This is a genomic window from Chryseobacterium capnotolerans (genome assembly GCF_021278965.1).
GTDB lineage: Bacteria > Bacteroidota > Bacteroidia > Flavobacteriales > Weeksellaceae > Chryseobacterium > Chryseobacterium capnotolerans.
Genome location: NZ_CP065589.1, coordinates 4672391 through 4730061, shown reverse-complemented (window position 1 = coordinate 4730061; position 57671 = coordinate 4672391). Strand labels below are relative to the sequence as shown.

Annotated in this window: 54 protein-coding genes and 1 pseudogene (1 of these 55 cut by a window edge); 22 read left to right on the top strand and 33 right to left on the bottom strand. The window is 36.6% G+C overall.

The genetic code is table 11. The features are described from left to right. The 4 genes from H5J24_RS22665 to H5J24_RS22650 all read right to left on the bottom strand — a co-directional run. Window positions 1-1625: the 5' portion of a beta strand repeat-containing protein gene (locus H5J24_RS22665; RefSeq protein WP_068940868.1), read on the bottom strand. Its footprint begins 925 nt before the window's first position; the window shows 1625 of its 2550 coding nt (coding positions 1-1625); it begins with the start codon at window positions 1623-1625; its stop codon lies beyond the left edge, outside the window. 5 nt (window positions 1626-1630) lie between these two features. Then, a complete protein-coding gene (locus H5J24_RS22660) occupies window positions 1631-2110 on the bottom strand; it encodes a T9SS type A sorting domain-containing protein (protein WP_068940866.1) in 480 nt (159 codons plus the stop codon). 160 nt (window positions 2111-2270) lie between these two features. After that, window positions 2271-2456, bottom strand: coding sequence for a LytTR family transcriptional regulator DNA-binding domain-containing protein (locus tag H5J24_RS22655; protein WP_232816397.1), 186 nt, complete (start codon window positions 2454-2456; stop codon window positions 2271-2273). After that, the gene (locus H5J24_RS22650; RefSeq protein WP_232815880.1) at window positions 2416-2979 is read right to left on the bottom strand and encodes a LytR/AlgR family response regulator transcription factor; all 564 of its coding nucleotides are present in this window, start codon (window positions 2977-2979) and stop codon (window positions 2416-2418) included. The genes H5J24_RS22655 and H5J24_RS22650 overlap by 41 nt, the downstream gene beginning before the upstream one ends. A 232-nt stretch (window positions 2980-3211) precedes the next feature. Here H5J24_RS22650 and hflX point away from each other — a divergent pair, with 232 nt between their 5' ends. The 10 genes from hflX (at window position 3212) to H5J24_RS22600 (ending at window position 12641) form a co-directional block, all read left to right on the top strand. Then, window positions 3212-4396 carry a GTPase HflX gene (hflX, locus tag H5J24_RS22645; RefSeq protein WP_232815879.1) on the top strand — a complete coding sequence of 395 codons (1185 nt, stop codon included), beginning with the start codon at window positions 3212-3214 and terminating at the stop codon, window positions 4394-4396. Beyond that, on the top strand, window positions 4396-5025 hold the full coding sequence (locus H5J24_RS22640; RefSeq protein WP_068940859.1) for a DUF4919 domain-containing protein: 630 nt from the start codon (window positions 4396-4398) through the stop codon (window positions 5023-5025). Before hflX ends, H5J24_RS22640 begins: the two co-directional genes overlap by 1 nt. A gap of 23 nt (window positions 5026-5048) precedes the next feature. After that, complete coding sequence (locus tag H5J24_RS22635) at window positions 5049-6335, top strand: cation:proton antiporter (protein ID WP_068940856.1); 1287 nt, start codon at window positions 5049-5051, stop codon at window positions 6333-6335. A 20-nt stretch (window positions 6336-6355) separates the two neighbouring features. Further along, complete coding sequence (locus tag H5J24_RS22630; RefSeq protein WP_068940854.1) at window positions 6356-7078, top strand: DNA alkylation repair protein; 723 nt, start codon at window positions 6356-6358, stop codon at window positions 7076-7078. Window positions 7079-7208: 130 nt separating this feature from the next. After that, window positions 7209-7877, top strand: coding sequence for a hypothetical protein (locus H5J24_RS22625; RefSeq protein WP_068940852.1), 669 nt, complete (start codon window positions 7209-7211; stop codon window positions 7875-7877). A 17-nt stretch (window positions 7878-7894) separates the two neighbouring features. Then, window positions 7895-8176, top strand: a complete 282-nt coding sequence (locus H5J24_RS22620) for a hypothetical protein (protein WP_232815878.1) — start codon at window positions 7895-7897, stop codon at window positions 8174-8176. Between the two features lie 62 nt (window positions 8177-8238). Continuing rightward, window positions 8239-9906 carry a hypothetical protein gene (locus H5J24_RS22615; RefSeq protein WP_232815877.1) on the top strand — a complete coding sequence of 556 codons (1668 nt, stop codon included), beginning with the start codon at window positions 8239-8241 and terminating at the stop codon, window positions 9904-9906. After that, window positions 9907-10923, top strand: coding sequence for a hypothetical protein (locus H5J24_RS22610; protein WP_232815876.1), 1017 nt, complete (start codon window positions 9907-9909; stop codon window positions 10921-10923). A gap of 242 nt (window positions 10924-11165) precedes the next feature. After that, window positions 11166-11504, top strand: coding sequence for a DUF6122 family protein (locus H5J24_RS22605; RefSeq protein WP_185124650.1), 339 nt, complete (start codon window positions 11166-11168; stop codon window positions 11502-11504). Between the two features lie 66 nt (window positions 11505-11570). After that, window positions 11571-12641, top strand: a complete 1071-nt coding sequence (locus tag H5J24_RS22600; protein ID WP_068940846.1) for a calcium:cation antiporter — start codon at window positions 11571-11573, stop codon at window positions 12639-12641. Window positions 12642-12668: 27 nt separating this feature from the next. On the opposite strand, the gene H5J24_RS22595 is transcribed toward H5J24_RS22600, so the two are convergent. Next, window positions 12669-13049, bottom strand: coding sequence for a group III truncated hemoglobin (locus H5J24_RS22595; RefSeq protein WP_068940844.1), 381 nt, complete (start codon window positions 13047-13049; stop codon window positions 12669-12671). 143 nt (window positions 13050-13192) lie between these two features. Here H5J24_RS22595 and H5J24_RS22590 point away from each other — a divergent pair, with 143 nt between their 5' ends. The 3 genes from H5J24_RS22590 to H5J24_RS22580 all read left to right on the top strand — a co-directional run bounded on the left by H5J24_RS22590 (window position 13193) and on the right by H5J24_RS22580 (window position 15251). Then, entirely contained in the window at window positions 13193-14164 is a 972-nt protein-coding gene (locus tag H5J24_RS22590) for an ion channel (protein WP_068940842.1), read from the top strand. After that, window positions 14165-14653 (top strand): YkgJ family cysteine cluster protein, encoded by a 489-nt coding sequence (locus tag H5J24_RS22585; RefSeq protein ID WP_068940839.1) that lies wholly within the window; start codon window positions 14165-14167, stop codon window positions 14651-14653. Between the two features lie 286 nt (window positions 14654-14939). Continuing rightward, window positions 14940-15251: a hypothetical protein gene (locus H5J24_RS22580; protein WP_068940837.1), complete on the top strand. Its 312-nt coding sequence runs from the start codon at window positions 14940-14942 to the stop codon at window positions 15249-15251. 44 nt (window positions 15252-15295) lie between these two features. Here the strand turns inward: H5J24_RS22580 and H5J24_RS22575 are convergent, their stop codons facing one another. From H5J24_RS22575 to H5J24_RS22560, 4 genes are all read right to left on the bottom strand, one after another. Further along, window positions 15296-15664, bottom strand: a complete 369-nt coding sequence (locus H5J24_RS22575; RefSeq protein ID WP_096788273.1) for an iron chaperone — start codon at window positions 15662-15664, stop codon at window positions 15296-15298. Window positions 15665-15796: 132 nt separating this feature from the next. Beyond that, entirely contained in the window at window positions 15797-17155 is a 1359-nt protein-coding gene (gdhA, locus tag H5J24_RS22570; RefSeq protein WP_068940834.1) for an NADP-specific glutamate dehydrogenase, read from the bottom strand. A 190-nt stretch (window positions 17156-17345) separates the two neighbouring features. Further along, entirely contained in the window at window positions 17346-18455 is a 1110-nt protein-coding gene (gene dprA / locus H5J24_RS22565) for a DNA-processing protein DprA (protein ID WP_068940833.1), read from the bottom strand. Window positions 18456-18487: 32 nt separating this feature from the next. Continuing rightward, window positions 18488-19255: a rhomboid family intramembrane serine protease gene (locus tag H5J24_RS22560; RefSeq protein WP_068940831.1), complete on the bottom strand. Its 768-nt coding sequence runs from the start codon at window positions 19253-19255 to the stop codon at window positions 18488-18490. Between the two features lie 247 nt (window positions 19256-19502). Here H5J24_RS22560 and H5J24_RS22555 point away from each other — a divergent pair, with 247 nt between their 5' ends. Beyond that, complete coding sequence (locus H5J24_RS22555; protein WP_068940941.1) at window positions 19503-20429, top strand: DUF3078 domain-containing protein; 927 nt, start codon at window positions 19503-19505, stop codon at window positions 20427-20429. 228 nt (window positions 20430-20657) lie between these two features. Further along, entirely contained in the window at window positions 20658-21581 is a 924-nt protein-coding gene (locus H5J24_RS22550; protein ID WP_068940826.1) for a DUF3078 domain-containing protein, read from the top strand. A gap of 77 nt (window positions 21582-21658) precedes the next feature. Here the strand turns inward: H5J24_RS22550 and sufD are convergent, their stop codons facing one another. From sufD to H5J24_RS22520, 6 genes are all read right to left on the bottom strand, one after another. Continuing rightward, window positions 21659-22966 (bottom strand): Fe-S cluster assembly protein SufD, encoded by a 1308-nt coding sequence (gene sufD, locus H5J24_RS22545; RefSeq protein ID WP_068940824.1) that lies wholly within the window; start codon window positions 22964-22966, stop codon window positions 21659-21661. A gap of 34 nt (window positions 22967-23000) precedes the next feature. Further along, on the bottom strand, window positions 23001-23393 hold the full coding sequence (locus H5J24_RS22540; protein WP_068940822.1) for a four helix bundle protein: 393 nt from the start codon (window positions 23391-23393) through the stop codon (window positions 23001-23003). A gap of 30 nt (window positions 23394-23423) precedes the next feature. Further along, window positions 23424-24167, bottom strand: coding sequence for a Fe-S cluster assembly ATPase SufC (gene sufC / locus H5J24_RS22535; RefSeq protein WP_068940820.1), 744 nt, complete (start codon window positions 24165-24167; stop codon window positions 23424-23426). A gap of 18 nt (window positions 24168-24185) precedes the next feature. After that, on the bottom strand, window positions 24186-24692 hold the full coding sequence (locus tag H5J24_RS22530) for a GNAT family N-acetyltransferase (RefSeq protein ID WP_068940818.1): 507 nt from the start codon (window positions 24690-24692) through the stop codon (window positions 24186-24188). 6 nt (window positions 24693-24698) lie between these two features. Then, window positions 24699-26147 carry a Fe-S cluster assembly protein SufB gene (gene sufB, locus H5J24_RS22525; RefSeq protein ID WP_068940815.1) on the bottom strand — a complete coding sequence of 483 codons (1449 nt, stop codon included), beginning with the start codon at window positions 26145-26147 and terminating at the stop codon, window positions 24699-24701. Window positions 26148-26212: 65 nt separating this feature from the next. Next, window positions 26213-26542: a HesB/IscA family protein gene (locus tag H5J24_RS22520; RefSeq protein ID WP_047098035.1), complete on the bottom strand. Its 330-nt coding sequence runs from the start codon at window positions 26540-26542 to the stop codon at window positions 26213-26215. A 216-nt stretch (window positions 26543-26758) separates the two neighbouring features. On the opposite strand from H5J24_RS22520, the gene H5J24_RS22515 reads away from it, so the two are divergent. Next, complete coding sequence (locus H5J24_RS22515; RefSeq protein WP_082811031.1) at window positions 26759-27700, top strand: GLPGLI family protein; 942 nt, start codon at window positions 26759-26761, stop codon at window positions 27698-27700. Window positions 27701-27714: 14 nt separating this feature from the next. Then, window positions 27715-28572, top strand: a complete 858-nt coding sequence (locus H5J24_RS22510; protein ID WP_068940810.1) for a GLPGLI family protein — start codon at window positions 27715-27717, stop codon at window positions 28570-28572. A gap of 59 nt (window positions 28573-28631) precedes the next feature. Here the strand turns inward: H5J24_RS22510 and ypfJ are convergent, their stop codons facing one another. The 12 genes from ypfJ to H5J24_RS22450 form a co-directional block, all read right to left on the bottom strand. After that, window positions 28632-29495: a KPN_02809 family neutral zinc metallopeptidase gene (gene ypfJ, locus H5J24_RS22505; protein WP_068940808.1), complete on the bottom strand. Its 864-nt coding sequence runs from the start codon at window positions 29493-29495 to the stop codon at window positions 28632-28634. Between the two features lie 80 nt (window positions 29496-29575). Next, window positions 29576-31654 (bottom strand): LTA synthase family protein, encoded by a 2079-nt coding sequence (locus H5J24_RS22500; RefSeq protein WP_068940806.1) that lies wholly within the window; start codon window positions 31652-31654, stop codon window positions 29576-29578. Window positions 31655-31867: 213 nt separating this feature from the next. Beyond that, window positions 31868-32386, bottom strand: a complete 519-nt coding sequence (gene ribH / locus H5J24_RS22495) for a 6,7-dimethyl-8-ribityllumazine synthase (RefSeq protein WP_065395674.1) — start codon at window positions 32384-32386, stop codon at window positions 31868-31870. 3 nt (window positions 32387-32389) lie between these two features. Further along, window positions 32390-33097, bottom strand: coding sequence for a YfgM family protein (locus H5J24_RS22490; protein WP_068940804.1), 708 nt, complete (start codon window positions 33095-33097; stop codon window positions 32390-32392). A gap of 206 nt (window positions 33098-33303) precedes the next feature. Continuing rightward, window positions 33304-33840 (bottom strand): adenine phosphoribosyltransferase, encoded by a 537-nt coding sequence (locus H5J24_RS22485; protein ID WP_068940802.1) that lies wholly within the window; start codon window positions 33838-33840, stop codon window positions 33304-33306. Beyond that, window positions 33841-35046 (bottom strand): NTF2-like N-terminal transpeptidase, encoded by a 1206-nt coding sequence (locus H5J24_RS22480; RefSeq protein WP_068940800.1) that lies wholly within the window; start codon window positions 35044-35046, stop codon window positions 33841-33843. A gap of 168 nt (window positions 35047-35214) precedes the next feature. Beyond that, window positions 35215-36546, bottom strand: coding sequence for a hypothetical protein (locus H5J24_RS22475; RefSeq protein WP_045491796.1), 1332 nt, complete (start codon window positions 36544-36546; stop codon window positions 35215-35217). 8 nt (window positions 36547-36554) lie between these two features. Further along, complete coding sequence (locus H5J24_RS22470) at window positions 36555-37241, bottom strand: c-type cytochrome (protein WP_068940798.1); 687 nt, start codon at window positions 37239-37241, stop codon at window positions 36555-36557. A gap of 1 nt (window position 37242) precedes the next feature. After that, entirely contained in the window at window positions 37243-37764 is a 522-nt protein-coding gene (locus H5J24_RS22465) for a DUF3341 domain-containing protein (RefSeq protein WP_027371993.1), read from the bottom strand. After that, complete coding sequence (nrfD, locus tag H5J24_RS22460) at window positions 37751-39148, bottom strand: NrfD/PsrC family molybdoenzyme membrane anchor subunit (RefSeq protein WP_068940796.1); 1398 nt, start codon at window positions 39146-39148, stop codon at window positions 37751-37753. The genes H5J24_RS22465 and nrfD overlap by 14 nt, the downstream gene beginning before the upstream one ends. A 25-nt stretch (window positions 39149-39173) precedes the next feature. Then, window positions 39174-42233, bottom strand: coding sequence for a TAT-variant-translocated molybdopterin oxidoreductase (locus H5J24_RS22455; RefSeq protein WP_068940794.1), 3060 nt, complete (start codon window positions 42231-42233; stop codon window positions 39174-39176). Window positions 42234-42256: 23 nt separating this feature from the next. Beyond that, entirely contained in the window at window positions 42257-43615 is a 1359-nt protein-coding gene (locus tag H5J24_RS22450; protein WP_068940792.1) for a c-type cytochrome, read from the bottom strand. Between the two features lie 182 nt (window positions 43616-43797). Between H5J24_RS22450 and H5J24_RS22445 the strand changes: the two genes are divergently transcribed. Then, window positions 43798-44355 carry an SPOR domain-containing protein gene (locus tag H5J24_RS22445; protein ID WP_068940789.1) on the top strand — a complete coding sequence of 186 codons (558 nt, stop codon included), beginning with the start codon at window positions 43798-43800 and terminating at the stop codon, window positions 44353-44355. Window positions 44356-44402: 47 nt separating this feature from the next. On the opposite strand, the gene H5J24_RS22440 is transcribed toward H5J24_RS22445, so the two are convergent. From H5J24_RS22440 to H5J24_RS22415, 6 genes and pseudogenes are all read right to left on the bottom strand, one after another. After that, window positions 44403-45680, bottom strand: a complete 1278-nt coding sequence (locus H5J24_RS22440; RefSeq protein WP_228407582.1) for a DUF6080 domain-containing protein — start codon at window positions 45678-45680, stop codon at window positions 44403-44405. A gap of 78 nt (window positions 45681-45758) precedes the next feature. Next, entirely contained in the window at window positions 45759-46616 is an 858-nt protein-coding gene (locus H5J24_RS22435; protein WP_068940788.1) for a T9SS type A sorting domain-containing protein, read from the bottom strand. A gap of 84 nt (window positions 46617-46700) precedes the next feature. Continuing rightward, window positions 46701-48242 carry a protein adenylyltransferase SelO gene (locus H5J24_RS22430; protein ID WP_068940785.1) on the bottom strand — a complete coding sequence of 514 codons (1542 nt, stop codon included), beginning with the start codon at window positions 48240-48242 and terminating at the stop codon, window positions 46701-46703. A 75-nt stretch (window positions 48243-48317) separates the two neighbouring features. Continuing rightward, window positions 48318-50693, bottom strand: a complete 2376-nt coding sequence (locus tag H5J24_RS22425) for a transglycosylase domain-containing protein (RefSeq protein WP_068940783.1) — start codon at window positions 50691-50693, stop codon at window positions 48318-48320. Window positions 50694-50699: 6 nt separating this feature from the next. Next, complete coding sequence (locus H5J24_RS22420; protein WP_068940781.1) at window positions 50700-51164, bottom strand: gliding motility lipoprotein GldH; 465 nt, start codon at window positions 51162-51164, stop codon at window positions 50700-50702. Beyond that, a pseudogene (locus H5J24_RS22415) lies at window positions 51157-52565 on the bottom strand (PSP1 domain-containing protein). The gene H5J24_RS22420 and the pseudogene H5J24_RS22415 overlap by 8 nt, the downstream one beginning before the upstream one ends. Window positions 52566-53040: 475 nt before the next feature. Between H5J24_RS22415 and H5J24_RS22410 the strand changes: the two are divergent. The 4 genes from H5J24_RS22410 to H5J24_RS22395 all read left to right on the top strand — a co-directional run bounded on the left by H5J24_RS22410 (window position 53041) and on the right by H5J24_RS22395 (window position 57578). Further along, window positions 53041-54276: an OmpP1/FadL family transporter gene (locus H5J24_RS22410; RefSeq protein ID WP_068940777.1), complete on the top strand. Its 1236-nt coding sequence runs from the start codon at window positions 53041-53043 to the stop codon at window positions 54274-54276. An 11-nt stretch (window positions 54277-54287) separates the two neighbouring features. Continuing rightward, window positions 54288-55844, top strand: coding sequence for an SGNH/GDSL hydrolase family protein (locus H5J24_RS22405; protein ID WP_068940775.1), 1557 nt, complete (start codon window positions 54288-54290; stop codon window positions 55842-55844). Between the two features lie 85 nt (window positions 55845-55929). Beyond that, entirely contained in the window at window positions 55930-56868 is a 939-nt protein-coding gene (locus tag H5J24_RS22400; protein ID WP_066694282.1) for a ribose-phosphate pyrophosphokinase, read from the top strand. 56 nt (window positions 56869-56924) lie between these two features. After that, the gene (locus tag H5J24_RS22395) at window positions 56925-57578 is read left to right on the top strand and encodes a 50S ribosomal protein L25/general stress protein Ctc (RefSeq protein WP_068940773.1); all 654 of its coding nucleotides are present in this window, start codon (window positions 56925-56927) and stop codon (window positions 57576-57578) included. Window positions 57579-57671: the final 93 nt, after the last annotated feature.

The window sequence follows — 57671 nt, the reverse complement described above, 5'->3', positions numbered from 1 at the left end:
ATACCATTTCCTATAGTTTTTACAGTTACTACATCACTTGTATTATCTTCATTGAAAATTTCAAACCTTCCGGCTCTTCCGGTAGAAAAACTAGGAACCCATGCGTAGAGAGCGTTTCCTGCTCCATCAATATTGGTTTCCACGCCGTTTCCGTCTTTGCCGGCATTAGCAGTAATGGCATTTCCATTTCCATCAGTTAAAGCAATAAGTGAAGCTCCGTTCCCGGCAGGATTTGAGGCATAGAATAGACCTGCTCGGCCCCCGGTTCCTGAAGAGACACCAAATACAGCGGCAGCACCAAAGTTTCCAAAAATAGTATTTACTTCTCCTCTTACAGCAGCACCTACACTGTTGTTATTATCAAGTAAAAAAGAAGCTGCATTTCCCTTTGTGTTGTCGGGAATGTTTCCATTTCCGTTAGATACCACTTCAAAAGTATTCGCGTCAGTATTGGTATTGTTAAAATTTTCAAATCTACCTGCTCGTCCGGTACTGTTATTGGTCCCTACTTGTCCATAGACTCCTATCCCTGTTCCGGATGTGTTGGTTGCAATAAAACCTCTTACCCCATATCCACCGCCATCATTTCTACCTACTACAGCTCCGGCTATATCACTGGTAGTTCTTCCGACTACAGCTTCACCAGCTCCGTTGTTATCGGCCACCACACCAGCAGAGGTTTGGGCAGTAGTGATCCCATGAATAGCAAACCCTGCTCCTGTAGAGCTTCTTACCCCAGCGCCATTTCCGGTAGAGGAGACATTGACAACAGTTCCGTTTCCTACCGTAGAAACACTGAGCGCATTATTATTATTGGCATTATTGAAAATAGAAATACTTGCTGGGATTCCATTATTACTGGTTGCTGTGAGTCCGGTACCTGTATTACTGTTAGCATATACACCTGTTCCATTACCTGTTGCATTGCCATATACTCCGAGTCCATTAGGAGTCGTTCCATAGACGCCCCATCCGCTTCCAGCCTGGCTTCCGTAAACCCCTACACCAAGTCCCCCTGTTCCGTTATTGATTCCTCGTACTGCAGAAGAAAATCCTCCTGGTGATGTACTGGTTACAATTCCTCTTACCGCTGCAATATTGGATGTTGTCGTGTTGTTATTCCCTTCTAGTGAAGTTCCGTCTCCATCGTTCGTTAAAGAGAATAGAGTAGAAGGATTATTGACAGTATTGGTATAAGGGATCGCAAAACTTCCCCCACTGCCTCCTGCAGATTTTGCATACATGGCATAGGGAACACTTAAGAGCTGGCTGGTTCCTGCTATGGTATAGTTTGTGCCGCCTGAAGGGTCAGTTTCTGTTTTCAAATAATAATTTCCCAGAGTCCAATCGATAGAAGGGAAGGTCCCTGAGAGTATAGTTCCGGTTCCTATCTCCATATTGATAAGGCCGTTGGCATTTGTATTTCCGGTAAGCCGCTCAGAATATACTAGTGTGCCTGCAGGAGATCCTTGTAATAGACTTACTTTGACAGCAATCGCCTGATTGCCTAGTAACTGTCCTGATCCGTTTCTTATGACAGCCTGGTAGCTCATTTTTTCAGGAGCCTGTGAAAGTCCCATACAGAGACCAGACAGAATCCAGAACAATAATAATATTTTTTTCATGGTGATTATTTTTTGATGATTTTAAATGTTTTTACGTTTTCTCCATGTTGGTTAATTCTAATGATATAGGTCGCAGAAGGGATATCGGAGAAATTGAGCTCAGATTTTGGTTGTGAGATCAAATCTTTTCGGATTAATTTACCCTGAGCATCAAATAGCTGGTATTCTGCTCCTTTAAAATTATTTGTAGTAAAGTCCAGGTATAGATAATCTTTGAAAGGATTGGGGTACAGTAAAATATCTTTCAAGTCTGATGTTGCTGCTTCACGAGTGGTAAGTGCCGTGATTTCATAAGGTTGTTGAACGCCTTCCAGAACCTGGTCTCCGCTGCCCTTATAAAGATAGGCCACTTGCCCGATACTGTAGGATACAGAGCCATTGCCGCCTGAAGCATCCATTCCCGTTGCCAATACTGCAGATTGAGCTTTGAGGAATGAGATGGAAAAGGCAAACATGATGAGAGAATAAATAGATGTTTTTTTCATGGATAACAGTTTTTAAGGTGATAAATTCAAGTCTTTCCATAAGAAATTTGGGAAGACTAAATTACAGCGTATCTTAACCTGATCGCTGAAAAATAGACCAACGGCAGAAATAATCGACCAATGGCATTTTGTGAATTATTATTGAATGGTAACCGCCTTTTTAAGGCTCAAAGAAAGACAGATTATTTTTGTAAGTTCTGCCGATGGGCAGCTTTATATCGTGAATCAGTTCTATTTCATGACAGCTTTTTCCCCGGATGAGGTGTTTGGGAACGGCATAGCTTCTGTGTATTCTGATAAAAGAGTCAAAAAAGCTTTTGTGTAGAAGATTGCCTAAAGAATCCAGAATACAGTGTTTTTTTTTCCAGAGTGATGATCCGTGTATAGTCTTTGAGAGCTTCCAGGTAAAGAATATCTGTTTTTCTGACCTGAAAAATATTTCCGCTCTCTTTTATCTTAATAAAATCATGTCCCAGTATCGCATCATAGCATTCACATTTTTCTTTTACTTTGAAGAATTCGAAAAGTCTCTGCATGGAGTAGTGGAAGCGTTCTGAAGTGAGGGGCTTGGTGATAAAATCCAGGGTGTCGATTTCGAAAACATAAGCAGCAAGCTCAGGATGGGAACTCACAAATATGCAGGCAGGAATTTTATGGGCTAATTTTCGAAATTCCAGTCCGCTCATGCCTTTTAAATTGGTTTCGGTGATCAGAAGATCAATCGGAAGTTCCAGGTAAGGAATTGCTTTTTCAGCCGAATCAAAAGAAGCGACAATTTCTATATTCTCATACTGTTTAAGATAATGCTGAAGAACCAGCCTGTCCAGTTCATCATCATCAATAATCATACATCTAATATGGGTCATCATGATCTTCTGGAAATTAATTTTTAATTTAAAAGTTTAAAAATCAGAAAATTATTATATAAAGTTATTGATTTTTTATAAAATAATAAATAGCTAAACTTAAATTTATATTAAAAAATGTGATTAAATAAAAATTGATTTTGTTTTTTTTCTGAAAAATATTATCTTGTAAAAATCATAAACATAGACAGAACTTAATGCTAGAAAAAAAGAACATAATTATGAGAAAGCGGTCTTGGTAGGAATTATTACTCAAAATCAAGATGAAGAAAAACTGGTGGAGTACATGGATGAACTTGAGTTTTTAGCTTTCACGGCAGGAGCAACCGTACAAAAACGCTTTACCCAAAAATTAACACAGCCTGATTCCAAAACCTTTATTGGGAGCGGAAAAGCACTCGAGATAAAAGAATATGTAAAAGAAAATGAGATCGGAACCGTAATTTTTGACGATGAGCTTTCTCCTTCGCAGCTTAAAAACTTAGAAAGAGAAATGGAGGTTAAAATCTTAGACCGCACCAATCTTATTCTCGATATTTTTGCGCAAAGAGCACAAACTTCCTATGCGAGAACTCAGGTGGAGTTGGCTCAATATCAGTATCTTTTGCCTCGATTGACCAGAATGTGGACTCACTTGGAGCGTCAGAAAGGGGGAATCGGGATGAGAGGTCCCGGAGAAACGGAGATTGAGACTGACCGTCGTATCATTCGTGACAGAATTACTCTCTTGAAGGATAAACTGAAAATTATCGATAAGCAGATGGCTACTCAGCGTAACAACCGCGGAAAAGTAGTGCGTGCCGCTTTGGTAGGATATACGAACGTTGGAAAGTCTACCTTGATGAACTCTATTTCAAAATCTGAAGTCTTTGCTGAAAATAAATTGTTTGCAACACTGGATACCACTGTAAGAAAAGTGGTAATCGGGAATTTGCCGTTTCTGCTTACCGATACGGTAGGTTTCATCAGAAAATTGCCTACTCAGCTGGTAGAATCATTTAAATCTACGTTGGATGAGGTTCGTGAAGCCGATCTTTTGATTCATGTGGTTGATATTTCTCACGAAAGTTTTGAAGATCATATCAACTCTGTTAATCAGATATTAATGGATATCAATGCTCATCAGAAACCGATGATTATGGTGTTTAACAAAATTGATGATTTCAGCTATGAGAAAAAGGATGATGATGATCTGACTCCTAGTACGAAGAAAAACGTTTCTCTCGAAGAATGGAAAAAAACATGGATGGCTAAATCAAAGCACCCCACTGTTTTCATTTCTGCTTTAACGAAGGAAAACTTCCCGGAAATGAAAAAGATGATCTATGATGAGGTCATGAAGATCCATATTTCCAGGTTCCCATACAATGATTTCCTTTTCGAGTACTTTGATGACGAAGAGGAAGAAAACAACAATTAATGAAATATCATTTTTTCCTTTTATTCATTCTATTTTCGGTTTTTGGGTTCAGCCAGAAATCAAAAATAGATTTTAAAGCGATTGAGAAAAGTCTCAAAGGGTCTGATTCTCCGTACAATTACGATAAACTTCTTTTTAAATATAAAGGGTATCCGAAGTCTTTGGATAGTATAGAAGCCCAGTATCTTTACTATGGAAGGAGTTTCAGAGAAGACAAAATAAATACCTCAGACGAAGCCTTCAAAAGTTTGGCGGAAGCTTTTAAGCAAAACAATTTTGAAGAGTGTATCAAGCAGGGAAAAGCGATGTATGATAAAGATCCTACAAACCTTGATATTCTGCTTATTTTGCTCAGAGCTTATGATTCTTTAAAAGATGGAAATAACTTTATGCATCATCTGAGCCAGTTTCGTGCTTTGGCAGATGGAATCAAAAGTTCAGGTGACGGAAAGTCTGAAAAAACTGCTTATCTCGTAAATTCGGTAGGAGATGAATACATTTTGCTGAATATTCTGAATATAGGAAATGATTATACAAGAGGATCAAAGCCTTCAAAGGACGGAATGTTTGATATCTGGGAAAAAGACGGTCAAAAAATATACATCAAGGTCCTTTATTTAGACTTATAAATTAATTTATAAAAGAACACTTAGTGGAATTATATTATTCATTTTCAGCATTAATCGTATTAGCATCCATATTTGCCTATTTGAATTACAGATTTTTAAAACTTCCAAGCACCATTGGAATCATGGTGATTGCCATTGTGGTTTCCATTTTTCTGGTAATGTTCGGAGAAACTGTACTTCCAAGAACATTTGGACATCTTCATAATCTGATGAACGGTATTGATTTTACAGAGGTTCTAATGGGTGCTATGCTTAATTTTCTTCTTTTTGCAGGAGGAATTCATATTAATATTAATGATCTCAAAGAACAGTTCCGGCCTGTATTGATATTTTCTACTGTGGGAGTTGTAATTTCTACTTTCGTGGTGGGTTTTGGAATGTTTTATCTCCTTCCATATGTGGGAATTAAGCTTCCGTTTATCTACTGCCTTGTTTTTGGTGCGCTGATTTCTCCTACCGATCCGGTAGCTGTTCTGAGTGTCCTGAAGCAGGCTAAAGTTTCTAAATCACTGGAAACAAAAGTAGCCGGTGAATCTCTCTTTAATGATGGTATGGCTGTGGTGGTTTTTACAGTAGTGCTGCAACTAGCTGTTGGAAAAGAAGTAGATCTGGGAGTAGAAAATATTGCGTTGTTATTACTTCATGAAGCTGGAGGAGGTCTTTTATTGGGGGTTCTGCTAGGATGGGTTACTTCAAGATTAATGCGTGAAGTAGATGATTATATTATTTCCGTATTGGTAACACTTTCTGTGGTGATGGGTGGTTATCTTATTGCAAGACAAATGCATATTTCCGGGCCATTAACGATGGTAGCAGCAGGATTATTTATGGGGAATTTTAACCGTAACTTCAAAATGAAATCTGTTACCCAGGACTACCTTATCAAATTCTGGGAATTAATTGACGAAATTCTGAATGCTGTATTATTCTTGTTCATAGGATTTGAGCTTTTAATGATTAAAGACCTTAAACACTTTATGATTCCCGGTTTACTGGCTATTTTTGTAGTGCTTTTTGCCAGATTTATTTCGATTTGGGGACCTACGAAGTTTACTTCCTTGAGAAGGAGCTTTAGCCCGCAAACGGTAAAAGTATTGGTTTGGGGTGGAATTCGTGGCGGCGTTTCCATTGCATTGGCAATGTCTGTCCCTAAAAGTGAGTATAGTGAGACGATCCTAAGTATTACGTACTGTGTAGTGGTATTTTCTATTATCGTTCAGGGGCTTACTATTGCGAAAGTAGCGAACCCTAAACAGATTGTAAAGGAAGAAGAAGAGCAGGAAAATAATGTTCTGGAGAATAAAGCTTAGTTAAAAAAATCACACGATTAATGAGTACTGATATTGTAAAAGAAATACAGGAAGCTCTGGCAGTTTTATCTATTCCTGAAAAAGCAGAATTCTTTCCAAGATTTTTCAAAACAGGAAAAGGAGAATATGGAGAAGGAGACTTGTTTTTGGGAGTAAAAGTACCGGATCAGAGAACTGTTGCCAAAGAATATTACTCAAAAATCAATTTAAAAGAACTCGGTAGGCTTCTTTCTTCAAAATATCATGAACACCGGTTAACAGCTCTTTTTATTCTCATTTCAAAATTTGAAAAGACAAAGGATAAAACGGTAAAAGATGAAATTATTGAGTTTTATCTTAACCATCTTCAGTATGTTAATAATTGGGATCTGGTAGATTCCAGTTGTTATAAAATTCTAGGCAGATATACCTATGAAACTGGGAAAGACAACTTGTTGAGAGAGCTCTCCAAAGCAGAAGAAATGTGGCATAAGAGAATTGCTGTGGTAGGAACTATGTATTACATTAAAAAAGGAGATTATAATCTTACTAAGGAATTCGTAACCAGAAATCTTAAGCATACCCATGATCTGATGCACAAGGCCAATGGCTGGTTACTTCGTGAAATGGGTAATAAAAACGAGCAGGAACTCATCTGCTACCTGAATGAATATTATAAAGAAATGCCAAGAACCTGCCTGCGATATGCTATTGAAAAGCTGAACGAGGATTTGAGACAGGATTATTTAAAAGGACGCATTTAAAAAATAAAAACGAGAAATAGTTGAATTTTCCGTCTGAAAAATACCGGAAAATAGCTATTTATATTTGAAAAACTAAAGATCATAAGGATTTAAGGCCAGAATTAAGTAATTTTGTGGCTTTAAACCAATCATGAAACATTTTCTTAAATTATTTCTTCTATTTTTCCCATTGTTATTTCTGACAAGCTGTTTTGATATTCTGGATAAAGTGAATTTAAAAGCAGACGGTACAGGAGAATATACAATTATTCTTAATGCCAGCAAGAGCAAAACAAGACTTGCATCCATCTCTAAAATGGAAACCATCAACGGAAAAAAAGTTCCCAAAAAAGCTGAAATTGAAAATAAAATCAGCGAAGCAGCAAAGATTTTCAAAGAAACTCCCGGAATCAGCAATGTGAAAACATCCGTAGATTTGGATAACTATATTATCAAATTGAGCTGTAATTTCAAAAAAATTGAAAACATCAATGCAGGCCTGGAAAAACTGAAAGCTCAGAAAATAATGGGGAAAATGGTTCCAACACAGGTTTACAGCCATAATCTAGGGAAAAAGACATTGACAAGAAATAAAGTAAATACCTTCAAAGAAGATTATGATAAAATGAGTAAGGCGGATAAGGAAGTTTTTAACGATGCAAAATATACTTCCATCATGCAGTTCGAAAGTACCGTGAAATCACAAACCAATGGTACTTATGTGCTCTCTCCTAATAAAAAAGCACTTAAGCTGGAGGCTGATATCCTGGATCTTATCCTTCAGAAAAAGCAAATACAAAACACAATTATTTTTCAATAAATTTCTAAACTATAGTCATGAAATCTATCCTAATAAAAACACAGAAAATTATTTTCGTACTCTTTGGTTTTACGCTGGCTTTTGCTCAAAATAGTATGAAATTTCCATCAGATGCCGTATTTTATATGGAAGTCAATGGAAAAGAGCTTAATAATAAAATCAATTGGAATAAGCTGAACCCGTTGCTGCATGAACTCAGCAAAAAGATAAAGAAAAACCTTCATGGACAGACTATTCCAAAACAGGAATTAAATATGACGCTGTTCAGTATCACTATGCAAGTTTCAATGATTCTATAAAGACATATAATACTCATTTTATCATTGACAATAAAGAAAAGTTCCAGGATTTTGTAAATTCTATGAAGAAAAAAGGACAGGAAGTTTTCAACAAAAAGAACTATTCTTATGTAGACATTGATGATGATATTTTTGTAGCATGGAATGGAAGCCGTGCAGTTCTCAGCATGATCAGCTATACAAGACCTTATAAAGGAGATCTTTGGGCTGAAGAGGCCGTTACAGATAGTACTGCAGTTGCCGTTGCTGATTCTGCTGTTGCAGTAGATGTTTATGCTGATGAACCGGAAAAACCCTTTGATTATAAAGAGGAAATCAAAAACCTGAAAGATGATATTAAGTATCTGAAAGAAAGTATTAAAGATAATAATAACGAGATCGCAAGAATTCAGAAAGATATCAAATACCTGCAAAAACATCACAAATATCCTAAGGAAAAAGAAAGTACAGAGGTTCCTTATGAAGAGGGAGAAACGCCTAATGAAGCTTATGACGAAGAAGCGGAAAAAGCTTATCAGAAAGAGCAGGATTCTATCCGTAGGGAAGACTTCAAGATCGTTCAAAAGAATGCGGAAGACAGATTTGATCAATATTTTAGTTCCAATTTAGAAATTGAAGTTCCTAAAGAGATGTTGTCATTCAGGGATGCTCATTCCGATGTTTTTGTTTATACAGATTACGGAAGAATTGTAAATGAAGGAATCTATGGTAAAATGACAAAATATTATACGTATGGACAGCTCTTCAAAAATATGTATAATTCTAATCATTCATACAATCTCTATTTTGATAAAGATAAAGTAAGACTGGTGAATAATTATCAGCATAAAAATTCTGAAATTCAGAAGAGTATGTCTGCTATTTATAAAGGGAAGAAAAATAAGAAACTGTTAGGACTTATCAATGAAAAAAGTGTGGGTTACTATGCTATGAATGTGGATGGAGCCAAATGTTTTGATATGATGTACAGCCTTCTTCAAAATTCAGGAGTAAATGAGTACAAAAAAGAAATGGAGCTCATCATGGAGACCATGAAAATTATTCTGGATGAAGAAGCTATTGCCAAAATTGCCCCAGGAAACGGAATTTTTGTTCTGAATGAGTTGAAATCTAAAAAAGTAGAGTATACAGACTACGAATATGATGCTGATTTTAATGAAAAAGAAGTAAAGAAAACCAAAGAGATTGCTGTTCCTAACTTCACATTTGCTTTTGCAACAGAGAATGAAGGCTATTGGAACCGTATGTTTGATATGCTGGCTGCCAATAAAAAATTGTCTAAAAGATTCTCTAAAAAAGGAAGTTTATACACTTTTAAAGAAGAGAAAGAAGGCGGATATGTAGACCAGCTATTCTTTACTGTGAAAGATGGTGTTGTGTATCTGATGAGTTCTGCGGATAATATGTTGCCAGTAAACCAATCTGATATTTCCAGAAAATGGGCAAAAGATTCCGCTAAATATCCTTTGTCAGGAAGATTGGATCTTCAGAAACTTTTAACCGGTTTAGATAAAGAATTCAAAAGCCCTAAAGAAAGAAAAACATTGGATGCCATCAGAAAGAATGTAGGAGAATTGTTTTATAAAACTGAAGTAAAAGGCGAAAGTATCCAAACGGAAATGAATTATAATATCAAAGATACTTCTGAGAACAGTCTAATGTATTTCTTTGATGTATTCGACCAGGTTTTTAAAACAAAAGAAACAGAAAAAAAATCTCCAATCTTATAGATGAAAAAGAAGAAGATTATTGTCCCATTACTTTTATTACTCGCTGTTGGGTTGTATTTTGTGGCTTTTTATAAAGACAAACGTCTCAAATACATTCCTGGAAATGCTGATGCAGTGGTTTTAATCGATACAAAGAAACTAATGGGACAATACCTCTTCAGCTGGGTCACACATCCTTCAAGCTGGTCCGGAAGCGATACGAAAAGTAAAAGTTCCCCTTCATTCAAAAATTCAGGAATCAGAATTCCGGATTTTTTGCAGATATTCCATATTAAAGATTCTAAGTTCTCAGAATGGTATAGTATTTTAGAGCTTAAAGATCCTCAAAAGTTCATTGCTTTTTTAAAACAGCAAAAGTTTACGAATAATGGAAATAATAAATTTCAGAAGGATCAGTATTTCATTATAATAGATGGAAATCACTGTATTGCTGGAACTTCTGATCTTGCTTTTGAAACTATTCAGAAACAACTTTTTCACACATCTTCAAATCCTGTTCGGAATACAGACGAGTTTATTCAAAATACATTGGGAAGCCTTTCTTTTATCTCAGGACAGAAAATTGAAAACTTTTCTATTGAATTACATGATGATGAAATTGAAATCAAAAACAATTCAAATCAGGAAGTTCTTAATTCAATTGCTTCAAAACTTCAGAAAGGAAACCACTTTCTGGAAATGGAATTAGACCAGGATAACCTCAGAAAATTCACTTATTTTTTAGATAAGGATATGGCCGATTCTTTACGGGCTACTTCTTTTAAAGCTACTGCCAGCCTCGAACAGGTAAATGACACCATCATCAGCTATGAATATGATGACAACTTTAATGAAGTTGAAAAAAGACCTTTCAGAAGATTATACAGCCAAATTATAGTATTAAAATTCAAAGTAAGGATCCTGGAAAAGTATGGAGGTATTTCCAGTCTAAAAAGTGGATCAACGGAGAAAACCAATTTACTCAAATTCCTTTTCAACCCAATAAAATTAGCCAAAATAGTGATGGTGTTGTTATAAAATCAACCCGAAAACCTGTATTATCTTCACCTCTATTGCAAGAAAACTATATCATGGTCAGAAACAGTACTCTGCTGTATTCATCTTTAAAAACACTGAGTAACAAAGAGAAAAAAATCATTTCTGATATCGATTATGTGCTGTATGGGAATAAATCACAGGATTATTGGGTGAAAATAAAAGCGAAAAAAGGAAATTTACCCCTAATTTTACGGTGGTAACTGGTAAATATAGATCGCTTAATGGCTCCATCAGAAATTGCATTGCTCAAAACATGCACGCATTATTTTTTACATTTTGTGTTTCCGGTGTTTATAGCACTGGTGTTTTATCTCAAAAACTGGAAGAAGGTATATCTTATTTTATTGGCTACAATGCTGGTAGATCTGGATCATCTTTTTGCCAATCCTATTTTTGATCCATCAAGAGAAAGCATTGGTTTTCATTTTTTGCATTCTTATTATGCCATTGCGGTGTATTTTTTGCTGTTATTTTTTAAAGGAAACGTCAGAATTGTTGCCATTGGGTTGTTGTTTCACATGTTGACAGATTATCAGGACTTTAACTTCTGGCCACATTAAAATATTATTAATATTTTCTTTTAATATTGAAAATATTATAGATTTTTTGTATTTTGTAGTCACTATATGAGACTTAAAGAACTTTTACATTACACCTATATTTTTCCTGTTCTTGCGGTAGGTTACTACTTTTCCGGACTGATGGGAAATGGCGTTATTTATGATATTATTGCAGGTATTTTACTTATTGGAAGTGTTTTATCTGCAGTTCACCATGCAGAAATGGTAGCTCATAAAGTAGGGGAGCCTTTCGGAACAATTATCCTTGCCCTTTGTATCACCATTATTGAAGTTGCGCTTATCATCTCACTGATGGTTGCCGGCGGAGATCAGGCGATCACGCTGGCCAGAGATACCGTTTTTGCCGCTGTTATGCTTATTCTTAATGGTATTTTGGGAATCTGTATATTGGTGGGCGGCGTTAAATATCATGAACAATTCTTTGCCAGAACTTCTGCTACCACTTATTTGGTGAGTACAGTTTCAATTCTTATTCTTACCCTGGTTCTTCCTAATTTTACATCAAGCGTCAATGGACCATTCTACAACCAGGCACAGCTTATCTTTGTATCTATTGCCTGTCTGGTCATCTATGGTGTTTTCCTGATGGTACAGACGGTAAGACACAGAAGTTATTTTATAGTTCCTGATGAACATCCTGAAGAACATTATATTCCTACATTAACTAAAACACTGATCAGTTTTGGCTTTTTAGTTGTTTGTTTGGTCATCGTTGTTTTAATGGCAAAAGGACTTTCTGATACCATTGAAGGGATGGTGCAGAGTGTAGGGGCTCCTAAATCTTTAGTAGGAGTAATTATTGCTGCGGTAGTTCTTCTTCCCGAAGGTGTTGCTGCAATACGTGCTGCAAGAGCCAATCAAATCCAATCCAGTTTAAATCTGGCATTAGGTTCAGCACTGGCAAGTATCGGATTGACGATTCCTGCAGTTTCGGTGGTGTGTATTATGTATGATATCCCATTGGTATTGGGATTAGATAAGAAGGACATTATTCTGCTTTCCCTATCTGTATTTATTGTAATGCTTTCTCTAAGTCGGGGAAAAACAAATATCCTTTATGGTACAGTTTTATTGGTAAACCTGGCAGCCTATATCTTTACAGTGATTGTGCCTTAAGAGAGGCCTAGGTGAACTCAAACCCCGTTAAAGTCTTCTTGCTAAGTCCATTTTAAAAGCCATCAGTTTAGCAATATTCTCGGATTTGTAGATGGCCATGTCAGCGTTTTCACCTACAAAATTCTCCTCAATGGTAGTTCTCCACAGCTCCAGCCATCTGTCGAAGTGTTTTTGCTCCATAGCCTGTATTTCATTGATTGGAAAATGGACACCCATAGGATTTCCCTTATAGGTCATCTGGCCAAAAAGAATAGACTCCCAAAATGAATACATTTTTGGAAGGTGCTTATCCCAGTCTACTTTTGCAATATCATTGAAGAAGAAACTAATGATTTCATCCTTTACTACTTTAGCATAAAATGAATTTACCAGGTGCTCAATGTCCTCTCTTGATTCAAGCTTTTTCATATCCCAAATTTACGGCTAAATCAAATTGAATAAGTAATGGTTCGATTGATAAAATTCATGAAAACAATATTTTATCTTTGTATCCGGAAACTGGGGCAGATTAATGGTGGGCAATTAAGCAATTCAAAAAAACAAATGATAAGATGACAAGAGGATTCAGAAAAAAGATCCGTCAGAAAAACACGGAGAACAGCGGTTTCGGAAGTAACGCCTCAGGAAGATTCATCAATAAAGATGGTCTTCCGAATGTAAAAAGAACGGGTGTGAATGTTTTCAACAGCCTGAGCTGGTATCATACGATGCTGAATCTGTCTTCATTTCGCTTTATTTCGTATTTAGTTGTTGCTTATATTCTAATCAATCTTGTATTTGCAATGATTTATTATCTGATCGGAGTAGAGCATCTTACAGGAATCGATAAAAGTGATCCGCTGAATGAGTTTATTGATGTCTTCTTTTTCAGCTCTCAGACATTTACTACCGTAGGATATGGAAGGATTGCCCCTGTAGGTTTTTTAGCTAGTCTGGTAGCCACGTTTGAGGCTTTTCTGGGATTGCTTACCTTTGCCATTGCAACGGGGCTTTTTTATGGGAGATTTTCAAGGCCAAGGGCTTATTTAAGGTTTTCTGATATTGCAGTGATTGCCCCTTTTGAAGAAGGTACAGCTTTAATGTTCAGATTGGCTCCCTATAAAAACAATGCGTTAACTGATGCTGATGTCATCGTTTCTACAGCGATTGAAGTGATTGAAAATGATGTTCCAAAGAGTAATTTTTATAGGCTGGAAACCCATTTAAGCAAGATCAATACTTTGGCTCTGAACTGGACGGTCGTTCATCAGATCAATGAAAGCTCACCGTTTTATGGTTTCTCTGAAGATGATTTTAAAAGTACGGATATTGAGATCATTGTTCAGGTAAGAGCATTTGATGAAGTATTTTCCAATACAGTAGTTCAGAGATCTTCCTTTGTGACGGGAGAAATTATATACGGAGCAAAATTTGTCCCAATGTATTATCCTGATAAAAAGAACCTTGCTACCATTTTAGATCTGGATAAGATTAATGAGTATCAGAATATAGATCTTCCGGTACAGGCAGGAAATAAAGAATAAATGAATTTAGATTTTTATAAAAAGCAAGCTTTACAAAAGCAGAAAGAGCATAAAAAATTTCTGGACGGATTAAAGAAAAAGCCGCCCAAAAACCTCGATTATGTAGTGCAGGAAACCCATGATGAAGTTTTTGATGAAATAGACTGTCTACAGTGCGCTAATTGCTGTAAAACCACAGGTCCGTTATATACTGAAAAGGATATTGAACGTATTGCAAAACATCTGCGTATGAAGTCTGCCGATTTTGAAGCTAAATTCTTAAGAGTGGATGAAGACAATGATAAGGTACTGCAGAATCTTCCCTGTTTTTTCCTGAACAGTGATAATACCTGTTCTATTTATGAGGTAAGGCCAAAAGCATGCAGAGAATACCCTCATACAGATCGTAAAAAGATCTATCAGATCAACAACCTGATGCTGAAAAATACAGTGATTTGCCCGGCAGCTTTTGAGTTTGTAGAGAAGATGATGAAGAATATAGCGAAGTAAATTCTAAGATAAAGATCTGGGAAATTAGAAATGGATATCTTGATAAGGATTGTTTGTTAAACTAATAAGAATTGTTAAAGTATTTGGCATTAGTTTTAAAGACAATAAAAGACTAAAAATAGTCATTCTTTGAGCCTTTAGAGGCTCTTTTTTTATGATTTGACTCCGTTTTTCATAATTACAAATTCCTCTTAAAAATTGATAAAGTCCGTTAAATAAGTTATTTACGCATAATTTTTATAAATGATGTTCCGTTTATTTTAAACAATCATTTAAATATTACATTATGAAAAAGTTATTTTTAACAGCTGCATTCACATTAGTTGGAGCAATCGCAGTATCGGCTCAAACCCAGACCCAGAAGCCCGCTGAAAGCACAACTAACCCAGCCGCTACAACCCAAACTCAGCCACAGACATCGGAAACCAAATCAGATTGGAATTCTACCACAACCGGACAAAATCAAAGTACAACTAAAGTGGAAGCTTCAACAGCAACACCTGCTGGTGACGCAACTGTTAGTACAGGAACTACGATGGAAGCCACTAAACCTGCGGAAGCAACAAAAGAAGAGAAAAAATCTAAGAAGAAAAAGTGATAGTACTTTAGCAAACACTAGTCTGAATCCTGGAATCTTGTATTTCAGGATTTTTTTTGCTCAATTTCTCTGATTTTGAATCCTATAATCTTATTAATCAGATCTAGCGGAATATTTTCATCTATTGGAAACTGCACAGCTCCTTTAGAAAACTTGTAATTCATCTTTTCAAAATCTTTTTCAAAATTTTTGATTCCTTCAGCACCGGGATAAAATCCAATATGCTTTTTATAGCCTGCAAAATAAACTAAAGGCTTTCCTTTATATTTAAAAGCAGGCATCTGATAGCCAATATACTCTTCAAGATCGGGAAGTTGGGAATGAATAGCCTTTCTTAGCTCAAGAAGCTTTTCCTGAACATTGATAGGGAATAAAAGGATGTAATCATCAATATTTTTAAAGGTGTTTTTCATTTTGATAAAAATAAAAAAAGTGCTGCATATAGCAGCACTTTCTCCTTTCACTTTTTACTTTTTTCCCATTATCCCGGGAACAGGCTATATCAAAAAAGGTCGGGAGTTTTTCCCAACCTTTATTATTTTTTGTTACACAACTCCTTGAGCTAACATTGCTTCTGCTACTTTTACGAAGCCAGCAATATTGGCACCTTTTACATAGTTTACATAACCATCTTCGTCTTTTCCGTAGTCTCTACAAGCTTTGTGGATACCAATCATGATTTCCTTTAATCTTGCATCAACTTCTTCAGAAGTCCAGTTAAGACGGATAGAGTTCTGAGTCATTTCTAATCCTGAAGTAGCAACACCTCCAGCGTTGGAAGCTTTACCAGGAGAGAATAATACTTTATTGTCTAAGAAATAGTTGATAGCATCAAGTGTAGAAGGCATGTTCGCAGCTTCAGTTACACAAAGACATCCGTTTTCAACTAATTTTCTTGCGTCATCTAAGTCTAATTCGTTTTGAGTTGCAGAAGGGAACGCTACGTCACACTTCACTTCCCAAGGACGTTTTCCAGCATGGAATTCAGCAGATGGATATTTTTTAGCATAGTCCTCAGCTCTGTTGTTTCCAGAAGCTCTAAGTTCTAATAAATAATCAATTTTTTCTCCGCTGATACCGTCTTTATCATAAATATATCCGTCAGGACCAGAAAGCGTTACCACTTTTGCTCCAAGTTCAGTTGCTTTTTTGATAACTCCCCAAGCTACGTTTCCGAAACCTGATACCGTTACTGTTTTCCCTTGGAAATTCTGTCCGATCGTTTTAAGCATCTGCTCAGCGAAGTATACTACTCCGTATCCTGTAGCTTCAGGACGGATTAATGAACCTCCGTAAGCAAGACCTTTTCCTGTAAGAACTCCGGTAAATTCGTTTCTGATTTTCTTGTATTGTCCGAATAAGTAACCGATTTCTCTAGCTCCTACACCGATATCTCCTGCAGGTACGTCTGTTTCAGGACCAATGTGCTTGCATAATTCTGTCATGAAAGCCTGGCAGAAACGCATTACTTCCATATCAGATTTACCTTGCGGATCGAAATCTGAACCTCCTTTACCACCACCCATTGGAAGAGTAGTTAAAGAGTTTTTAAACACTTGTTCGAAAGCTAAGAACTTAAGAACTGATAAGTTTACAGTAGGGTGGAAACGGATTCCTCCTTTGTATGGACCAATCGCAGAGTTCATTTGGATTCTGAAACCTCTGTTAACCTGAATCTCTCCTTTATCATCAACCCATGGAACTCTGAAGATAATAATTCTTTCAGCTTCAGCCATTCTTTCAAGCAGCTTCATTCCGTTATATTCTTTTCTCGTAGCAATGAATGGAATTACAGTTACGGCAACTTCTTTTACAGCCTGTAAGAATTCCGGTTCGTTAGGATTTTTTGCTTCAATTTTTGCAATAAACTCTTGGATTTTCTGGTCAATATTATATTGTTCCATATATTAAGGTTGAATATTATTGTCAACAAATTTAATTTTTTTTTCAAGATTCACAACACTCTATTTTAACATTGTTAAAAATTAAATAATAATGACCTGAAATATTATTAAATTAATAATTTGTGATTAAAATTTGTTAAAAATTAAATGTTATGTATGAAATAATGCAGTATTAAGAAATCGTTAATTCTTAATTTGCGATAAATTGTCTCCCGGAAAATGATTTTACTTTCCCTAAAAGTTCTAATTCTAAAATAATTGGTAAGATTTTATGCGAAGGGATGTCAATTTCCTGTGCAAGATCGTCCAGTGAAATCTGCGGATTCTGTTTGATGAATTGATAAACAGTTTGTTGATTATCAGTTAATTGTATTGCTGGTTCACTGTATGGGAAAAGCTCGGCAATTTTTTCTTTTGGATTATTGAAGCCCAGCATACTTATCAAATCTTTGAGGGTAGAAATAGCAGTTGCTTTGTTATGCAAAATCAATTGATTACAACCTTGGCTATGAACATCTGTGATTTTTCCCGGAAGTGCAAAGACCTCTCTGTTATAATCATTAGCAAAAGCAGCTGTGCTTACAGATCCGCCTCCAAATCCTGTTTCTACAACAATCGTTGCAGGAGAAAGGCCAGCTACAATTCTGTTTCTTTGGATAAAGTTTTCCCGATCCGGTTTTCTTGTTGAATTGAATTCTGTCAATAAGACTCCGCCTTCCTGAATAATTTTCTCTGACAGTTTTCTGTTTTTGGCTGGATATAAAAATTCGAAACCATGAGCGAGAACAGCGATGGTAGGTTTCTGACTTCGGATAGACTGTTCATGAACTTCTTTGTCTACCCCTAAAGCAAGACCGCTCACAGAAACATATTTTGAAGATTGAGTGGCATCAAAAAAGTCTCCGATAAATTGTTTGCCATAAGCTGTCATATTTCGGGTCCCAACGATGCTTATCTTTTGAAGAGATTCATCAATATTTCCTTTTTGGTAAAGGATAGAAGGAGCATCTATGCATTCATTAAGAAGAGTGGGAACCTGATCAAGATGTCTTAATCTGATTCGGATATTGTTCTTTTCGCAAAATATCAGTTCTTTTTCGGCAAACTTCAGATGGTTTTCATTACCAATATCAGCAACTGTTTTTTGTCCTATACCTTCTAATTTTCTGTATTCTCTTTTTGCTTTTTTCCATGCATTTTCAGCACTTCCAAAAGTTCTCACAAGTTTATGGAAATTGATGTCACCAATCAGACTGCTTTCGCGTAAAGCGATGGCATATAAATATTCTTCGGAGATCATGTGTGTTTTTTGTCAAATGTATGAATTAAGTTTTATTTTCCTCTTAATTGATCCAAATGATCCCATATGTCATCTCTTTTTTTGTATGGAAGTTCCATAAAATCTTCCGGGTGGTTTTCCTTGTATTCCTGCCAAAGTTTGTCATCTTTTTCACTATAATAATTAGGATATTCCCAGATGAATTTTTTCTTTTTCTCCCCCACATTTTTAAAAGCAAAAGCAATGATACTTCCTACAATGGCTCCGGAAAGATGAGCCTGCCATGAAATTTTACTAGGTTCCTGCATATTATAGAACAGTTCCTCAGGAAGCATTCCCCATATCAAACTTCCATAATATAAAACGACTAGTAATGAAATGGTCAGAAGTTTCATATTCCATTTAAAAACACCACTGAAAAAGAGGAAAAAGGCAAGTACATATACTACGCCGCTGGCTCCTATAGTACAGGTGTACATATATTCACCCGTCATGATGTCAATAGGTGGGAGCAGCCACACCAAAAGTCCTGTAGCAATCCAACCGATAAAGAAAACTTTATTGGCCACCAACGGATAGAATTGATACAATAGAAACATCAGTGCGGCTATGGGAATAGAATTTCCTATAATATGATCTATATTTCCATGCAGAAGAGGAGAGGTCAGAATTCCCAGCAAGCCTTCAGGAACGAGTGGAATAATAGCTCCGAAGCAACTTCCAAAAAAGCCGTGCATCTGTAAAAAATATCCGAACCACATTGCTGAAAGCATCAGCAAAGGGTATAAAATCGCTCTTTTGGAAATTACATTTTTAAACATGAAGGTTGTACGTCAAATCAAAAGCCAATGATAAATTTCGGAAAATTTGGCGATGAAACGGTTTATATCCACCTGATTTTAAGACAAAAGGTATTAAAATTAATTTTAGAATTGATTATTTTGGCATTGATTATATTGAAGTTGTTTGCTGCCAGAGGTTTGAAGTTAGAAAATTACACGTTTAATGCTGAATTTGTTTTCAAAAAAAAATTATATTAATATTTTTGCATTGAAATTATTTAGAGTAATGAAGAAGTTTTTATTGATTCTTTCCATATTTATGGGGATTTATGTAAGTGCACAAGAAGAATTAAAAAAAGATTCCGTCGTGGTAGATACAGTAAAATACTGGTCGGTACTAGGAAAGAACACTGTAATGATTAATCAGGCAGCCTTCTCGAATTGGGTAGGAGGGGGAGCCAATAACGTAGGTTGGCTTGCTGGTGCCAATTATAACATAACCTATGAAAAAGACAATGATCTTTGGGAAAATATTATTATTCTTGGATACGGGCAGAACGACACCAAAGGATTGGGAATAAGAAAAACTCAGGATGTTATCAATGTTTCTACTAATTATGGGCGAAAGTTCTCCAAAAGCTGGTACTTCTCTCTAGGAGCAGGTTTACAGTCTCAGTTTGCTCCGGGATACGAAGACGGTAATAATCCGGAAGCGAAAAAAATCTCAAACTTTATGGCGCCGGGCTATCTGAACGTCGGTATGGGGATCACCTACAGGCCAAATGATGACTTAACGGTAACTTTACGTCCTACCAACGCCAGATGGACGTTTGTATTGGATAAAGAGCTTCAGCTTGCCGGAAATTATGGTCTAAAAAGTGATGGAGCTACCTCATTATTACAGTTCGGTTTCTTGGGAACAGCGGTATACAAACTTAAAATTATGGAAGATATTTATTTAACAAATACCGCTTCTGTCTTTTCAAATTATCTGGATCGTCCTGACAGGCTTGTATTGGCCTACGGAGCGCTCCTTAATTTAAAAGTTAATAAATATATTTCATCTAATATTTCATTAGACTTACTGTATGATCATAATCAGATTGAAAAAACACAGTTAAAACAAACACTGGGAATTGGCTTTGCTTATACTCTGGATAATGGAGTAAAACGTTCTGATCGTAAAGATAGCCAATGGTGGATAAAGAAATAACCAAACAATCAAAATTCAATAATGAAAGCACTTCAGAAATGAGGTGTTTTTTGTTTTTAAAACTTCAGGTTTTTAAGTTGCTTTAAGTTTGCTATGTATTGGATGGTTATTTAAAAGGTTTATTTTCATGGTGTTGCTTCTCTATATATCGTGCGATTCAATTCATTTTAAGGTGAGTTTTATTCAGGCATAAATTATTATTTATACATTTGTAGGAAATCGTTAATTATGAAAAAAGTTTTATTAATCGCTTCCATTTCTTTTGGGGCTATGTCTATGGCGCAAGAAGCCAAAACTGATGCTCCTGCAGCAGATACTGTTAAAGCCTGGTCTATCCAGGGACAAAATACTTTAATGCTTAATCAGGCTGCTTTTTCCAATTGGGTAGGAGGTGGAGCCAATAACGTAGGTTGGCTTGCCGGTGTCAATTATAACCTTACATATGAAAAAGGAAAAGATCTTTGGGAAAACATTATTATTCTTGGTTATGGACAAAACAACACACAAGGTACTGGAGTAAGAAAAACCCAGGATGTTATCAATTTATCTACAAACTATGGTAGAGAATTCGCTAAGCACTGGTATTTTTCTGCAGGAGCAGGTCTTCAGACTCAATTTGCTGCAGGGTATGAAGACGGGAATAATCCTGACGCCAAGAAAATTTCCAACTTTATGGCTCCAGGTTATCTGAATCTGGGAGCAGGGGTTACTTACCGTCCCAATGATAATTTTACAGTGACAATGCGTCCTGCAAATGCCCGATGGACTTTCGTATTGGATGAAGATCTTCAAAAAGCAGGAACTTACGGCCTTAAAAATGACGGAGATTCTTCTCTTTTCCAATTCGGTTTCTTGGGAACAGCAATGTATAAGCTGAAAATTATGGAAAACATTACTTTACTTAATACTGCTTCCGTATTCTCTAACTACCTGGATCATCCGGAAAGGTTAGTTCTTGGGTATAGTGGTGTTTTAAGTATGAAAATCAATAAATATATTTCGACGAATGTAACACTGGATCTATTATATGATCACAACCAGATATGGAAAACCCAGTTGAAACAGACATTAGGAGTTGGCCTGGCTTATAATTTTGATAACGGAAAGAAACGTTCAGAAAATAAGGATAATCAAAGCTGGTTGAAAAAATAAGAACGGCAATAGTTCATCACAAAAATAAAAAGCACTTCAGAAATGAAGCGCTTTTTATGTATCAATATATATAAAGTTTAAAATTCTATATCAACTTCTAATTTCTCTGCTAAAAGCTTTGAAATCTTCTCTTTTAGAGGTTCAATATCGATATTTTGCATCGCATCATTAGCAAATGCATATAAAAGTAATGCCTGAGCTTCTTTTTTAGAAATTCCTCTCGCTCTTAGATAGAACAGGGCATCTTCATTAAGTTGGCCTACTGTACATCCGTGCGAGCATTTTACGTCATCTGCAAAGATCTCTAACTGAGGTTTTGTATCAATGCTTGCTCCTTCACTTAGCAATACATTATTGTTCTGCTGGTAAGCGTTGGTTTTCTGAGCAATTTTATCAACAAATACTTTTCCGTTGAAAACTCCATGGGCATTACCATCAAAGATTCCTTTGTAGTTCTGGTAACTTTCACAGTTCGGGAAGTTGTGGTGAACCGCTGTATGGTGATCTACCAACTGATCTTTTCCGATAATCGTGATTCCGTTCATGAATGAATTGATATTGGATCCATTCTGAATAAAATCAAGGTTGTTTCTTACCAGTTTTCCTCCGAAAGAGAAGGTATTTACAGTCGTTAAACTGTCTTTCTCCTGTTTTGCAAAGGTATTGTCTACAAGGTAAGAAGTATTGTTATCGTTTTGAAGTTTGTGCCAGTCTGCTTTTGCATTTGGATACGTGAAGATTTCCGTCACAGAGTTGGTGAACACATACGTGTCATCAAAATTGTGGTGGCTTTCAATAACCTCAACTTTTGCTCCTTCTTCTACGATTAATAAATTTCTTGTATTGTAGAACGTATTTTCCTCTTGATTCTGAGAAATGTAGAAAACATGAATAGGCTTTTCAATCACTACATTTTTAGGAACTTTCAAAAAGAAACCATATTTGCAGTATGCCAGGTTTAAGTTGGTGAAAGCTAAATCTTTAGAAGCAATTGTGTTGAAGTACTTTTCAAATACCTCTTTATGTTTGTCATCATTCAATGCGTAATTGAATGAAAGAAACTCTACATTTTCAATAGAAACTTTTGAAAGTTCTTTGTGAAGTTTACCGTTTACAAAAACAATCCAATCAAAATTTTCTTCACCAAGATGCAATTCATCAAACTGCTCTTTAGTGATGTTGTGGTTTTCTTTCGGGAAGAAGTTGTAGCTTTTTTCCGTGATCTCCTTTAGATTGGTATATTTATATTCTTCGTCTTTTTTTGTCGGAAAACCAATACCTTCAAACTTCTGAAGAGCAGCTTTTCTATCGTCATCCAAAAATCTGTGACGAAGGCTCTCCAAAAACTCGTTATGGTTTTCGATGATTTGTTCTTTTAAACTCATTGTTTATTTGAAATTTGAGATTTGAGATTTGAAATTATAGACGGTTAAACTTATTTCCATTATGTTCGGTAGTTTTTAAATACTTCATAAATCCTGAAATCATTTTTGATAAATCCGCATAATCTTTTTTCAAATCATTAAATTCATGTTCGTTAATGAAATTTCTATCAAATGCTCTGATTAATTGTGATCTTACTTCACCACATGAACCTTTTGACATTGATAGAAAGTTAATAAACTCTTTATTTCCCTCCCTTTCAAAACCTTCTGCAATGTTATCCATGACAGAAGCGGATGAACGGTCGATTTGATTTTTAATATTTTGACTGCAATTTGAACTTTGTATTAGTGAGATAAAAATTTTTTGGCTTAACTCTCTGGATTTTTTCCATATGTCTAAATCTTCAAAGTTATTTATTGTTGCCATAATTTCAAATCTCAAATATTAAATTTCAAATTAATTTAAAAGCCAGTCGTATCCTTTTTCTTCAAGCTCTAATGCTAAAGATTTATCACCTGTCTTGATGATTTTCCCGTTAGCTAAAACGTGAACGAAATCTGGTTGAATATAGTTAAGTAATCTTTGATAGTGAGTAATCAAAAGAACTGCGTTTCCTTCGTTTTTAAAAGTATTTACCCCATCAGCTACAATTCTTAGAGCGTCAATGTCTAATCCTGAATCCGTTTCATCAAGGATAGCCAATTTAGGGTTAAGCATCATCATTTGGAAGATCTCGTTTCTTTTCTTTTCACCTCCTGAGAATCCTTCGTTCAGTGATCTTGAAAGGAAATCTTTTTTGATTCCTAATTTTTCAGATTTTTCACGGATTAATGCAAGCATTTCTTTTGCCGGCATTTCTGCCAATCCGTTAGCTTTTCTTGTTTCGTTTAAAGCAGCTTTGATGAAGTTGGTTACAGAAACTCCCGGAATTTCCACTGGATACTGGAAAGAAAGGAAGATTCCTTTGTGTGCTCTGTCTTCCGGAGCATCTTCGATGATATCTTCTCCTTGGAAAATAATTTCTCCACCTGTCACTTCGTAATCCTCTTTTCCTGCGATTACAGAAGAAAGGGTAGACTTACCAGCTCCGTTTGGCCCCATAATAGCGTGAACTTCTCCTGGTTTTATTTCAAGGTTGATCCCTTTTAATATTTCTGCGCCATCTTCAATTTTGGCGTGAAGGTTTTTAATTTCTAACATTTTATTTGCTTAAACAAATTATTTTTGAATTCTATATACTAAACTTTCAGGTTGACCAGGAACATCATTCAGAGTCCCGATTTTGATCATACCTGCCTTTTCCAAAACTTTAACAGAAGCTAGATTACTGGGACGAACAATGGCAAATACTTCTTCTTTATTGTCTTCATTCAATCCAAAATCTATAGCTTTCTTTGTGAATTCTGTGGCATATCCTTTCCCCCATGCCTGGGAAGCAAAACGATAGCCTAAATTCAATTTTTCTTCTTCTCCGTAGAGTCTGTAGCTCAGTCCGCCAAAACCAATTATATTTTCAGGATTGTCTTTTTCAACAATTGCCCAGCTTCCAAAACGATGGTTTTCCCAATGATCAAGCATTCTGGTAAATGTACTTTTTGCTTTTTCAAAACTCATCGGTCCGCTTGGATTATGAATATTGGTTTCAGGGTCATGATTAATTTCGAAGAATCTTTCAAAATCTTCTTTTGCGGGTTTTCTTAAAATTAATCTTTCTGTAGCGATCATGTTTTGTTATCCTACTGATCCTTCTAGTGAAATTTCAAGTAGTTTTTGCGCTTCAATAGCAAATTCCATTGGAAGCTTATTTAAAACTTCTTTACTGAAACCATTTACGATCAAAGCAATTGCTCTTTCTGTATCAATACCTCTCTGGTTACAGTAGAAAATCTGATCTTCTCCAATTTTCGAAGTGGTTGCTTCGTGTTCCAATTGTGCAGTAGGATCTTTAATTTCGATGTAAGGGAATGTGTGTGCTCCACATTCGTTACCCATCAATAAAGAGTCACACTGAGAGAAGTTTCTTGCTCCTTTTGCAGAAGGCATTACTTTTACCTGTCCTCTGTATGAGTTCTGAGATTTTCCTGCAGAGATTCCTTTAGAAATGATCGTTGACTTGGTATTTTTTCCAATGTGGATCATTTTGGTTCCTGTATCTGCATACTGGTGATTGTTCGTTACCGCGATAGAGTAGAACTCTCCGATTGAATTATCACCTTTCAGAATACAAGAAGGATATTTCCATGTTACAGCAGAACCTGTTTCAACCTGAGTCCATGAGATTTTTGCATTTCTTTCGCAAAGACCTCTTTTTGTTACAAAGTTGAATACCCCTCCTTTTCCTTCTTCATTTCCTGGATACCAGTTCTGTACCGTAGAATATTTAATTTCAGCATTGTCTAACGCAATCAATTCTACAACTGCTGCGTGAAGCTGGTTTTCGTCTCTTGATGGTGCTGTACATCCTTCAAGGTAAGAAACATAACTTCCTTCATCTGCAATCACAAGAGTTCTTTCAAACTGTCCTGTTCCTGCCTGGTTGATACGGAAGTACGTTGAAAGTTCCATTGGACATTTTACGCCTTTCGGAATATAGCAGAAACTTCCGTCAGAGAATACTGCGGAGTTCAATGCTGCATAGAAGTTATCTCCTCTGGGAACTACTTTTCCAAGATATTTTCTTACTAAATCAGGGTGATTTTTAATAGCTTCAGAAATGGAACAGAAAATAATTCCTTTTTCTGCCAATGTATCCTGGAATGTTGTTTTCACAGAAACTGAATCTATTACGATATCTACAGCAACTCCTGAAAGTCTTTTTTGCTCCTCGATATTAATCCCTAGCTTTTCGAAAGTCTTCAATAATTCAGGGTCTACCTGATCAAGGCTTTCCAATTCCGGCTTAGCCTTTGGAGCGGCATAGTAACGGATAGCTTGAAAATCCGGTTTTTCATATTTGATATTCGCCCAGTTAGGTTCTACCATTTTCAACCAGATTTTGAAAGATTCCAAACGCCATTCAGTCATCCATTCCGGTTCCTCTTTTTTAGCGGAAATGGCACGGATGATATCCTCATTTAAACCAATCGGGAAATCTTCATAATCAATTTTGGTTTCCCAACCGAATTCATATTTTTTATTTTCTAGATCGACTCTTAAATCGTCTTCAGTATATTTACTCATTATAATTTTTTAGATTTCAGATTTAGACCTCATATTTTCTGATGTCTAGGATCTTATGTCTTTTTCTAAAGACTAAATGATTCTCCACATCCACATGTTCTGGATGCGTTCGGATTGTTAAAAACAAACCCTTTTCCGTTCAATCCTCCTGAATATTCAAGAGTGGTTCCTGCTAAATAAAGAATGGATTTTTTATCGATGATAATTTTAATGTCATTATCTTCAAAAATCTGATCTGTGTCTGTTTTTTGGTTGTCGAACTTCAAAACATACTCTAAACCAGAGCATCCGCCGCTTTTCACCCCAACTCTTATATAATCTTCAGCAGGGTTAAAACCATCTTCCGTCATAAGTTGGATGGCTTTCTCCTTTGCATAGTCTGATACTTTTATCATTGTATTTATTTAGAATGATTTAATGACGCAAAAATACGAACTAATTTCCGCAATCTCAAATCGAAGATATCTATTTTAATGATTCTGATCTTCATAGACAATTTTTCTTCTGATGAACTTATGTTAAAGTTCTATAAATTTTCTTCTTGGATAGAGGTGATTTTGCTTTTGACTTTAACCTTGAAACGTATTTTTTATCTATAAAGAAAATGAATAATGAAACAAAAACTGAGTGTTTTTTGTGTATTGTTTTTTACAATAATGTCCTATGGGCAGACCATAAGATATGTGTATGCAACATTAGTGAATCCGGACTCAATTAATCTGGTAAGTATGAAAAGTGAAAGAACATTTCTTGATATTAAAGGGAATCATTCATTATTCATCAGTGAAAATAAGCTAAAACGGGATTCTCTTTTTGCTTCTTTTAAATCTGCAGTAAAAGAAAATAATAAAAAAGAAGAAAAAGATTTTTCAAAAATGGAAGGGAAAAAACATTTTGAACCCACTTTCTTCGATTATTTTATCTCTAAAAGTATTCCGGATCAGAAAGTGTATTATTATGATAAGGTAGCTGGAAAACAGATTTATTATCAGGAAGACAGACCTGTTAAATGGGTAATTTCCAATTCCGTAGAAAAGCAAAATGGCTATAATGCTCAAAAAGCAGTAGTGAATTTTGGTGGCAGGATCTGGACGGCTTGGTTTACAAAAGATATTCCTGTTTCTGATGGCCCGTATAAATTTTCGGGCTTACCAGGGCTGATTGTGAAACTGGAAGATGATAAAGGAGATTATAAATTTGATCTGGTTCAAAAAATAAATCTTAATAATGCATTTGAAGAACCAATAAGTACGGAAGCAAAACAAAGTACAAGAGTTAGTTTTCATGGGGATAAGGCTGCTCTGGAACTGGAATTTGGTAAAAACAGAAAAGTAATGAATATAAGTATGGGAAATAATGAGGAAGGAAATAGTGATGCTGGGAATGGAAGACATGCTGGTGGAGGTATGAGAGGTGGCGGTCACTCTGGTGGCGGAATGCATCATGGTATGGGTGGGAATCGTAGTTTTCCTATGCAAGATGCAAATATGGGAGATACCACTTTTAAGAATGGGGGTATCATCCAAAATCAAAACCCAATAGAATTGAATTAAATATAAAAATATAAATGAAAAAATTAGTTGTTATTGCTCTGGCGTTGTTTGTACAGCAGGTTTCTGCACAAAATAACCGATTTGTATATCAGGTAACGATGAAACCGGACGCTGAAAATAAAACAGACATTAAGACGGAAAATGCATATCTTGATATTGCTCAGGATAAATCCATTTTTTATTCTGAAAACAGGATCAAAAGAGATTCTATTATGCAGAAAGCCTTTCAAGGCGGTGGTGGAAGAGGAAGTATCAATAGAGATCAGATGGAAGGATTAAAATCCAACATCAATTATTCTGTTGAGAAAGATAAAGCTAACCAAAAGACTTATTTTAAAGACAGAATAGGACGTGACATTTATTCGTATGAGGAAGACAGACCTTTGAACTGGAAAATTTCTTCGGAAACTACAAAAATAGGAGAGTATAAGGTGCAAAAAGCTGAAACAGATTTTGCAGGAAGAAAGTGGACTGCATGGTTCACTACAGATCTTCCTTATCAGGATGGCCCTTATAAGTTTGGCGGTCTTCCGGGGCTTATTGTAAAAGTTGAAGATGATAAAGGCGATTATTCATTTGATCTGATGAAGAACTACAAGATTGCTGAACTTCCTGCCTTAAACCAGTTTGGAAATACTTTGAAGGTAAAAAGAAGTGATTTTGTCAAACAGCAGCAAAAGTTTAAGACTGATCCCATGTCATTTATGACTCAGGGAGGAGGATCAGGGAATATGGCTACAACGATGCGAATAGGAGGTGGAAGAGGCCCTGGAGGAGGAGGTAATCAGAACCCGGCTGATATGAGAAAACGAATGGAAGAAAGGGTAAAAGAGGAGGCTAAGAAAAATACGAATCCAATCGAATTGCAATAAATAAAAAGCGCCAGTGAATCAGTTCACTGGCGCTTTTGTTTATAATGTAAGTCTATTTATTATTTTAAAAGCTGGTTGAAAGTATCTCCCTGTCTGATATCGCCAGTGTTGTATCCTTTCATAAACCATTCTTTACGCTGAGCCGAGGATCCGTGAGTAAAACTTTCCTGATTCACATATCCCTGGCCTCTTTTTTGAATATTATCATCGCCTACAGCTTCTGCTGCATCTATAGCTGATTGAATGTCTCCAGGCTCAAGAATTTTTTTAGAGTCATCTGTACGTTTAGCCCAAACTCCAGCATAAAAATCTGCCTGTAATTCTGTAGCTACGGATACTCTGTTCATCTCTGCTTCGGAATATCTTCCGCTTCTTCTTAAAGCATCTACTTTTTGTGTAGTTCCTAAAAGCGTTTGTACGTGGTGTCCCATCTCATGGGCAAGAACATAAGCTACTGTAAATTCAGTTACTTTGGCTCCAAATCTTTGCTGCAGCTCACTGAAAAACTCCATGTCCATATAAATTTTCTGATCGGCAGGGCAATAAAAAGGTCCCATGGCAGATTGTGCTGTACCACATCCGGAATCTGTTGTATTTTCAAAAAGTACAATTCTAGGTTCAGAAAAATTCATTCCATTTTCTTTAAAGATCTGACTCCAGGTTTGGGTGTTCCATCCAGACATCATATCAACCATTTCCCCGATTTGTTTTTCCTGTACAGTAAGTTCTCTTTTTTCTCCTGTATTTCCTGAAGATTGTATGCTCCCGGAATTCAATATACCGGAAGGATCACCTCCCAAAAAGAAAACAATAGCTGCTATAATTAAGGTTCCGAGTCCGCCGCCTACAATCATACCGCCACCTCCGCCTCCGGAGCCACGGCGATCATCAACGTTGCCGCCTCTATCGTCTGTCCATCTCATAATAATATGTTTTTTGTGTTGTAAATTTATAAAATTAAAGCTTACGCCTGTTTATTAAGTTACCTTATAAAAGAATTATCTTATCGATTAAGCTGTTTGGTCTTTAACCAATAAGATGTTGACTGGTAGGCTGAAATAGCATCATTTACCAGTTTTTGATCTGTATTTTTCAACAGCTTTTCATCATAATACAACTTAAATTCAGGGGCAAGATCACTTTTTTCAAGTTCCAGAGAGTATTGTTTTGCTTTTTTCACCGGAGAAATGATGGTTAAACGATTATCTTTTACAAACCCAAGATCCTGGTAAGTAGCAATATAAGCTTTAGGCTGGAATTCGGGTTTGAAAACATCCTGTCCTAAGAATTTAGATTGGTAATTAAAATTTAATAATCCGAAAAGGGTAGGCATCACATCAATCTGAGACATCAATGCATCAAACTTCTGAGGTTGGATAAAACCTTCTGAAAATATCATTGCAGGGATTCTGTATTTATCCATCGGAAGTTCTGTTTTTCCTGCACTTGAGGCGCAGTGGTCTGCAATGATCACAAAGACTGTGTTTTTATACCAATCTTGCTTTTTAGCCATATCGAAAAATAGTTTTAAGGAGTAGTCCGTATATTTTACACCTCCTTCACGTGATTTTGAAGTTCCAGAAATATCAATTCTTCCATCAGGATAAGTGAAAGGTCTGTGATTAGAAACGGTCATCCAATGATTGAAGAATGGTTTGCCTGACTTTGCTTCAGCATTCATTACCTGAATGGCTTTTCTTGCCATATCTTCATCGGCAACACCCCAAACATTGGCAAAAGTAATTTCTTCAGGCTTAAAGTTGTTTCTATCTACAATATCATATCCGTTTCCACCGAAAAAATCCTGCATATTATCAAAATAACTATAACCGCCATACAGGAATTTAACATCATATCCTTTTGATTTGAATACACTTCCTGTAGTGAATTTATTTTTATTATCATTTCTTTTGATGATACTTTCTCCGGCTGTAGGAGGAATACAAAGTGTCAAAGCTTCCAATCCGCGTACCGTTCTGTTCCCTGTGGCATACAGGTTGGTAAACAGCATAGATTTATCAGCAAGGCTATCAAGGAAAGGGGTTATCTTTTGGGTATTCCCATAGTGTTCAAGGAAATCTGCAGAAAGGCTCTCAATAGATATCAGAACTACATTTTTCTTTACTTCCGGTTGTTCTGCTACAATATTTCTTGCTAAAGTATGTTGTGGATATTGGCTTAAGAAGTTTTTCTCTGCCTGTTGCTGATTAATCTGCGAGTAAAACTGGAAATAATCAAGTTCATTATGAGTGAATGCCCAGTAGAACTTAGGAAGTCCGTTGGCTTCAATTTCATCTGCAAAAACGTTGTCAGATTTGATCTGCATTAACGATGGCAGAGTTAGTAAGCTGATCGCACAAAGCAACGCAAAAGATCCTAATAAGATCAATTTCTGCTTAAAGTTAGGAAGCTCCAGTAATTCGTCTTTTGTTTTTTTATAGATCAACCAGGTAATCGTTAATGTAACTAGCATTATTCCTGAAAACAATGGAATGACAGGATAACTTTCCATAATATTTCCAATGACCTCATTGGTATATATTAGGTAATCTACAGCAATAAAATTGTAACGTACGCCGAATTCATTATAGAAGAAATATTCACTTACTCCATTGAAAATGATAAGTAGTACGTACAGCAATAATGTAATAAAATATAAAACGTTACGGATCTTGATCCTTTGTGTAGGAAGGAAAAGCATCAAACCGAATAGAAATGTCTTTATTCCTACAAAAGAAAGGGCTACTTCCGTTACAGAGCCTCCATATTGCTTGAAAATATTGTTCGGAATGAGCCAGATATATAAGAAAAATGCAACCAAGGCTCCAAAAATAATATATCCGTAAGGCTTTTTATATTTTGAGTTGGAGAGGAATAAAAAGTAGAGTGCAAGGATCGCACTGGCAAGGATAAAAACAAAAATATCGTTGATAAGACCTACAAACAGTACTTTAATGATCTCAAAGAATCCGAAACTGGCTGTGGTGATAGGATGAAAAAAGAATATTGTCCTTACAATCAAGGAAATAATCAGATAAAAAACTCCTAAATACAGGAAAGGTTTTATTTTTTTTAGAAACATGGATTTTGGTCTATACGATTTTCACAAAGATAGTTGTTGTGTACAAATTTTAAGTGAAAAAAAAACAAAACCTGATATTTATTATAAGATTTTAAGAATTCAGAGGTATGATTTAAACTAATGTTTAATAATATGGTCTTTATCCTTTCATCTTCCAACAAAAAAAGGACTATTAAAAAATAGTCCCGGTATATTGTTAAAGTAGGTCAACGATTAAGAATGTCCAAAACCGATGTTTCCTTTTTTATCGGATAAATTCTTTTTGAAATCAATCATTCTTAACGCAGTAACTGCTGCTTCTACTCCTTTATTCCCAAGGTCTCCACCGCTTCTTGCAATAGATTGTTCTTTGGTGTCATCTGTTAGTACGCAGAAAATGGTAGGAGTATCTGTCATGATATTACAATCTTTGATTCCTTGTGCTACAGCAGAACAAACATAGTCAAAGTGAGGTGTTTCTCCACGGATTACACATCCGATAGAGATGACAGCATCATATTTTCTTTCTTTGCAAAGCTGCATGCTTGCATAGCTTAGCTCGAAAGCTCCCGGAACAGGAAATAATTTAATGTTTTCTGGTTTTACTCCTTCTTTTTCAAGGATTTCCAAAGCTGCATCACGAAGATTGTACGTTACAAAATCATTCCACTCAGAAAAAACAATGCCGATAGAAAAATCTTCGGCATTGGTTATATGAAGTGGCTTGTAATCGGAAAGATTAACTGTTGCCATTTTTTAGTAATATTTAGTCATTTCAATGTAAGAATCAGACATTCCGTTGTCATAATCCTGGTATTTCTCGTCAATTGAAGAGAAGTATTTTTTAGCCTCTGCATTTTTCTTTAATCCTAAAGCTACAATACCTGCTTTTCTTGTGAAGAAGTAAGTAGTATAAGGGTCATCAGAAGCAGTAGCTGCTTTGTCTAATAATGATAAAGCTTCATCATTTTTGTTCAATCCTGATTTTGCATCAGCCATAGCTCCGTATTTCATTGCCATTAGCGTTTTGTTATCAGAAGAGAATTTATCTAATAGATCATAAGCTTCCTGGAACTTTCCTTCTTTGAATTTCAATAAACCAGCGTTGTAAGCAGATAGCTGTCCGATGCTTGTTCCAGAATATTCATTAGAAGTTCCGATGAAACCTGGGTTTGCAGCAGATTTTCCTCCTAAAGCTTCAGCGTTTTTATTTTCTGTAAGGTTTTTCTGAGCAGCTAGGAAGCTTTTCACAGCTTCAGCGTTTTTAGGAGCAACTACAAATTGCTTATATCCGAAGAATCCTAAAACTCCTAACACTAAAACTCCAAATATAATCCCTAACGGTTTTGAATATTTTTCAAGAAATCTCTCAGTGTTTAAGGCCTCTCTGTCAAGGTCTTTGAAGAACTCAACCGTTTCTTTACCTTCTTGCTCGTTCTGAGCATTCTTTCCCAATTTTGCCATAAGTTTTTAAAAATTGAATTGCAAATTTAATTGTTTCTTAGAGATTTACAAAATACTTTATTGGTATTATTATTTAAATCTTGAGAATTTGTTCTTATTTATCATAAAAAAGCTTCGACTCTGTTCAGTATGACATTTCTAAACCTGTGGTTTTTCTAGTAATTGTCATGCTGAGCGGAGCCGAAGCATATTTTTTATTCTGAATATTAATATTCTAAAATATGGTAGACCTCTGCGCCAAACTTTTTAAGTTTTTCATCTCCATTCAAACCTGTTAAACCAATCAGGAAACTGAATTGAGAAACAGTTGCCCCTTGTTTTTCTACTAATTTAGCAGCCGCTTCGGTTGTTCCTCCTGTTGCTAAAAGATCATCATGGATTAAAACTCTTTGTCCGGGCTTTATCTGTCCTTCACGGGTTTCGATAATTGCACTTCCGTATTCCAGGTCATATTTTTCTGAGATAACAGGAGGTGGAAGTTTTCCCGCTTTTCTGATTAAGATAAAAGGAACTTCCAATGCTACGGCAATTGCAATTCCAAAAAGGTAACCACGGCTTTCTATTCCGCATACTGCATCTATTTTTCCTTTACTGTGAGCAGCAAGGTCTGCAATTACATCTTCATAAAGTTTAGGATCTAAAAAGATAGGTGAAATATCCTTAAATTGAATTCCTGGAATAGGAAAGTCCGGAATATTTTCAATTGTTTCTTCTAGTCTTTTGATAAGTTCTGATGAAGCCATTTATGGGTTGATTTTATAGCTGGAAATTTTCCAGTCTCCATTTACATTTTTAAGTCCGAAAGTTACCTTTAATGAGGTTGTCTTTCCGTTTTTATCCGTTACATCATAAGTAGCATTTACACTCGCTCCATTTGGATTAGATGCACTGGTGGTAATATTTTTTACGCTTACATTCTTTACAGCCCCAAAACCTGAATTAGGATTGGAGAAAGACTCATAGCTTCCCCAGCTTGGGTTATTGGAAGCATCATAAGCTGCTTTAAGGTTTTGAGAACCTACACTGCTCAGGAATTTACTAACTGTATTTTTGGGATCCGCAGTGGGCTGCTTAGGTGATGCCGGAGCTGTCGGAGTTGCTGTACCAGGTTCTGTAGTTGGAGTTGGAGTAGTGGTTGCCGGATTATTAGGATCTACTACAGCACTTGGTTGTTGTGGAACAGCGGTTGTATCAGTTTTTGGAACAGCAGGAACTTTCAAGGCTGCTGCATTTACATCCAATCCGATTTTAGACATTTTGAATGTCTTTGCCGTTGTTTTTACAGAAACTGTGATATCGATTTTGTTATCTACTACTTTTGAAGCCGGGATAGAGGAGAATTTAAGGTTGAATCCCTTAAAGTTATTATCCTGCATCAGGTTTTTAGCAGTAGAAAGTCTTACTCCATTACTGAAAACTTCTAAGGTAGCCTCCAAACCTGCTCCTGTAAATGATACAGGGTTTCCTGCAGCATCTACTAATCTTGGAACGATCTGAATAGCTGTTGGAGATCCGTTTCCGTCATCTCCTGTTGGTCTTGTAACAATTGACAATGCTCCTGCTTTTACATCATTAGGGTCACTTTCTTTGGCTTTATCATCACCGAAGATATTCATTTCACCTAATGAAGGTGGGTTAGTACTGGCCCATTCGATTCCGTTTTTTTGTGCAACTTCATCAGCTAAGGTCATGATCTCAGGAACTTTTTTCCCGTTAATCAGTTTTCCAAGAGCTTTTAGCTCATTCACATCCCCATCAGCTTCCACGCCAAATGTTTTAAGTATATAAAGAGCTTCATTAAACTTAATCTGTTTAATGGTAGGTAGGCTGGAAGTCATATCATTGATACTTGACTGCAGCGTTTTAGTATTCGTAGCATCTACATGATCTTTCTTACATGCTGTAAAAAGCAACAGACTGAAAACAAGTAGAAAAGAAAACTTTTTCATTTTTATTTGGTTTGTTGCAAATTTACTAAAACCTTTATTAATAGTAGATTTTATTTTTTGATTTGTTATTGTCATCACATTGTCTTAAAAGTAATGGTTATAAGTGAATGTAAAAAAAAGACTGATTGTTTTAACAATCAGTCTTTTATAGTTTATTTTATGGAGTCCTTAGAAAGGATATTCATAAATTTCAGATTCGTGTAAGTATGGGTTTCCTGTAGGAATCAACTTCAGTTTAGATAAAGCTGAAAGTACAGTAAACATAAATAGTCCAGCTACGAATAAAACTGCTCCTAAGATTAATAAGAATACTTCAGGAGTGTTCCAGAATGGTCCTACCGTTCCCGGCATTACCATGTTGAAGTAATCTAAAAGGTGACCTAAGATAACTACTACTGCCATTGTGGTAACTACTTTGTAGTTTCTCTTAATGCTGCTACTTACTAATACCAATAGTGGTAATAAGAAGTTGATGATTAGCATTGGTAAGAATGTAGTACCATAGTGCTGGAATCTACCGAAGAAGTAATTAACCTCTTCAGGAACGTTTGCATACCAGTAAAGCATGAACTGAGCGAACCATGTATATGTCCAAAGCATACTTGTAGCGAAAAGGAAAACTCCTAAATCGTGTAAGTGGTTGTCATTGAACTGTGGTAAGAAACCATTTTTCTTAAGATAAACACTTAATAAAATGATTACAGCAATACCACTTGAAAGGCAGCTAACCATTGAATACCAGATATACATTGTAGAATACCAGTGAGGGTCAATAGACATCAACCAGTCCCAAGCCCAAGCAGCAGAAGCAAATCCGAAGAATGCAATATATCCTACTGCCCATCTGTAAAGCATTTGATACTCAACTTTAGATTTAGTATCGTCTACTTTTTTAGACTGAGCTTTAAGTTTCCATGCGAAGAAAGAAGCACCTACTACATAAATGATTGTTCTGATAGCATAGAAAGGTATATTCAAGAATCTTTTCTTTTCGAATAAAATTACGTCGAAGTGTGCAGATTCAGGATTCGTTAATTCCGGATCCATCCAGTGGAATAGGTGGCCATTGTGAGTGATGTTTAAAATCATCATAATAACCAGAATAGCCCCTCCGTAAGGAATATAAGAAGCGATAGCTTCCATTACTCTTGTAATAATAATTGGCCAACCAGCGTGGGCAGCATGCTGAATACAGTAAAAAAACAATACAGCACAACTTACTCCAAAGAAGAACACTGCTACAAAGTGCAGCGATGCTAAAGGCTGGTTATGAACCTGCATTGTAGCGTGCTCTAAGTGAGCAGCATGATCCTGCGGTCCAACCATTTCACTTGAGTGTGTAGGAGCATCATGTCCAGAAGCATGAACAGCTTCCATCATGTGTTCTATTTGCTCAGTAGAAAGTCCTTTGTTCATAAAGAAACCAATACCAAACAGAACTAAACCTACAACAAGAAGTATGATAGAAGTTGATTTTAATTTTGGTGAAAAACTATACATTTCTTTTCTTATTTTTTAGTTTCGGTAGTCGTTTCAGTTGCTGGTGCCGCCGCTGTAGCTGCTGCCGGTGCTGCTGCTCCTTTTTTGAAAGCACTCATCACATACATTGCTACTCTCCATCTATCTCCTGCGTTCAATTGTCCCGCATAAGATCCCATGGCATTTCTACCGTTTGTTAATACATAATGAACAGATCCTACTGTAAGCTCTCTATCAGCATAGTTTGGTACTCCAGAGAATGCTCCTGTTTGTACAATTGGTCCTTGTCCATCACCTCCTGTTCCGTGGCATGCAGCACAAGTGTGGTCGAACAATACTTTTCCTCTTTCAAGATCTTTAGCAGCATTAGCTGGATTTAGAGGAGAAGCAGTAAGTTTTTTAGAAGCATCATAACCAGCGTTGTACTCGTCAACATTTTTTGGTAATAAGCTTTCTTCAAAAACTCCATCTTTATTCTGAGCAACTGATCCTTCTACTGGAGAAAGACCTGTTGCACCATTATTCTTTACGAAAGCAGGAATTTCATTTTCATGATCTGAATACGCATCCTGAGCTTTCATCAATGGATCATAAGCTACCGGAAAATACATGTCCGGGAAATAAACCAATGGAGTGTTCTCCTTTGGTCCGCAAGAGTTAAGTAAAACTGTTGTTAAACCTAAAACTGCTGTAATTCTTAATACATTCTTTTTCATTTTAAGCGTCTTTAACAGTTATTTCTTCAACTCCAGTTTCAATTAGCAACTGTTTTACAGATTCTACATCTTCAGTTACGAATTCCATCATGAATTTATCATCAGTAGTTCTTGGATCCGGGTTCTGAGCAGGGGCTCCTGGATACATTTTGTTTCTAACTAAGAAAGTTAAAGACATCATGTGAGCTGCACAGAATACCATTAATTCGAACATTGGAACTACGAATGCCGGCATATTGTGTCCCCAGTCAAATGCTGGTTTACCACCGATGTTCTGAGGCCAGTCATGGTTCATCACATACCAAGTTAAAGTAGCACCAATAGTAACACCATAACAAGCATAGATGAAAGCTGCATCAGAAATTCTAGTTTTCTTTAATCCTAAAGCCTTATCTAGTCCGTGAACCGGAAACGGAGTATACACTTCGTTTATAGCGATTCCTTTATCGTTGAATGCTTTAACGCCGTTCATTAAATCGTCGTCGTCAGCATAAAGTCCGTATACAATTTTAGTGGTGCTCATCTCCTTCTTTTGCTTTATAAGTTTCACCTGAGATTTTCAAAATCGATTTTAATTCAGCCTGTGCAATTACAGGGAATGTTCTTGCATATAATAAGAATAATACAGAGAAGAATCCGATAGTTCCTAAGTATACACCCACATCAATGATCGTTGGTTTAAACATTGTCCACGATCCTGGTAAGTAGTCTCTAGAAAGGTTGATAACGATGATATCAAAACGCTCAAACCACATACCGATGTTGATGATCAAAGCAACAATGAATGTCCAGATAATGTTCGTTCTTGCTCTTTTGAACCAGAATGAAGCAGGAACTACAAGGTTACAGATGATCAATGACCAGAATGCCCACCAGTAAGGTCCTACAGCAGCACCTGGAGAAAGATATGTGAAATCTTCAAATCTAGATCCTGAGTACCATCCGATGAAATATTCAGTTGCATAAGCTACTGTTACCATACCACCTGTAAGAACGATTACGATGTTCATAATTTCGATATGATACATTGTAATATATTCTTCTAAGTGACAAACTTTTCTAGCTACCAACAATAGTGTCTGTACCATTGCAAATCCTGAGAAGATCGCACCGGCAACGAAGTAAGGAGGATAGATCGTAGAGTGCCATCCTTTAATTACTGAAGTCGCGAAGTCAAAAGATACGGTTGTGTGTACTGAGAATACAAGTGGAGTTGCTAAACCTGCAAGAACCAAAGAAAGTTCTTCGAATCTTTGCCAGTGTTTTGCTTTACCACCCCAACCGAATGCAAGGAAAGTATAAATCTTCTTAGTCCAAGGAGTTTTCGCTCTATCTCTGATCATTGCAAAGTCAGGGATTAGTCCCATGAACCAGAATACAGTTGACACTGAGAAATACGTAGAGATCGCAAATACGTCCCAAAGTAGAGGAGAGTTGAAGTTCCCCCAAAGAGAACCGAATTGGTTTGGTAATGGGAATACCCAGTATCCAACCCAAACTCTACCCATGTGAATTACAGGGAAGATTGCTGCCTGTACAACCGCAAAGATCGTCATCGCCTCTGCAGATCTGTTTACAGACATTCTCCATCTCTGTCTAAATAATAATAATACTGCTGAGATTAGGGTTCCGGCGTGACCGATACCTACCCACCATACGAAGTTGGTAATATCCCAACCCCAGTTAATAGTTCTGTTAAGCCCCCATGACCCAATACCTGTTCCGATAGTATAAGCGATACATCCGAATCCATAGATGAATAGAACTAAGGCTGCATATAATGAAATCCACCATAATTTACCTGCTCTTTCTTCGATAGGTCGTGCAATATCTTCTGTGATATCGTGATAAGTTTTGTGACCAATAATTAGAGGTTCCCTTATCGGAGCTTCGTAATGTCCTGACATTTTTTACCTATTTATTATTTAAACTTTATTTTTCTACTCTGTTTCTTACTTTAGTGTGATAGAACACGTTTGGTTTTGTTCCGATCTCCTCAAGTAAATAATATCTTCTGTTAGAGGCATATACCTTTCTAATTGAAGAATCTTTATCATTCATGTCTCCAAATGTCATTGCACCAGTAGAACAAGCTTTAGAACAAGCTGTCTGGAATTCTCCATCCTGCACTCTTCTTCCTTCTTTCTTAGCCTCAAGAATTGTATTCTGAGTCATTTGGATACACATTGAACATTTCTCCATTACCCCTCTAGTTCTAACAACTACATCAGGGTTAAGTACCATTCTTCCTAAATCGTTGTTCATATTGTAATCGAACTTGTCATTTAGGTTATAAGTAAACCAGTTGAAACGTCTTACTTTGTACGGACAGTTGTTTGCACAATATCTTGTACCGATACATCTGTTGTAAGCCATATGGTTTTGACCTTGCTTACCGTGTGAAGTAGCCGCTACCGGACATACAGTTTCACATGGAGCGTGGTTACAGTGCTGACACATTACTGGTTGGAAGATTACATCTGGATTATCAGCCGGATGGTTCAATGCCCCTCCGTCTCCGAATGCAGTACCATACAATTCAGGTACAGCCATTCCTTCTTTTAATCCTTCATATACTTCTACCTTCTGTCTTGAAGAATAATAACGGTCAATTCTTAACCAGTACATATCTCTAGACATTCTTACCTCTTCTTTACCTACTACAGGAACGTTGTTCTCAGCCTGACAAGCTATGATACATGCTCCACAACCTGTACAAGAGTTCAAGTCAATAGATAAGTTGAAGTGAGGACCGTCAGTATCATCAAATGCATCCCAAAGGTCGATTTTTCTCGCTGGAAGAGCTCCACTGATAGTGTGGTATTCCAAAGGCTTATTCCATCCTTTGTGCTCATCATCAAATGGTACGTTGATGAATTCAGCTAAAGGAACTTCCTTAGCGATTTCGTAACGACCCATTAATGTATTTTGAAGCTGGATACCTGCGAATTCGTGATCTTCTCCTGTTTTCTCGATTTTAACACCAGAAAGAACAAGGTTAGAACCATCGAATAAAGGATAAGCATTTACCCCTGTATCAGCAGTTGCTCCTGAGTTTTTCTTACCATATCCAAGCGCAAGACCTACTGATCCTTCTGCCTGACCTGGCTGTACGAATACAGGAACGTCTTTTATTGTAACTCCGTTTACAGTAAGGTTTACGATAGAACCATCTAACTGCATTCTTGCGTTAAGATCGTTATCGATAGCAAACTTTTCTGCATCTTTTGGAGAAATTGTCAAGTAGTTATCCCAAGACATTCTAGTGATCGGGTCAGGTAACTCTTGTAACCAAGGGTTGTTTGCCTGAGTTCCGTCTCCCATTGAAGTCTTAGTGTATAATACTAATTCTAATTCGGAAGCTTTGAAGTTTCCTAATTCAGCAACAGCCTGAGCAGCATTTCCACCTGCATAAGATAATGTTGTTGAGTTAGTAGAAGGGTTAATACCGTTATATAATGCTTTGTTGAAAGAAGTACTACCTAAAAGAGAAGCAGAGTTTGCCTTTAAATAGTCGTAGTAGTTATTAGCAGCATTGTTCTTACCATTCTTCCAAACCAATAGAGATTCTTCAATCTGTCTTGATTTGTAGATCTTCTGGATCGTAGGCTGCATTAATGAATATACACCAGTCTGTGGTTCGATATCTCCCCAAGACTCTAACCAGTTTGCCACTGGAATAACAGCCTTAGCTGCTTTGTACATTTCATTTTTCTTATCAGCAACAGCAATTACGTAAGGAACTTTAGATAAAGACTTTTTGAAGTCTTCTCCTTTTGGATGAGCATAGATAGGATCTACGTTGTTGGTAACTAATACGCCAACTTGTCCACCGTTTACCCAACCTAGGAATTCCTGGTATCTTGCACCGTCAAATTCTTTTAGGAAGTTTGCTTTACCTGTGAAAGCTACTGAACCTAATTTTTGGTTGATTAAGTGTGCTAAAACCTGTGCTCCCTTAGAACCATCAGCGAAAACAACAGCTTTGCTTCCTTTTGCTTTCAGTTCGTTTGCAATTTCAGTAGCCGTCTTATCAGAAGTACCACCACCTACGATTGCATTGTAAACTTCAACTAAAGTTTTGTTTACAGCACTTGGCTTTAATCTATATCTTGAGTCAGCGTTAGCACCAGTTAAAGACATGTTAGATTCCACTTGGATGTGTCTCAACATGTTTGCTCCTGGTTTTCTAGCCGCAGCATAAGAAGTCTCTAAGCTTGACGCGTTATAATCTCCTAAGAAATCAGCCTGGAAAGAAACTACCAATTCAGAACCGTTAAGGTCATAAACAGGTAATGCTCTTTGTCCGAAAACTTCCTGAGCAGCATCTAGTCCTGCAGCATACGGATATGCATCGAAAGTTACTAATTCAGCTGTAGGATATTTAGCTTTGAATTCAGCGAATAACTTTTTGAAAGTTGGGGAAGCAAAAGAGTGTGATAAAACCACAATCTTTTTGCCTGACGCTTTAGCTTCTTCCAAACCTTTGATCACGAAACTGTCTACTTTATCGAAAGTTTCATCTTTACCGTCTAGTTTAGGCTGTTTTACTTTATCATTATCATAAAGAGAAAGTACACTTGCCTGAGCTCTTGCGTTAGTTTTACCTAAATCACCACCAGCCGGGTTTGGTTCAATCTTGATTGGTCTACCTTCTCTAGTTTTTACTAAAACACTAGCAAAGTCGAACCCATCAAAATATGTTGAAGCGTAATAGTTAGGGATTCCCGGAATAATATCATGCGGCTTTACCACATAAGGAATCGTTTTGATTACCGGAGCTTCGCAGGCAGCTAAAGTAACTGCTGCTGTAGAGAATCCTAGTAATTTAAGGAAATCTCTTCTTGAAGTACTTGATCCGTTTGTCTCAGCATCTCCAAGGAAATCTTCTACCGGAATTTCTTCCTGAAACTCTTTCTGAGCCAGCTTATTATTCAAAGCTGGATCTTTAAGTTCATGAATACTTCTGAATTGTATTTTGTTTGAAGCCATTTATACTTCTAATTTTTTAGTTATTAATAATGACATTTACCACACTCAAGACCTCCAATTGCATCTACAGTGATTTTACCTCCATCTTGTGGATATTGTTTTTTCAACTTGTCGTGTAGATTTTTGAAGTACTCTTTATTATAACCGTTGTTCATATCAACCTCAGTAGTTCTGTGGCACTCGATACACCATCCCATAGTGAAGTCGTTAGCCATCTGAACAACATTCATTGTATCAATTTTACCGTGACAAGCTTTACAAACAACATCAATTTTGTTGTTAGGGTTCTTCTTGTTGAAAGAATTGATGATTGCTTGTTCACCAGCAATTACGTGCTGAGAGTGGTTGAAGTAAACGAAGTCTGGCATGTTGTGGATTCTTGTCCATTCAACCGGTTGTGTTTTTCCTGTGTATTGTTGTTTAGCAGGATCCCAACCTGTTGCAGCGTAGATCTTCTGGATTTCGCCGTCATAGAATGCCTTATCTTTTCCTGGCTCCATGTAGTGATCTGCGTTGTATTCAGAAATTGTTCTGTGACAGTTCATACAAACGTTCATAGAAGGAATCTCAGATACTTTTCCGTATTTAGCACTAGAGTGACATAATTGACAGTCAATTTTTTGCTCTCCAGCGTGGATTTTGTGAGAGAAGTAGATAGGCTGCTCAGGTTTGTAACCTTTGTAAACCCCGATCCACATTAACCAGTTCCAAACTCCGTAAGCAGCAAGAATAGCAAGAATAGCTATTAATCCTTTTCCTACATAATGGAACTTCTCATACATTTCCTTGAATGAACGAACTCTTGTTTCGTTAAGCCCTGTTAATTCTTCAGATTGACCTAGTTTTACTAATTGTCTTAGTTTAACCAAGATCCAAACTAATAGACCTGCAATGGCTAAAAGTGAAATAACAACGATGTTTGTTGTGCTTTTGTCTGCAGGAGCTGCCGTAGCTGCACCAGCTGCAGGAGTTGCTTCCGCTTTTTTCTCTTCCGGAGCCGGAGGATTAGTAGTGAAAGCTAAAATGTCATCAATATCCTTCTCCGTAAGATTAGGAAACTGTAACATTTCAGTTTTATTATACTTTTCAAAAATTTCATTGGCGTATTTATCCCCTGAAGCTCTTAGAGCTTTGTTGTCTTTGATCCACTTATGAAGCCAATCTCTGTCTACACCACCTTCTGTCTTTACACGTTCTACAACCCCCTTTAATGGTGGGCCAATTACCTGTTTGTCCAGCGCGTGACATGCAGTACAATTCGCTTTGAAAAGTTTCTCTCCGTTTTTAGGATCGCCGTCTTGCCCGTAAAATGAAGCACTGGTTGATAGCAATAAGCCTATTGCGATCAACGTTTTTTTATAATGCTTTCTCCAACTAATCATTTAAATTATCTTATGTTAGTAAATTATTGAAACATATCAATTCCGCAAAAATAATATTTTTAACAGAAATTTAACGGCATATAGAAAGGGGAAAATATCATTTACGTTTAATTTGTATTGATTCTAAATAACTCGTTTGGTATAGTTTTTTAATTTGTATAAATTTGCGGAAACAAGTTTAAATGAGAAATTTGATCAAAATATTTTCGATATTATCGTTGTTTGGTTTTTATAGTATTGAAGCCCAGCAGGTTGTTAAAAAAGATACGCTTTCAGGAACAGAGCTTGTCATCACTATGGATTCCAAAATAAATGCTGCTTTGGAAGGAGTTGAAGATAAATGTTCAAAGGTTGTGACTAATAATCCATCTAAGGATTATGGTAATAATGACTCTGGTATTTCTTCAGGTATCAGTACAAAACCTCCCAAAATCTATGTGCCGAATAGAGAATTAACGAATGCAGAAATCTGTAGAAAAAATCCTAGAATTTTAGGCTATAAAATTCAGATTACAACAGTAAAAAGCAATGAAGAAGCTAATGAAGTGAAGTCTTATTTCAGAAAAAGATTTCCTAATCTGAAAGTGGAAACAGATGCTTCTTTAAGACCTAATTATAAGATTTTAGCTGGAAGTTATTTCACTAAGCAAAGTGCTGCGGGCGATCTTTCTAGAATAAGAGAGTATTTCAAATCTGCAGTAGCTGTACAATACAGAATCTTCTGTTCAGAAGCAAAGTAATATTGAATATTTTAAAATATATAAGCCGGGAATTATCCCGGCTTTTTTTATTGATAACAGGTTTCTAGGAACCAAAAGAATTCTGACATTCTGTACAGATTGTTTATAAGTAAATAAACCAACATGAAACAGAATATTAATGTTAAGAAGGCTATGGTTCTTGGAGAGGATCTGTAGGCATAGAAGAGCCGCCCAATAAGCAATGGGTACACAAAAACAAAATGTCCGCCATAGATGTATGAGGTATGAAGCCCGAATCTCATGATGCAATGGATGATGATATCAAAGAAAAATGAAATCATGATAACTTGAACCCATTTGTTTTTAAAATTCTTTACATAACTCCAACTTATCAGTATTAATAATAGTACAATGAAAATATAGGAGATTGCAGATGAATAGAGATCCATGTAAAGACCTTTAAAATCGAATCCTTTCATATTGTGTTTGTCTGAAATAATGAAGCTTGGGAAGAGAATATTGCCGCCAAAAAAGAAAGATAAAATCATATCCCATGTTGGCATAGACTCTACATTAGAAAACTTTTCATATTGTTGGTTGGTCTTTGAAAATATATTCTGGTATTTAAAATCAATTCTATAAAGATAAAGCAGTGCGTAAATAATGATGGCTATTATTGCTCTTGTAATAGCGCTGCCTATTTTTTTCCAGCTTTTAAAGAGTCCTTTTTCGAAAAGTACCGGAATAAAAACTTTTGCAATGTTGGTAATGGTAAGTCCTCCAATGGTAATGCTTGCTAGAGATAAAGCGCCTGCGGGTATTTTCTCTTCTTTTCTGAGTTTTATTGCCGCGTAATAGTTATACAACGAAAGCAAAAATAATGTGTAGGTAAAATTCTCAGGAGTGAAGGATAGGATAATGTTGGTAGAAAATATCCCGAAAAATAAAGTGATTAAAAGACTATAGAATAATGGAAGTCTGATGATATTCTTAAGATATTTAAAAATCTGAACAACATTCAAGGTGATAATGATATTGCTGAGCCAGGCAAGAGATAGTCTAAAAGTCATATCCATTTTTCCTCCTGATATAAATAAACAAAACTCTCTGACCCAGTTAAAAAAATAGTAGGATAGAGGATGTCTTTCAAAGCTCCCTCCGGTCATCAATATTGATTTGTTGTCAAAACTGAAGTAAGCATCCCAGGGAATTCTACTGTCAAAGATAATTCTGTAATGAATGGCAATATAAGAGCCAAGAATTCCGTAGCAGGTAATGAAGAAAAGGAAAACTCCCAGTTCTGTATAAGAGGAAGGAAAAACCAGCCTCAAAAAATTAATAAATTTTGTCTTGATTAATGACACGTGTCGTATTTTTTTGCAAAAGTAAAATAAAAAACCACCAGAATTGGTGGTTTTAGGAAGATTGTATACACGTTATGATTATTGTTTGATAATACTTCTTGTAGAAGAAGATCCATCTGTAAATATTACTTTCAATAAGTAAGCTCCTTTTGGAAGTGAAGAAATGTCAGCTTTTTCATTGTGGTTTTGTAATAATGACTTTCCTGTCATATCAAATATTGTTGAAGATTTGATATTCTTATCTGTTTTGATATTTATTTCTCCTTTTGTTGGGTTTGGATAGATTTCTAATGATGTTTTTTTAGATGAAACTTCATGAGTTCCTAATGTTCCGTTTGTAAGAACCTGTACGTCGTCTATGGAAACAGCGTCAGCATCTGTTGCTGTATATCGGAATCTTATCTGAACATTAGTTTGTCCTATATAGGCAGCCAAATCTTTCTGAACTGATACAGTATTGTAGAAGTCGGTGTCCTCATTACCATCACCATCATCAATAAATCCTGTTTCAGTATCTTCTGCCCATAATGTTGTCCATGTTGCACCCCCATTTGTGGATACTTGTGCAATCAGATCTCCTAAGTTTTGATTGATCATATAGGACCAGCCTACTACTACTTTGAATTTTAATACAGGAGCTGTAGCACCTGCTAAGCTAAAAGTGGGACTTGTAAGATTAGCTGTATTAGATGCAGAAGCATAGTCAATTGCTGCAGATGTAGTATTGCCAATAGAATAGGTAGCTATAGCATTGGCTCCACTCGAAGGAAATGTTGAAGCTGAATTGGATGGGCCCCAAGGGTTTGATGTCAGTGTAGCTGATCTTGTCCAGCCAGTTGGAGGGAATGTTCCGCCATTAAAATTCTCAGATAATACAGTTTGAGCGCTGCTGTAAACGCTTGCTAATAAAGCTAAGGATAGTAGAATTCTTTTCATGTTAAAATATTTTTCTAAAATTAGTGAAAATATTTAATATGATGTGAATAATTCAATATTTACCCTGTTTTTATATTGTTTTTATCAAGAACTGCACGAAAGTGTAGAACATCCTGCAGTATCATCATAGCCTGATGGTCTTTTAGTAGAAAACTCAGGAAATACTTCTTCATAAGGGTTTTCCAATGCTTTTATGAGTTTGTTCAACATTTCTGTTTGACCATTATTAATTTCCTCAATGCATTCATAAAGCAGATAGTTTCTTAAAATGAATTTTGGATTGGACCTCGCCATCATTTGTAAAGATTCTTCTCTTGAAATGGTATTTAAACCTAACCTGGCCTCATAACTTTCAATAAATTTTTTGAGTTTTCTCAATTTATCTTCATTTAGAAAAGAGTAGGAGATCTTGCTGAAGTGCTCTTTTAAATCCATATCAGCGGTTAGTTTTTCCAATTGATTGAAAAATAAAGTATGATCCAGTTCCAGTTCCTGCATTAATCCCTGCCAATTGGTGAAAAACTCTTCATCATCTTTTCTCAATTCATCAAAACCAAATTTTCTGCAAAGCATTTTGTCATGAGCTTCCCAAAAATAATTACCATATCTGTTTAATGTATTTTCTAAAAATTTTTCATCCTTAATTATTGGATGAAGGGCATTGGCTAGCTGCCACAGGTTCCATTGAGAGATCTGTCCCTGTTTTCCAAAGGCATATCTTCTTCCCGGAAGATCGGTGGTGTTGGGAGTGAAATTTAAATCATATTCATCCATCATGGAATAGGGCCCATAATCAATTGTTAGGCCCAAAATAGACATGTTGTCCGTATTCATGACCCCATGTACAAATCCTACTCTGAACCATTCCACCATAAGATTGGCTGTGCGGGTACAAGCGCTTTCAAAGAAGTCTTTATATTTTTGAGTGTCTGATGATGCGATTTCCGGATAATAATTTTCAATAGTGAAATCCAAAAGTTCCTGCAGGGTTTTATATTCCTGTTGGGCTGACATCAGTTCAAAGTGGCCGAAACGAAGAAAGCTTTCAGCGGTTCTGATCACTACAGCTCCTTTTTCCAACTGTGGATTTCCGTTATACATAATATCACGAACAACATCTTCACCAGTAAATGCAAGACTCAACGCTCTGGTTGTAGGAACGCCGAGGTGAAACATGGCTTCACTCATCAGATACTCTCTTACGGAAGATCTGAGTACAGCCCTTCCATCTGCATGTCTGGAATAAGGAGTTGCACCTGCTCCTTTCCACTGGATTTCTGTTCTTTTTCCTGAACTGTTGGTAATCTCACCAGCAAGTATAGCTCTTCCGTCTCCAAGCTGACCTGCCCAATTTCCAAACTGATGGCCTGCATATGCAGTAGCGTAGGTTTGAATATTATCTGGAAGGTGATTTCCCACTAAGAACCCAAGATCTTTCTCTTCGAACTTACCTAATCCTATTTCTTCTGATAAAGCTTCATTGAAGGCTATTAACTGAGGATTGTCAAAACCGGCAGGCTGAGTCGTTGAAAATAAAACCTTAGGTGTATTTCTCTGCATAGGATTATTAGAGAAGTCTCCTGGAAATTTCTTGATGAAAGGCTGGCTGATGTGTTCAATATTCATACTTCAAAGGTATTAATTATAAAAGAAAAGACCTTCCAAATGATTGAAAGGTCTTATGTATTTTTAAAAGAGAATTTATTTATTAAAATCTACCTCGTCGTTTGAATGAAGGTTTTCATTAATGTTTTCCTCTTTCTTCTCTGTTGGTTTTTTAGGAGTTGGATCTGCAGCTCTTGGGTTCTTGATCTCATCAATGGTCTGAAGGCTTCCGTCATCTCCATATCCGCCACCTAATCCTTTAAGGTTTGAACAGCCGTCTTTCCAGTCTGAAGGTTTGGTGAACTTATCATCCGGAGTAATTCCCAGTGTTTTGTCTGCCCAAACTTTCTTCATGAAGATTGCCCATATTGGTAATGCCATTCTCGCACCCTGACCTTCACCGGTTCCAAAGAAGTGAGTTGCTCTGTCTTCCCATCCTACCCAGGCTCCTGTTGCTAGTTTTGGTGTGATTCCCATGAACCAACCATCGGAGTTATTCTGTGTAGTACCTGTTTTGGCAGCAATTTCAACTGCTTTTGAAATTCCTCTTCTTCCCAGTTCTCCTGATGCAGTACCATACTGTGCTACACCTTTCATCAGTTCAATCATGGTGTAGGCATACATTGGGTTCATTACTTCCTTCGGCTCTACGTTAACTTCCTTAATTACTCTACCGTTGGCATCTTCAATTCTCCAGATCATTTCCGGTTTATTGTGGTTTCCATAGTTGGCAAAAGTACTGTAGGCACCTAGCATCTCATAGATGGTAATATCTGATGAACCTAGGGCAATGGTATTGTTTCTAGGGATGTCTTCTGTTACACCAAGATCTCTTGCAGTCTGGATAACAGCATCTACACCTGTCATTTCGATAAGTCTTGCGGCAATCGGGTTCTGAGAGTGTGCTAAACCATCTTTCAAGGTAAGCATTCCACCTCTTCCCGGTACATGCCATCCATTGTGATCATACGTTCCGTTGGAAACTGTTGAGCAAGGAGTCATTCCCAGTTTCATAATTGCTGTTGCATATACGAAAGGCTTGAAGGTAGATCCTACCTGTCTCTTCCCTTGCTTGATGTGGTCATATTGGAAGTGTTGCCAATCGATACCTCCTACCCAGGCTTTAATCTCTCCGGTTCCAGGAACCATTGACATTAGACCTGCCTGTGCAATTTGCTTGTGGTATCTGATAGAGTCCCATGGTGACATTTCAACCTCTTCTTCTCCGGCCCATGTGAACCTCGAAGTTTTGATTGGTTTTTTGAATTCCATCATAATGGAATCATCAGGCATGCCGTCCGCTTTTAACAACTTGTATCGGCCTGTTCTTTTCATAGCCTGAAGCATTACATCATTGATCTGTTTATCAGTAAGGTAATAGAAAGGTCTGTTTTTTCTTCCTCTTTGTTCGGCATCAAATCTTTTCTGAAGATCCGTTAAGTGCTCTTTGATAGCTTCCTCAGCATACTTTTGCATCTTAGAATCAAGAGTTACGTAAATTTTTAATCCGTCTTTATAGAGGTTAAGCTTTTTACCGGTTTCTTTTTCATGAGTCTCAAGATATTTGTCAATCTCTTTTCTCAGGTAGAATTTATAATAAGCAGAATAACCGTCAGTGATACTTTTAATTGGGTGGAAATCTACCTCTACAGGAGTGTTGATTGCTTTTTCATACGTAGCTGCATCAATATATCCTGTTTTCTGCATCTGATCCAATACAACATTTCTTCTTTCCTTTGCTCTTTCAGGATATCTGTAAGGGTTGTTTTTTCTTGGGTTTTCAAGCATGGCCACAAAAGTAGCAGCTTCCGGAAGGGTCAGCTCAGAGGTTTTTTTGTTGAAATAAACTCTGGATGCCATTTCAACACCATTTGCATTGAACAAGAAATCAAATTTATTGAAATAAAGAGTGATGATCTCTTCTTTTGTATATCTTTTCTCAAGACTTACAGCCACCACCCATTCTTTCAGTTTCTGGAATGCTCTTTCAACTTTATTCTGAGAGGCATTTCCTGTAAAAAGAAGTTTTGCTAACTGCTGGGTAATGGTAGAACCACCACCACGTCCTCCACCATAAGCAACAGCTCTGGCAATAGAGTATAAGTCAATTCCTGAATGTTCTTTAAAACGCTCATCCTCTTTCGCCTGAAGGGCATAGATTAGGTAAGGAGGAAGGTCCTTGTATACGATAGGCTGAGTTTTTTCTTTTTCGAATTTACCCAGTGTTACTCCGTCTGAAGATATGATTTCAGAAGCGACGAATATATCCGGATTTTCAAGTTCCTTTACATCCGGCATCTCTCCAAGGAATCCTTGGGAAACCGCAAAGAAAAGTCCTGAAATTCCTAAAACTACCGCAATGAGCCCAATCCAAATAAAGGAGACCCATTTTTTCCAAGAGGTGTTCTTTTTTTTAGGAGGGAGAGGAAATGTTTTCCCCTTATTTCCTGCATTTTTGTTATTTACTTCCATTGATGGTTACGGTTTAGCCGTTTCTATTTTTATCCCAACATCCTCAATTCCAGGAAGGTTATCGTTTCTCATCGCCTGGGTTAGGCCGATTTCATATTTTCCTTTCGCTGGAAACCTATAATTTAATTTATACTGAAACAATGTTTCCTTTGTGTCACCAAAGCCTGTACCGAGCCATTCTCCGTTCGGTTTTGCCAGAACATAATTCAGGGTATCGGTTTCCTTTTTCTTGTTCTGAAGGTTAGTGAAATTCACAATAAACCTTATATTACTGTAAGGATAATTGTTGTTGTTTCTTACGACAAATATAATATTTTTAGGATTCTGCGGATCTGAAATTTCAAGATTAAATTTTTGCTCACTTTTCTTATTCCACTTATTGTCAACGGAATTCATGATAACATCTTCTCCTGAGGAAGAGTTACAGCTAAAGAAAAGGATAAAGGTGAATAATCCTAAAATTTTACGCATTTTTATCTTTTTTTGGAGGATATTTCTTTTTAAATTTTTTCTTGTTTGGGTTGCTTTGTTGAGCTTTGTCTGCATCAGGATTGGTCTCAGCTTTTACTTTTTCCACAGGAGCTTTTTGTTGTTGCTGCTGTTGGGGTTTGGGCTGTCTTGGCTGGTTTCCTGAATTAGCATTCTGGTTTTCGGATTTCTCAGGTCTGTTAGGTCTTTCCTGTCTTTCAGGTCTGTTTTTCTTTTGTCCCTGAGCCTGTCCTTGTCCTTGACTTTGATTATTGTTTGGCTTGTTCTGATTGTTTCTGTTTCTGTTGTTTCTGTTTTTCTTCTCGAAGCGGTCTACATTATTTTCCTGAATCAGGTCAATACTTTGGGTTGATGTTTCAGGCTGTTTCAGATCTTCTAAAGGAAGTATCTTTTCTCCTCTTTTGTTCTTTGAAATCAGTTTTTTAACGAGATCAATATCAAAATCATACCATGCGATAGAATTGTCTACATAAGCAAACCACATTTTTTTCTTGAAAACGTCTATTTTAATACAGAATGCCTTTCCTTTTTCTGTTTCCAGTGTAGTGGAAGAAGAAGGGAAGTTGCTTAGAGCATCCAAATAGCTGTCAAGCTCATAGTTAAGGCAGCATTTAAGCTTACCGCACTGTCCTGCAAGTTTCTGAGGGTTAATACTTAGCTGCTGATATCTTGCTACGTTTGTGTTTACAGATCTGAAGTCTGTTAACCATGTAGAACAGCAAAGTTCACGTCCGCAAGATCCGATTCCGCCTACTTTTGCAGCTTCCTGTCTGAACCCGATTTGTTTCATGTCAATCTTGGTTCTGAAAGCGCCGGCATAATCTTTAATCAACTGTCTGAAGTCAATACGGTTATCAGCAGTGTAATAAAACGTTATTTTTGAAGCATCTCCCTGATATTCAACATCAGTGACCTTCATTTCAAGACCTAATCTTTGAGCAATTTTTCTTGCTTCAAGTTTTACGCCGTCTTCTTTTTTCTCGCTTCCTGCCATACCTCAAGATCCTTTTGGTTGGCCTGTCTGTATATTTTAAGTGCTGATTCTTCAGAAAACTTTTTCTTTTTCATCTGAATCTTTACTAATTCTCCCGTAAGGCTTACTACGCCTACATCGTGTCCCGGACTAGATTCTACTGTAATTACGCTACCTATATGTAAAGGGATATTATTTACATTCTTATAAAACGATTTTCTGTCATTTTTAAACCTAACTTCTACAAAATCACACCTGTTTGGTGCTGGATTGTTGATGTTAGAAAGCCAGTCAAAAACACTTAATTTATAACTATTCCCGCAGGTATTTACATTTTCACAGCCATTTGCGGTTTTTTTAGGACCACAAGAATGTGCAGAATCGCCGGATGTTTTGCATCCACAACTCATATTACTATTATTTATAATCTTGCAAATTTATGTATTTTTATCTTTATGCAATTCTAAAATACTCAAATAACCTGAATTCCGGGTAAAACATTTCTATATTTTGATGGGTAAAAGCTTTTGAAGCTGTAAAAAAGGGCTTCAAATGCTAGGGCTAAATTTTTTTAATCAATTTCTAAACTTAAAATGTTAAATTTAGGTCGGTAAAGAATTTTAACATTTCTTTCTGATTACCCTTCATATTCAACTTTGAATAGATTGTATTTCTCTTTTGTTAAACATTTGTTTGATATTAAACAGAAATAAACATGTTTGTTCTGATTATCTCTAATTGGTTGTGAACTATCGTTTTGTGGCTTATTATGTCTAGAATGCTATTTTAAACATAGTTTTCTTTTTGTATATTGTTTAAAATGTTGGCAAATATTAACAGACGTATTCAAAATAATTTTATATTTGGGTTATATAATAATAGTCTATGAAAAAAATATTAGTATCAACTGCTTTATTGGCGGGCGTTTTATCTTACGCAGGAGGCTTCAGAGTTTCTTTGCAGGGGGTAAAACAATTGGCCATGGCGCATACTAGTGCTCATGCCGAAGATGCAAGTGTGACATTCTTCAACCCGGCAGGTATGTCATTTATTCCTTCCAAGCTGAGTGTAGTAGCGGGAGGATTTGGTGCAAGTAATAAAGTTACGTTTCAAAACTTAAATACTTTGCAGAGTACAGAAACGGATAATCCGCTTGGGACCCCGATCTATGCAGCGATTACTTATAAACCAATAGAAAACCTATCTGTAGGTTTCAGTTTCTCTACACCTTTCGGAAGTACGATTCAATGGCCGGATAATTGGGAAGGCAAAGAAATGGTACAGAAATTAGAACTGAAGAGTTATTATTTCCAACCGATGGTTTCTGTGAAGCTGGCTCCTTGGTTGGCCTTTGGAGCGAGTTATATCTACGCAAGAGGAAAAGTGGATTGGGATAAAGCTGTGACACAATTTAACGGGCAGGTAAATATCAATGACGATAAAGCTAGTGGACATGGATATGGGTTCGGTTTCTATTTCAGACCTGATCCAAAACTGGATGTAAGTATCGCTTACCGTTCAGCAATTGATATGAAAGCTAAAAATGGGACTGCTACATTCAAGTTCCCAACTCAGACTCCTTATTCCTTATTAAAATTAAATGCTGCTGGCCAGGATGGGTTCACAGCTACACTTCCGTTGGTTGAAGAGTATACTATCGGTCTAACTTATAAAGTAACACCAAAATGGCAGGTTTCTGCTGACTTCAACTACCACGGATGGGAAAGATATAGTAAATTAGTATTGGATTTTGCGAATGCACCTATCGGAAATCAAGCAGATCCTACTGTTCTTGTGAGTCCTAAGAACTTCAAAAACTCTAAAACATTCAGATTGGGTACTCAATATGCATTCACTAATATGATCTATGGACGTTTAGGAGCATATTATGATGAGTCTCCTTATACTAACGAAAACTTTATTCCGGAAACTCCTTCTTTTGATACCTATGTAATTACAGGTGGGGTAGGATTTAAACTGAAACAGTTTGGAGTTGACATTGCAGGAGGATATGCAATGCCTCAATATAGAAATGTAAACAATGCTAATCTTGGATTCTACGGACAAGCGAAAGCAAGAGCGTTCTATTTTGGTCTAGGTTTATCTTATAATCCTTTTTAATTTAAAAGACTATGAAAAAAATTATAATATCGACAATAGCAGTTTCTGCGCTTCTTTTTACTGTAACAAGCTGTAAAACTGATTTTGATACCGATGTAAAAGATATACAAGTGTCAAAAGGAAGTGCCGATTTCTCAAAGTATGTTGCTTTAGGAAATTCACTGACTTCCGGATATAGAGATGGAGCGCTTTATATAGATGGGCAAAACGAATCTTATCCATCTATGATTGCCCAGCAAATGAAACTTGTAGGCGGTGGAGAGTTTAAGCAGCCTTTGATGGGAGATAATAACGGAGGATTACTTCTTCCTCTAGGAGGAAGTGCTACACTTCAGATTCAGGATACAAAGCTTTATATAAAAGGTTTCGTTGATGGAGCTCCTGATATCGGTCCGGTCAATGATAATAAAGCAGCTAATTTAGTTACCAATTTTGTGAAAGGACCCTTCAATAATATGGGAGTTCCGGGAGCAAAGGTAGCTCATTTATTAGCACCGAAATATGGTGATGTTGCGGGAATAGCAACAAAAACGGCAAACCCTTATTTTGTGAGGTTTGCTTCGTCACCTAACGCATCTGTAATTGAGGACTTCGTAAGTCAAAATCCTACATTTTTCTCATTGTGGATTGGAAATAATGATGCTTTATTATATGCTTTGGCTGGGGCTGATAGTTCAGTGGAGACTTTAACACCTCCTGCTCAGTTTAAACAATATTACGATTTGTTGATTTCTAAAATTGAAGCAACAAAAGCGAAAGGGGTTATTGCTAATATTCCAAGTGTAACATCTATTCCTTCTTTGACAACGATACCGACAAATCCTTTGACGGCTGCTGTTTTAGGTAAAGGGAATGTTGCTGCTGGAGAAGCTGCCATTGATGATTTAAATAAAAACGTATATGGCCCATTAAGCCAGATTTTAACAGCATTAGGTGCTGGAGACAGAATTCAGCCTCTTTCTAAAACAGCTGCTAATCCATTGCTTATTAAGGATGAAAGTATAGCAGACTTAGGAGCAAAGATTACTTTTGCAGCTGCAAATTCTGGAAATCCAACTTTAGTGATGCTTGCTCCTTATCTTGGAGCTACTTATGGTCAGGCAAGACAAGCGAAATCAGGAGATCTTGTTCCTTTAACAACTAAAGCTGCTATTGGTTCAGTGGAGACTCTTCCTCCGGGAATTCCATCGTCGCTTGGAGCTAGAGGGGTTGCTTATCCGTTTGCTGATAAATATATTTTGATCCCATCTGAGATTAAGGAAATCAATGATGCTATTGATGCTTATAACGTAACTATTAAGGCTGCAGCTACAGCAAAAGGATATGCTTTTGTGGATGCGAATGCTAAACTTAAGCTGTTAGCTGGAGATTCTGGTATTTCATGGGATGGAGTAAGATATACCGCTAAATTTGTATCCGGAGGTGCATTCTCATTGGATGGAGTGCATTTAACTGGTAGAGGATATGCTGTTATTGCTAATGAATTTATTAATGCCATTAATGCAACTTATAAATCATCATTACCACTTGTAAACCCTAATAATTACTCAGGAGTTACACTACCATAATTATTGATTAAATAAAAACTTAGAAACCACAGGAGTAAATCTTGTGGTTTTTTTTTAAATTTGCAAAATCTTTTAAAAAGTAAAAATGGCCGATCAGTTAAGTTATCTATTTTGTACAAGAACCAGCAGGGACTTGGCAGAGAAAATTGCCCAGAGTTATGGGAAAGAATTAGGAAAAATCAACTTTCAGGAGTTCAGCGACGGGGAATTTGAGCCTGTTTTGGACGAATCTGTAAGAGGAGGAAGAGTTTTCCTAATCGGATCTACATTCCCTCCTGCAGACAATCTTTTAGAACTTCTTCTAATGATTGATGCAGCGAAAAGAGCTTCTGCAAAGAGCATTACCGTTGTAATTCCTTACTTCGGACTTGCCAGACAGGACAGAAAAGACAAACCAAGAGCGCCGATCGGTGCTAAGTTAGTTGCCAACCTTCTTACAGCAGCAGGAGCAACAAGAATAATGACAATGGATCTTCACGCAGATCAGATTCAGGGATTCTTCGAAATTCCGGTAGATCACCTTTATGCTTCTACGATCTTTGTTGATTACATTAAATCTTTAAATCTTGACAATCTTACCATTGCTTCGCCGGATATGGGAGGTGCAAAAAGAGCGAAAAACTATGCAGGCCACCTAGGGGCAGAAGTAGTAATTGCTTATAAGGAAAGAAAGAAAGCAAACGTTGTAGAAGAAATGTTCCTTATTGGAGATGTTACAGGTAAGAATGTAATTCTTATTGATGATATGATCGATACTGCAGGGACTCTTTGTAAAGCAGCGGACATCCTGATTGAGAAAGGAGCAAAAACAGTAAGAGCTATGGCAACTCACGGAGTGCTGTCAGGAAAGGCTTACGAGAATATTGAGAACTCAAAAATCTTGGAAGTTATTGTAACTGACTCAATTCCTGTTAAAAATAATTTGTCATCTAAAATAAAAGTGCTATCTTGCGCCCCGTTATTTGCGGATGTTATGACCATGGTTCATGAGCACAAATCAATCAGTAGCAAGTTTGTTATTTAATTGATTTTTAATAGTTTGCAAATTAAAATAAGAACAAATTTTTAAATTTTTTATAAATGAAATCTATTACAATTCAAGGTACAAAAAGAGAAAGCGTGGGCAAAAAGTCTACAAAAGCTTTACGTGATGCTGAATTAGTTCCTTGTGTTGTTTATGGAGGTGAAGCGCCTTTAAACTTCTCTGCTGAAGAGAAAGCTTTCAAAGGATTAGTATACACTCCTGAAGCACACACGGTATCTATTGAAGTTGACGGAAAAACAATTCCAGCAGTTCTTCAAGATATTCAGTTCCACCCAATTACTGACAAAATTCTTCACATTGACTTCTATCAATTATCTGATGATAAGCCAGTTGTTATGGAGGTTCCAGTAAGAATTACAGGTCGTTCTAAAGGTGTTGTTGCTGGTGGTGTTTTACGTCAGTCTTTCAGAAAGCTAAAAGTAAAAGCGATCCCTGCTAACCTACCTGACGAGGTGGTTGTAGATGTTACTCCATTAAGAATCGGTAACAAACTTTACATCGGTGGTATCAAAACTGAAGGATATTCTTTCATGCACCCAGACAACGCAGTTGTAGTTGCTGTTAAGATGTCTAGAAATGCAATGAAAGGTGGTGCTGCAGCAATGGATGAAGAAGATGAAGAAGAAGCAGAAGAAGTTGCAACTCAATCTCCTGACGTTCCAACAACAGAAGAGAAATCTGCAGAATAAGCATTGCTTATTTAAACAATACAAGACCTGTCAATTTATTGACAGGTTTTTTTGTTCTTTGTTCAGAAGCTGAGCCGCAACATTTTATCTTCT

Excerpts from the sequence above, each read along its gene's own strand:
- H5J24_RS22660 (WP_068940866.1), bottom strand. The coding sequence starts at position 2,110 with ATGAAAAAAACATCTATTTATTCTCTCATCATGTTTGCCTTTTCCATC.
- H5J24_RS22650 (WP_232815880.1), bottom strand. The coding sequence starts at position 2,979 with ATGATGACCCATATTAGATGTATGATTATTGATGATGATGAACTGGAC.
- H5J24_RS22640 (WP_068940859.1), top strand. The coding sequence starts at position 4,396 with ATGAAATATCATTTTTTCCTTTTATTCATTCTATTTTCGGTTTTTGGG.
- H5J24_RS22630 (WP_068940854.1), top strand. The coding sequence starts at position 6,356 with ATGAGTACTGATATTGTAAAAGAAATACAGGAAGCTCTGGCAGTTTTA.
- H5J24_RS22625 (WP_068940852.1), top strand. The coding sequence starts at position 7,209 with ATGAAACATTTTCTTAAATTATTTCTTCTATTTTTCCCATTGTTATTT.
- H5J24_RS22620 (WP_232815878.1), top strand. The coding sequence starts at position 7,895 with ATGAAATCTATCCTAATAAAAACACAGAAAATTATTTTCGTACTCTTT.
- H5J24_RS22615 (WP_232815877.1), top strand. The coding sequence starts at position 8,239 with ATGAAGAAAAAAGGACAGGAAGTTTTCAACAAAAAGAACTATTCTTAT.
- H5J24_RS22610 (WP_232815876.1), top strand. The coding sequence starts at position 9,907 with ATGAAAAAGAAGAAGATTATTGTCCCATTACTTTTATTACTCGCTGTT.
- H5J24_RS22605 (WP_185124650.1), top strand. The coding sequence starts at position 11,166 with ATGGCTCCATCAGAAATTGCATTGCTCAAAACATGCACGCATTATTTT.
- H5J24_RS22600 (WP_068940846.1), top strand. The coding sequence starts at position 11,571 with ATGAGACTTAAAGAACTTTTACATTACACCTATATTTTTCCTGTTCTT.
- H5J24_RS22595 (WP_068940844.1), bottom strand. The coding sequence starts at position 13,049 with ATGAAAAAGCTTGAATCAAGAGAGGACATTGAGCACCTGGTAAATTCA.
- H5J24_RS22590 (WP_068940842.1), top strand. The coding sequence starts at position 13,193 with ATGACAAGAGGATTCAGAAAAAAGATCCGTCAGAAAAACACGGAGAAC.
- H5J24_RS22585 (WP_068940839.1), top strand. The coding sequence starts at position 14,165 with ATGAATTTAGATTTTTATAAAAAGCAAGCTTTACAAAAGCAGAAAGAG.
- H5J24_RS22580 (WP_068940837.1), top strand. The coding sequence starts at position 14,940 with ATGAAAAAGTTATTTTTAACAGCTGCATTCACATTAGTTGGAGCAATC.
- H5J24_RS22575 (WP_096788273.1), bottom strand. The coding sequence starts at position 15,664 with ATGAAAAACACCTTTAAAAATATTGATGATTACATCCTTTTATTCCCT.
- gdhA (WP_068940834.1), bottom strand. The coding sequence starts at position 17,155 with ATGGAACAATATAATATTGACCAGAAAATCCAAGAGTTTATTGCAAAA.
- dprA (WP_068940833.1), bottom strand. The coding sequence starts at position 18,455 with ATGATCTCCGAAGAATATTTATATGCCATCGCTTTACGCGAAAGCAGT.
- H5J24_RS22560 (WP_068940831.1), bottom strand. The coding sequence starts at position 19,255 with ATGTTTAAAAATGTAATTTCCAAAAGAGCGATTTTATACCCTTTGCTG.
- H5J24_RS22555 (WP_068940941.1), top strand. The coding sequence starts at position 19,503 with ATGAAGAAGTTTTTATTGATTCTTTCCATATTTATGGGGATTTATGTA.
- H5J24_RS22550 (WP_068940826.1), top strand. The coding sequence starts at position 20,658 with ATGAAAAAAGTTTTATTAATCGCTTCCATTTCTTTTGGGGCTATGTCT.
- sufD (WP_068940824.1), bottom strand. The coding sequence starts at position 22,966 with ATGAGTTTAAAAGAACAAATCATCGAAAACCATAACGAGTTTTTGGAG.
- H5J24_RS22540 (WP_068940822.1), bottom strand. The coding sequence starts at position 23,393 with ATGGCAACAATAAATAACTTTGAAGATTTAGACATATGGAAAAAATCC.
- sufC (WP_068940820.1), bottom strand. The coding sequence starts at position 24,167 with ATGTTAGAAATTAAAAACCTTCACGCCAAAATTGAAGATGGCGCAGAA.
- H5J24_RS22530 (WP_068940818.1), bottom strand. The coding sequence starts at position 24,692 with ATGATCGCTACAGAAAGATTAATTTTAAGAAAACCCGCAAAAGAAGAT.
- sufB (WP_068940815.1), bottom strand. The coding sequence starts at position 26,147 with ATGAGTAAATATACTGAAGACGATTTAAGAGTCGATCTAGAAAATAAA.
- H5J24_RS22520 (WP_047098035.1), bottom strand. The coding sequence starts at position 26,542 with ATGATAAAAGTATCAGACTATGCAAAGGAGAAAGCCATCCAACTTATG.
- H5J24_RS22515 (WP_082811031.1), top strand. The coding sequence starts at position 26,759 with ATGAAACAAAAACTGAGTGTTTTTTGTGTATTGTTTTTTACAATAATG.
- H5J24_RS22510 (WP_068940810.1), top strand. The coding sequence starts at position 27,715 with ATGAAAAAATTAGTTGTTATTGCTCTGGCGTTGTTTGTACAGCAGGTT.
- ypfJ (WP_068940808.1), bottom strand. The coding sequence starts at position 29,495 with ATGAGATGGACAGACGATAGAGGCGGCAACGTTGATGATCGCCGTGGC.
- H5J24_RS22500 (WP_068940806.1), bottom strand. The coding sequence starts at position 31,654 with ATGTTTCTAAAAAAAATAAAACCTTTCCTGTATTTAGGAGTTTTTTAT.
- ribH (WP_065395674.1), bottom strand. The coding sequence starts at position 32,386 with ATGGCAACAGTTAATCTTTCCGATTACAAGCCACTTCATATAACCAAT.
- H5J24_RS22490 (WP_068940804.1), bottom strand. The coding sequence starts at position 33,097 with ATGGCAAAATTGGGAAAGAATGCTCAGAACGAGCAAGAAGGTAAAGAA.
- H5J24_RS22485 (WP_068940802.1), bottom strand. The coding sequence starts at position 33,840 with ATGGCTTCATCAGAACTTATCAAAAGACTAGAAGAAACAATTGAAAAT.
- H5J24_RS22480 (WP_068940800.1), bottom strand. The coding sequence starts at position 35,046 with ATGAAAAAGTTTTCTTTTCTACTTGTTTTCAGTCTGTTGCTTTTTACA.
- H5J24_RS22475 (WP_045491796.1), bottom strand. The coding sequence starts at position 36,546 with ATGTATAGTTTTTCACCAAAATTAAAATCAACTTCTATCATACTTCTT.
- H5J24_RS22470 (WP_068940798.1), bottom strand. The coding sequence starts at position 37,241 with ATGAAAAAGAATGTATTAAGAATTACAGCAGTTTTAGGTTTAACAACA.
- H5J24_RS22465 (WP_027371993.1), bottom strand. The coding sequence starts at position 37,764 with ATGAGCACCACTAAAATTGTATACGGACTTTATGCTGACGACGACGAT.
- nrfD (WP_068940796.1), bottom strand. The coding sequence starts at position 39,148 with ATGTCAGGACATTACGAAGCTCCGATAAGGGAACCTCTAATTATTGGT.
- H5J24_RS22455 (WP_068940794.1), bottom strand. The coding sequence starts at position 42,233 with ATGGCTTCAAACAAAATACAATTCAGAAGTATTCATGAACTTAAAGAT.
- H5J24_RS22450 (WP_068940792.1), bottom strand. The coding sequence starts at position 43,615 with ATGATTAGTTGGAGAAAGCATTATAAAAAAACGTTGATCGCAATAGGC.
- H5J24_RS22445 (WP_068940789.1), top strand. The coding sequence starts at position 43,798 with ATGAGAAATTTGATCAAAATATTTTCGATATTATCGTTGTTTGGTTTT.
- H5J24_RS22435 (WP_068940788.1), bottom strand. The coding sequence starts at position 46,616 with ATGAAAAGAATTCTACTATCCTTAGCTTTATTAGCAAGCGTTTACAGC.
- H5J24_RS22430 (WP_068940785.1), bottom strand. The coding sequence starts at position 48,242 with ATGAATATTGAACACATCAGCCAGCCTTTCATCAAGAAATTTCCAGGA.
- H5J24_RS22425 (WP_068940783.1), bottom strand. The coding sequence starts at position 50,693 with ATGGAAGTAAATAACAAAAATGCAGGAAATAAGGGGAAAACATTTCCT.
- H5J24_RS22420 (WP_068940781.1), bottom strand. The coding sequence starts at position 51,164 with ATGCGTAAAATTTTAGGATTATTCACCTTTATCCTTTTCTTTAGCTGT.
- H5J24_RS22410 (WP_068940777.1), top strand. The coding sequence starts at position 53,041 with ATGAAAAAAATATTAGTATCAACTGCTTTATTGGCGGGCGTTTTATCT.
- H5J24_RS22405 (WP_068940775.1), top strand. The coding sequence starts at position 54,288 with ATGAAAAAAATTATAATATCGACAATAGCAGTTTCTGCGCTTCTTTTT.
- H5J24_RS22400 (WP_066694282.1), top strand. The coding sequence starts at position 55,930 with ATGGCCGATCAGTTAAGTTATCTATTTTGTACAAGAACCAGCAGGGAC.
- H5J24_RS22395 (WP_068940773.1), top strand. The coding sequence starts at position 56,925 with ATGAAATCTATTACAATTCAAGGTACAAAAAGAGAAAGCGTGGGCAAA.